The sequence below is a fragment of the Pseudoalteromonas sp. SWYJZ98 genome, from assembly GCF_015864495.1.
Lineage (GTDB): Bacteria > Pseudomonadota > Gammaproteobacteria > Enterobacterales > Alteromonadaceae > Pseudoalteromonas > Pseudoalteromonas distincta.
In genome coordinates, this window is record NZ_JADYXA010000003.1 from 1 (window position 1) to 57,671 (window position 57,671).

Here is a 57,671-nt window from a genome sequence, read left to right on the forward strand (position 1 = left end):
TTTAGTGTCATTGAAAGATATTTGGATCAATATTCATTACGGGAGATGAACCGCCCATTGCGGACCCGCATGATGGGTGGTGTGGGGGCTGGAGGTTAGAGACCTCCGGCTACCCGATTATATTTCAGTTACAACGAGCCTAAATAATCTTTTATTGTCTGTGTTTTAGAACATTGTTCTTTAAATTTGACCTGCTCACTAACACAAATAATATATTCATCACCCAGCTCTACGATAGGTTTTACGTCTTTTACCAAATAGTGCCCTCTAACTTTTTTTAACTGAATTAAGGCATAGTTAAAAGATGTATAATTGGGTAAACCTGTAGAGTGAGTAAAACCGATGAATTCAATTGTCTCTGGTTCTTTTGAAGTGTTAAACCACTCAATCACGCTGTATTTCAATTCAAAGGCTGCATCCATACAAATGCCACTTTCAACAAAGTTATCGCATGATTTTTTACTTTCCACAACTGAAAAAGGTGAACCGATAAATACAACCTCTTCAGCATGCAGGTTAAAAGCAAAAATGAGTAAACTAAATGTGAATATTTTCACTAACCTTTCCCTGAAATATAACGAGCCTGTAGATTAACTCGCTTTTAAATTTGTTTTTTATTGATAAACAAACCATAGCTGAGTTCCTATTTTGGTTCAATTGATTACTGTATTTTTACGCAGAATATAGAAGTGTTTGATATTGTTTTAATTGGCGTTTTGGAAGGGATTTCGGGTGTTTGAGTGGCTTTTATTTAGAGTAAGAGGGCTTACCCTTCTTAATGCATCGTGTTTTGCAGCTTTTCTATATTATGAACAAGGCAATACAGTTGCCATTGCGCATTTACTTTCGCTTGACCCCGTAAGGTCAATTTATTCATGCTTTTATTCACTGTAATGTTCCCGAACACTGGCTCAATACAACCAAGTCGTTTGCTATATTGTCGTCGACCTATGGGGCTGTCTATTTTTACTTTCATTTTGTCTACATAGCTCAGCTTTTTGCGTGATTTATTATTTATAAACTGTACTTGTCGTCCTCTTTCTATCGGTGGTTTTCGCATACATTGCTGTTGTAGTGGACATACTTTGCAATCTTTTAAGTAACCGCAGAATCGTGTGTATTGTTGGTTATGGCTGTTTACATTAACTCCGCTTCGCCACATATCATTACCTGCTGGGCAGCGGCATGTTTGGGTTGCTTCATCATAATGAAAATCGTCTGAGGTAAATAACCGAGGCTTGCCTTTACTGCGTTTTAGTCGGCGCTTTTCTTGCTCAGTTTCGTATGTTTCGCTGGCTTTAAACAGCGGATTTCGTTTTCTAAATTGGTTATCCGCAATGTAGGTATCGAACCCACTTTGCGCCATAAACTCAAGATTTACTTCGCTGTTAAACCCACTGTCTGCGGTGAATTTGATGGTGTGTTTATCTGTCATTTTTTCTGTATTGAGTTTAGCGAGTTGCTGTTTTAATTGTGCAACGGCTGGCTGTAAAGTTTGTTGTTCGCCCACTGAGCCCCACGCTTGTGCTTGCAGGATGATTTGATGTTTATCATCGTTTATCGCGATGCCGTTGTAGCCTTGAATTGTCCCTTTTGAGGTCGTCATCTTCGCACTATCTGGGTCAGTGATATTACTTTTAACAGGCTTGCCTTTACTGCCTGTTTTCTCTTCGTGAGTGGCTAAAAAATCGGTGATTTTATCTGCACTTCTATCCAGCTTTTCTTTTTGTTTTAAGTCCTGAGTTATCAACTCTTCGCCCAGTCCATCTTGTGATTGGTGGCGTTCAATAATACGTTTGCTTGCGCGTTCTAGTTTTGCTTTTTTGCGGCTTAACTCATCGAATGTGCCGCTCCACTCTTTACTCGCATTGGACTTTAATTTACACCCATCAATAGCAAACATGTTGCGGCCTATCAAGTCTTCCTCATCACATATCATCAGCACTTGCGTGAAAAGTGGCTCAATCTGTTCATGCATTTTAGCCACAAAACCCGCTATAGATGTGTAATGTGGCTGGATATCACCCGACACACTCATAAATAAAATATTATGCTCGCAAGCCTTTGCAATCCGACGGCTACTGATAAAACCATGTGCATAGCCCAGTAAAATAATCTTTAGCATTACCGAAGGCGGATACGCAGCAGCGCCCGTTTTGTCGTTGTTATACCACGCGTCAAATCCCGATAAATCGAGTTTATTTTCGACGATATAACAAAGGGCATATTCAAATGTGCCAGGCAAAATTTGCTCAGCGAAATTGATAGGAATGAATTTATTTTGACAGGATAAGTCAGGCTTGTAGTTAGCCATAACAGTTTACCGTGGGTGAATAATATCTATTAGATCACAGCGAACAGATGGATTCAAGGTTAAAAAGCAACCAACCAAGAATAGTTGGATACGTTCCTAAAAAGAGTAATTCTACAGCCTCAACGCCCACATAAAAGGCGAGCGTTAGCGAGTCCAGCCCACACTTTTTGTGGGCGATTTTTGATGTGCTTGTTATATTGCAAATTTTTCAACACTATCCAAAACATATTGGAAATCATCTTTCTGGTAAATTGAGAGTAGCTCATAATTAACACCGTTGTAATGAGCGGTATATTTATTAACAATGGTTTTTGATCTTGATATCAATGCTTCAATGTCATTTACGGTTAATGGGTAGGTTTCCCAGAATGATTCTCCCCTCGATACGAGTTTATTGGAAATATGAGCCACCTCATTATTTCTATGCTTTGTATATAGAGTATTTACTAACGGATCTTTTAGTGAAACCAAGGCGATATCTTGCTCTAGTTCACCATCGGCCAAAGGTACCCTGTTAAACTTATCCATTTCATTAGTCTCAAAGAATTCCTGTTTGCAATGGTACTTTTTAAATTCTTTAAGCCAGCTATTAAGAGTTAAATTATTACTATTGGTTTGATCATAGATCTTACAGAGCGAACACCTAGTTGCTTCAAGGTGAGCATTTAAAGTTAACGACCAGAAATTAGGTGATTTATTCATCCCTTTTTTATGCGAGGGGATTGATGATTTTATAGAGCAATAAAGATCAAAATGCATAGCTGCAGCTTTTAATTCTTCAACCAGCCGCTCGGTTAAATTGTCGAAATTGTGCACTAGACTTTCCTTGCAATATAACACTTTAGTATTTATGCGACACGCAGTTTGTGTTGCATAATCGCTTGTTGGACTGAGGCGCTACCTGCTCGGTGTGTCAGAGTTGGTGTTGTTTATGCTATGGGAATTTGCTTTTTAGAGGCTCTAGCTAAATCAGCTAATTTAATAAGCTTACCTATTATAATTTAAGCTTTCCCTGCATTGCTCAGCGTTTATTATCTATTCATTAAACCGAATGTTTAACCGTTAAGCAAGGATATTTTTCGCTCGCACAGTCGCTATTAGCCTGAGCAATTAAGCAGGTTAACTTATTGATTTGATGCAGCAAGCAAGGCTGCTAACTCGTTCGCGCTATTTTATTTGTCGCCTCATCTAAATTCATCACACCAATAAATCGTAAGGTACCCGTCTTGCATGACTGGCAAGACCAATGGGGTATTAATCGTTCTTGCTCTACCTTCGGCTTCACCGCTTTGCATGGGGTTGCTGATACTTGAGCCTTTATTAACCCTAACTTTCGCTTGCGACATGCATTAGCTAAAAAGCCATAGTGGCGAATGCGCATAAACCCTTTGGGCAATACATGTTGTAAGTAGCGCCGTAAAAATTCATCACAGCTCAGTGTCATTACTTTATCGCGGTTCATATCTGCATAATCTCGGTATTTAAAGCTCACTGTTTCTTCAGTCGCTGACACTAATCGCGATTCTGACATCACGCCTTTTCGGGTATAACGTGCAAGGTAACTGACTAACTTTTCACTGTACGTTAAACAGGCTTTGCTATACACACACCATTTGGTTGGTGTGCTTACCTTCGCGAATGAACTATCGCATTCATTGAGCGCCGCGAGCATTTTCCCTCTAAACACTGTTGATAATGCTTTAACGGGGTATAAATAGCCTTTTTCTATTTCATGCCAGTGCGCTTTATCAAGCACGCCTGCGGGTATCAAGCAATGCAGGTGAATATGCTGACTTAAGTTTTGCCCCCATGTATGCAGTACGCTTGTCATGCCTAATTGGCCATGCCTCTTTCGTTTCGCAAATTTGTTCAGCGTTTGCCATGCGGCTTTAAATAAACAGTGATACAACGCGTTTGGGTTGTAGTGCGCAATGATATTTAACTCATGCGGGAGCGTAAAAACAAGGTGGAAATAGCGACACGATAATAAATCCTCTTGTTGTCTTTGCACCCATTTAGCCGTTGCCATACCTTGGCAACGTGGGCAATGCCGATCTCGACAGCTACATCCAATTTGTTGTACTTCACTACAGTTATCACATTGCCATGCTTGATAACCGAGCTGTCCCGTTCTGCATGATTGAAGGTGTTGGCAGACTCGTAACTGCTGATAACTCATTATGTGGTGCTGCCGATAATTCCCAAGGCCAGAATTTAAAATATCAGCGAGATGCAAGCCGCTCATTGGTTTCCCCAACTTGCGAGCAAATCAATACCACCATGCCCTAATTCAGGTAACCAGTGTAAGTAACTTTGCGTGGTTCTAATGTCACTGTGACCAAGCTGATGTTGAAGTTGATGAAGCGGCATCCCTAACTCAAGTTGATGTGTTGCATAAGCATGGCGTAATACATGTGGATTACAGTGCTTTAAACCACACATTTGTGCATGTTTTTTCAATGCCTTTCTGAAGCTTGAGGGTGACATGGGTTTATCCATTAACCATCGTGAATAAAACATCCAGCCTGTTGGGTGATACATTTTCCAATAGCAACGTAATTGATTTAGCACGCTATCTGATACAACAACATAGCGTGACTTATCTCCTTTACCATGTTCAATTAAAATGGTTTTACGCTGTCCATCGATGTCTTGCACTTTAATACGCAGCAGTTCGCCAATACGCAAACCACATCCATAACACACCACTATCAATGTTTTTAAGCGCATATCGGTGCAACTTTCTATAAGCCGTCGCATGTCATCGCGCGATAAATAAGTGGGTGCGCGAAGTTTTATTTTTGGCAGTACAATATCTAAGTTAAGTGGCCGATGTAAAATATTCTTAAACAAGAACCAAATACTGTTTATCTGTATTTTTTGGCTTGCTCTAGAAAGTTTACGAATCGCAGGATCGTTAAAAAAGGCGTTAAGTTCCTCATCAGTAATCGAATCGAGCGGTTTATTAAAATAATGACTGAGTTTTAGTAAATGTTCACAGTAGCTTTTACATGTACTTTGTGAATAACCAAGATAGGCTATTTCAGTTTTGACTTGTTCAATGAGTGTATTCATTACTTACCTCCAAATATGGGATAACCCCAAGGTAAGTGTGGCTCAAATGGTCAGAATAGGATCTCCGCGTAGCGGCTTAGTTCAACAATTTAATAGTGCGCTCATCGCGCATATTTCTGCCAACGATACGCTCATGTTTTTTATAAATCTTTTTTACCAAATAACTTAATACATTGCTATATATAATTTTTTATTAGCACTCAAACTCTCAATAAAAGACAAAATGCGCTCGCCGCTCATTTTCTTGAATATGTGTGCATCACAACTATACTGTATATAAAAACAGCCCCGTTATTGGTAATAGTATGAAAACACGTTCCCCATTTTTAAATTATATAGCCGATTATATGTTGGTACGTCAGTATTCATTACGCACCGTAGATACCTACCTAAGATGGATTGCATCTTATATCCATTTTCATAATAAACGCCATCCCGCCTCAATGGGGGACAATGAAGTCGAACGCTACTTAGAACATTTAGTGTTAAAGCAAAACGTTGCACCACGTACGCAAGCCACCGCACTCAATTCATTGTCATTTTTATATAAGCACATAATAAAAAAAGAACTCTCATTAAATTTAAATTTTGCCCGTAGTAAAAAACAAGCAAAGCTCCCTGTAGTGATGACCCCAGAGGAAGTTAAAATGTTGATGGCTCATTTAAATAAGCGCTATTATTTAATTGCAGCCCTTATGTATGGAAGTGGCTTAAGAGTAATGGAAGCGGTGCAATTAAGAGTAAAAGATATTGATTTTGATTATAAATGCATTCAAGTATGGAATGGAAAAGGTAATAAACACCGCATTGTTACGCTGGCCACAGAGCTAATTCCTATGCTGAGAAATCAAATTTTGAACGTTGATGACTATTTAAAACTGGATTTAAATAATACGGAATATTCTGGCGTATGGATGCCATATGCTTTAACAAAAAAATATCCAAGTGCCGCAAAATCGCTTGCGTGGCAATATTTATTTCCTTCTCATATATTAAGTTCAGATCCTCAAAGTGGTGAAATAAGGCGACATCATTTTCATCACTCTTGTATTAGAAAAGAGATTAAAAAAGCCGTCCAAAAATCAGGGTTAACAAAAATAATAACACCTCATACATTGAGACACTCTTTTGCTACTCATCTACTGCAAAATGGCGCCGATATAAGAACTGTTCAAGCTCAGCTTGGCCATTCTGATGTTAAAACTACACAAATTTATACCCATGTACTACAGCAAGGTGCTAACGGGGTTGTTAGCCCTTTTTCAAGATTATAAGCGTCTCTTTTTAATCCTCTACAGATACATATTCACTTTCAAACCAATACCGTCATCTATTTCTACTTTAAATAACACATAAAAAAGCCCCGCTTGTTTTTACACAAGCGGGGCTCCACACTAATACTTTTCAACAATAAAAGCGCCGATACTGCGGGCGCTTTGCATTATTGAATTTAATTACTTTAACTTACTGATTAACTACGCTTTTAAGCGGGTTAATCGGCTGTGCGTTATCGTCTAGTAGGTTCATATCAAAATCGAACTCATCTACACGAATCGCTTTTTCACGTTTAATGTTGTAATCAATTAACTGAACGTGCTCAGCTTGCGTGATTACATTTGCCGCTAATGCGTTATCAAGTGTAATGTTAAAACGTGCACCTGGTTTAATTACTTTAGCACGTAATGCTTTTTTAACTTTAGCCAGCTCGCCAAGTGATGCCATTTTAGCTTTGTAAGCTTGCTCATTAATATGATGGCCATCGCCCACTACTGGTTTAACTAAATGCGTGATTTGCGCTTTAAATGCAGTATCAAGCTGAGCTTGCTTAGCTAGTTCGCGGATTAAGTCATCGCTAATTTTTGGCATTTTAGTTGAGTAGTTCATTGTAATGAAACGAATAAACTTACGAGTACCACTTGCAGGGAAGTTATCTAAAAACTTGTGCAGCGCTTCTTCAGCACTTTGTAGTGCAAAGCGAGTTGCATAATGAAAATACGGTGCTGCTTGCTCACGTTCACTACTTGATACTTTTTGCTCGTAGTATTTAATTGACGCCATTGCCGCGTATAAAAAGCTCATTACATCGCCTAAACGTGCCGATAGCATTTCTGCTTGTTTTAACTTACCGCCAAGTACCAATAACGAAAAGTCTGCATATACCGCTAATTTAGCTGATAATTTATGAACAGCTTTTTCGTAGTCGCGTACTTCTGGTAAATCAGAGTTTGCACTTGCTGTAAATGGTAAAACACCTAAGCGGAAAGCACGTAAGCTGTTTGCTGTGCTGTAACCAATTGTTTTGCGTAAAATGCCGTTAAATTCTTTATCTGCGCCTTTATCTTCACTATGGATAGATTCAACCATAGATTGTAAATATGGATGACAACGCATAACACCTTGACCAAAGATCATTAGGTTACGAGTAAGAATGTTCGCGCCTTCTACGGTAATGGCAATCGGCTGAGCAACATAACCACTTGCTAAGGTATTTTGTGGACCGTTTTGAATCGCTTTACCCGCTTGAATATCCATTGCTGAATCAAGCACGTCGCGACCAAGCTCTGTCATGTGGTATTTAGCGATTGCAGTTACTACTGATGGTTTTAAGCCCATGCCTAAGCCTTCAGTTGTAAGTACGCGCATTGCTTCTTGTAGGTATGTTTTACCTGCAATGTCAGCTAGTTTTTCTTGAATACCTTCAAACTGACCAATGGCTAAACCAAACTGTTCACGCACTGCTGCATATTCAGATGCTGATTTAAATGCAACTTGTGCTGTACTAACACCTAGCGCAGGTAATGAAATACCACGGCCAGCACCTAAACAGCTAACCAGCATTTGCCAACCACGGCCGATGTTTTTCTGTCCACCAATAACAAAGTCCATTGGTACAAATACTTTGTTACCACGTGTAGTACCGTTGTAAAAACGAATACCCATTGGGTCGTGACGATTACCAAGCTCAACACCTGGGTGCTCTTTAGGAATAAGTGCACAGGTAATGCCTAGGTTTTCTTTACCACCTAGCAGACCATCAGGGTCAACTACTTTAAATGCTAAACCAAGTACGGTAGCAATAGGTGCAAGTGTAATGTAGCGCTTGTCCCAGGTAATTTCTAAACCAAGGACTTCTTCGCCGTTGTACATACCTTTAGTTACTTTACCAACATCAGGAATACCACCTGCATCAGAACCCGCTTCTGGGCTTGTTAATGCAAAACATGGAATGTCTGTACCATTTGCTAGGCGTGGTAAGTAATGTGCTTGTTGCTCTTGCGTACCAAAGTGAAGTAATAACTCACCTGGGCCTAACGAGTTAGGAACCATTACGGTTACCGCAACTGCTGAGCTTTTAGTCGCAATTGTGCCAACAATAGTAGAGTTTGCATAAGGGCTAAACTCTAAACCACCAAACGACTTAGGAATGATAAGCGAGAAAAAACGCTCTTTTTTCAAAAATTCTAAGATGTCATTTGGTAAATGAATGCCGTTTTGAATCACTGAATCGTCAATCATGCCCAATAACTCTTTTACTGGACCGTCTAAGAATGCTTGCTCGTCTGCGCTTAATGTAGCAGCAGGTACGTCGCGAAGTGCACTGAAATCAGGTTTACCTTGGTAGATAGAACCTTCAAGCCATACATCACCCGCGTCTAGCGCTTCTTGTTCTGTGATAGAAATACTTGGTAATACTTTTTTTAGTTTTGTACGTAAACTCATGATTGAACTCATCCGACCAGCTAAATAATAACTACATTACGTCATAAAAAATCGTTTAGATCAATTACTCTATTCAATTAATTAACAGTTTTTTCAATTTATTTTCTTTACCTGAACGTAAACTGTTGAAACACAAAGGCTTACAGTTGTACGCTGAAAAAAAGTATTTTAGCTAAAATGATGAATAAAACAGCAAAAGCGCTAGCGCTGTATCTATTTTTTTATGGGCATAAAAAAACGCAGCACAAATAGGCTACGTTTTTATTCAATTTGTAGAGGCTATATTATCAGTTAATCTAGCTAAAACTACCTAAATTTAAATCAAATTGTATAAGCGCTTCACTTAGCAACTTTAACAACTTGCTTGCCGGTAAAACCACCAGCAAGTTGTTTATTAAGCGCTTGCGATACTGACTCAGCACTAAAATCTACGGGCGTTATTTCTGGGTGTTTAATGTCGCCACTAACAGCGCCTTCAAGTAACAGGTTGCCCATAAAACTCAAACGTTGTTGTGCACATAAACTATTAGCAAGCCATGCTCCACCAATCGATACAACGCTAATATTGGGCGCTCGGTGATACATTAAGTCTCGATCAAAACAAGGTAGCGGATTTAAGCAGGCAATACGTCCGCAAAAACGCATTAACTCAATATTACGCTGAGTACACTCACCACCTATCGTATCAATAACCGCATCAAAGCCTTGTGGGCCAAGTTCTCTGCGGATTTTTTCGCATAGCTTTTTATCGCTATAGTCAAAAACCACATCAGCGCCTAGCTGCTTAACCAACTTATGGTTACGCTTTGATGCCGTGGTAAATACATCTGCACCACGATGCTTTGCATATTGAATAGCAAACTGCCCTACCGCTCCGGCTCCGCCTTCAATAAAAATAGTATCGCCTTCACTAATGCCTATTTTATCTAAGCTGATGAGTGCTGCCATACCGGCGCATGGAAGTGTTGCTGCAATGGCCGGATTTAAACCGCTTGGCACAACCGACACTGCAAAGTTAGATACTTTGGTGTATTCGCTCAAAGCACCTTGCTCACCAATGTTGGCATGCCACATAACGCGCTCGCCAACATTTGGAAACACACCTTTATTAGCTTTAACCACAACACCTACGGCGTCTAAGCCTAAAATATGTGGATACTGCCATTTACAAAAGCCTGTTTTAGCAAATTGACCATCAACTGGATTTAAACCAACGTACTCTACTTTTACAAGCAGCTCGTTATCTGCACAGTCTGGAACAGGCAGCTCAGCATCCGCTAAGTCAATTGCTTCATTTGGTTCTGGCAGTACAATAGCGCGCATTGTTTGCGGGATAATGTATTCATGTAAATTTTCAGTATTTGGCATCAATATAACTCTACTTATTAGTGTCGTTTAACGCATAACTCCATTGGCCATTAAATGACTGGTAAGCATTTACTTTGGCAAGCAGTGAAGAAATTGTTGTTTCAACAGCATTTTCTTGTGCTATTAAAACATCCTGGCGCGCTTCTAACAACTCAAGGTAAGGAATTTGACCTTCTTCATACATGGCTTGGGCTTGTAAAAATGCTTTATTAGCAAAGTCATAGCGCTCATCGGCAAAGCGTTTTTGCTGTGCTTGATTGACCAACAATTGCAGTGAAAGTTCACTTTCACTTAGTGCAGTTAATACCACTTGTTGATAATCGCTGTATGCGGCTTCACTTAAAAACTGCTGCGCGTCGCGCTGTGCTAATAATGCTGGGTAGCTTAATAACGACCATTGTAACTGCGGCGCTACTTGCCACTGCTGATCGGTATTTTTTAAGCCTGTGCTGTCTATACTCACAACCCCTGCAAATGCAGATAAGCTAATATCGGGTAATAACGCTTTGCTCGCTGCAACACTTAAACTATTTGCTTGGCTAAAATCAAACAGCGCGCGGCTAATATCAGGGCGTAAGGCAATAGCGTTATTAGCATTTTTTAGTGCGACGCTAAAGTCACGTTCAAGCACGCTTTGCTCGTTTTCAATAGCAATATTTTGCGCTAGCTTACCGCTTAGTACTGCAAGCGCAGATAAGTCGCTATATTTTGCATACTCAATGGCAGGCATAAGTGCTTGTTGCTGCCTAAGCTGCGCCATAGTACGGTTTAAATCAAGCTCGTTAGCTACACCTTCATCAACACGGGCTTGCAAAACGTCAATACTTTGCTCAAGCGCTTCTATTTGAAGCGCTACAATGTGTTGTTTTTCAACATTACCCTGATAGCTCACAAAGCCTTTAACAACTGACGATACTACTTCTATTTGTAATAAGCGTACTTGCTCTGCTTGGCTCATGGCCGATGCATTTGCAGCATCAACCAACGCCGTTATGCGACCAAATAAATCTAGCTGCCAATCAAGTGCAACGTTTGCACTTGATTGGCGGTCAAACACGCTTGGTGCATCGCTTCGGGCTGCGCCAACATTTACGCCACCTTGCGGAAGGTACTGGGCTTTTTGCTCTCCTAATCGCGCTAATGCGCTTTTAAGTGTCAGCTGGCTGGTTTGCAAATTATAGTTATTTGCAAGCGCGCCAGTAACAAGCTCATTTAGTTGATCAGAATTAAGCTTTTTCCACCAGTTTGTTTCATCAGCAACGCTAACGTTACTAGCAATATTAGCTTTAGCAACAAATTCGTTAACCGCTTTTTGCTCGCTCATGGTGTCTATTTTACTCGCGCACCCTGCTAAAAACGCAGCGACTAATACCGCACTGACGGTTAGACTTGTTTTAAGCCTTTTTTGCATTAATTTAGTCATGAGTATTCTCCTGCGCTTTCTCTTTTTTATTAGTCACTAGCATATAAAATACCGGCGTAAACAATAGGCCAAACACGGTTACACCTATCATGCCTGAGAATACTGCGTTACCCATTGCGTGTCGCATTTCGGCGCCCGCACCGGTGGCAAGTACTAACGGTACAACACCTGCTGTAAATGCAATCGACGTCATTAATATTGGGCGCAAGCGCATACGACATGCCTCAAGTATTGCCTCTAAGTGCGATAAGCCTGAGTCGTGTCTATCTTTTGCAAACTCAACCATCAATATCGCATTTTTAGAAGCCAACGCGACCAGAACTATGAGCGCTATTTGGGTGAATATGTTGTTGTCAGAGCCAACAAACCACACACCTAACAAGGCTGAGAAAATAGTCATTGGTACAATTAATATAATTGCCAGTGGTAAACGTAAGCTCTCGTACTGCGCTGCAAGTACCATAAATACAAGTAATACAACTAACGGGAATACATAAACCATGGTGTTACCGGCAAGTACTTGTTGGTACGTTACTTCAGTCCACTCATATTCAATACCTGTTGGTAGTGTGTCTGCGAGTACTTTTTCAATAGCAACTTGTGCTTGATCAGAGCTATAACCTGGCGCTGGGCTACCATTTAGTTCTGCACTTGGGTAACCGTTGTAATGCATAACACGGTCAGGACCAATTGTTGGTGTTACTGTTAATACAGAGCCTAGAGGCACCATATTACCTGAGCGGTTACGTACTTTTAAATTAAGTATTTGATCAGGGTCTAAGCGGTAGTCAGCATCAGCCTGTGCATTTACTTGGTACGTACGGCCAAACATATTAAAGTCATTTACGTACACAGAGCCTAGATAAATTTGCAGGGCATTAAATACTTCATCAAGTGGAATACCTTGAATAAGCGCTTGCTCACGGTCAATATCAATATCCATTTGTGGAACTTGGATACGGAAACTTGAGTACAGGCCAATTAATGCAGGGTCTTGTTGCGCTTTACCAATAACGGCTTGCAGGCTATTAAATAATGCTTCAAACCCTTTATTAGCTCTGTCTTCTATTTGCAGTTTAAAACCACCGGTAGTGCCTAAACCTTGAATTGGCGGCGGTGGAAATACCGCTACAAATGCCTCATCAATGGCAGCAAAACGTTTATTCAACTGCGCCGCTATCGCCATCGCTGATTGGCTTGGATCGCTACGTTTGTCAAAGCTTTCAAGTGGTGTAAATACAATGCCGCTGTTAGGGCTGTTTGTAAAACCGTTCACTGATAAGCCAGGAAAAGCAACAGTATGTGCAACGCCTGGTACTTCTAGTGCAATTTGCTGCATTTGAGCAAGTACGTCTTCAGTACGATCAAGGCTTGATGCGTCAGGTAACTGCGCAATAGCCACTAAATACTGCTTGTCTTGCTGTGGAATAAAGCCACCTGGTACGGTATCAAATAACTTAATTGTGCCGCCAACAAGTGCAATATAAGCCACCATTACAACAACGGTCATACGAATTAGTTTTTGTACCAGTTTTTCGTACCCTTTAGCACCACGATTAAATACGCGGTTAAATGGTTTAAACAACCAACGACCAAACAATTTATTAAGTAAACGCGTGAACGCATCTGGTTTTGCATCGTGCGATTTTAATAACAATGCAGCAAGCGCAGGCGATAACGTTAATGAGTTAAACGCTGAGATAATCGTCGAAATTGTAATTGTAAGTGCAAATTGCTTATAAAATTGACCTGATAAACCGGTAATAAACGCAGTAGGAATAAATACAGCACTTAGTACTAGCGCAATGGCAATAATAGGGCCTGTTACTTCGCTCATTGCAACGCGGGTTGCTTCAAGTGGCGATAAGCCTTTTTCAATATTACGCTCTACGTTTTCAACAACTACAATCGCATCATCTACAACAATACCTATGGCCAATACTAAACCAAACAACGACAAGGTATTAATTGAGACACCTAACCACTGCATTACGGCAAATGTACCAATAAGTGAAATAGGCACAGCAATTAGCGGAATAATAGATGCACGCCACGTTTGTAAAAATACAATAACAACAATAACTACCAGTACAATTGCTTCAAGCAAAGTGGCAATTACCGCGTCAATTGAGCCGCGAACAAATACCGTAGGGTCGTACACAATGTCGTATTCAACACCAGTAGGGAAATCTTTTGATAAGCGCGCCATTGTTTCGCGTACTTGATCGGAAAGCTCAATAGCGTTTGAACCTGGGCGTTGGAATATTGGTATTGCAAGTGCTGGTTGGTTGTCAAGCTCTGCACGCAGTGCGTAAGTGTCTTGACCTAAATCAACACGGGCTATATCAGATAAACGCGTTAACTGACCTTCATCGCCTACTTTAATAATAACTTGTTCAAATTCTTCAATACTGTTTAAACGACCTTTAACATTTAACAGTATTTGAAATTGACTGTCGTTTGAAATAGGTTGCGCGCCTAAGCTACCTGCAGCAACTTGCTGGTTTTGCGATCGAAGCGCTGTTACTACATCTGTTGCTGTTAATTCGCGTGCAGCAAGTGCATCTGGGTTTAGCCATACTCGCATTGAGTATTTACCGCCACCGAATAAGCGAATATCACCTACGCCTGGCAAGCGCGCAATTTCATCTTTAATGTTTAAATCAGCATAATTAGATAAGTAAGCTGTGTCGTGCGTTTTTTCAGGTGAGTATAAATGCACTAACATGGTTAAATCGGGTGATGATTTTTCAGCCACAACACCTAAACGTTGTACCTCTTCTGGCAAACGCGGAAGTGCACTGTTTACACGGTTTTGTACTTGTACTTGAGCACGGTCTAAATCGGTACCTAACGCAAATGTTACCGTTAGTGTCATACGGCCATCACTGGTACCTTGCGAAAACATATACAACATGTTTTCAGTACCGTTAATTTCTTGCTCCAGCGGTGTTGCCACTGTTTGCGCAATAACGGTAGGGTTAGCACCTGGGTAGTTGGCGGTAACAACAACTGTTGGAGGAACTACTTCTGGGTATTCACTTACTGGTAATTGGAATAGTGATATGCCACCAGCAATTAAAATAACCAACGAAAGCATAGCCGCAAATATTGGGCGCTGTATAAAGAAATGCGAAAATTTCATCAATAAACCTTATTGCTTAGCCACAAGTTGTGCGTTGTCGTTTGACAATGTAAATGCCACACCGCTTGTATCAATTGTTACTGTTTGCGGAGAGATTGGCATACCAGGACCTACGCGAGCAGGACCATTTACAGCAATTACATCACCTTCGTTAAGGCCTGAAGTAACCGCACGTAATGCACCGTAACGCTCACCAATAGTAATTAGTTTGTATTCAAGTACGTTGTTTTCGCCAACGGTTAATACAAAACGATTTTTTAAGTCGGTACCAATTGCACGTTCTGGAATAATAATAGCGTCGCTAATAGAATTGGCTGCAAGCTTGATACGTGCAAACGAGCCTGCGCGTAATTGGTTGTTGTCTTCATTAAATACGGCACGTACACGTAATGTGCCCGTTGATGAATTAATTTGGTTATCAATAAAGTTAATGTAGCCTTTGTATGCAAAATCACTTTGACCGACTTTTTGCATTACAACAGTTTGATGGCTCGCAGCAGTAACATCATTAAAAGAGCTATTCCATGTGCGCTCATCAACATCAAAATAAGCGTACATAGCTTGGTTCGAAACAATCGATGTTAATACGCTTTGACCCGCAAGTACGTTATTACCTTTAGTAATATTTGCACGAGAAATAATGCCATCAATTGGTGATACTACTGACGTAAACTCTAAATCAAGTTCTGCTGAGGTAAGTTGTGCTTGCAGTGCAGAAAGCTGTGCTTCGCGTTGGCGCAGTGTTGAAGTACGCGCTTGTGCTTGCTCAGTTGAGATTGCCTTACGGTCTAATAAGCGTACCGCACGTTTGTCTTCACTTTTAGCTTGTTCAAGTGCGGCTTCTGCACTTTTAATTTGCGCTTTTAAGCTTGCAACAACCGCTGCAAATGGGCGAGCATCTAATTGAAATAAAACATCGCCTTCTTTAACCACGTCGCCTTCTTTAAATTCAATGCTATCGATGATTCCTGATACACGCGGCATTAAAGCAACTTCTTGTGGAGACTCTAAACGAGTTGTATATGTGTGCCAGCTCTGTACCGGCTTAACAAGCACCTGTGCTACATCAATTGGTTGAAGTTGCTGTGCAGGTGTTGATTGAGCTGTGCTCTCATCAGCACAACCCGCAAGTGTTAAAGATGCCGCAGTAAGTGCAGCAGCAATTAGATGTTTGTTCATGAAGACGCTCCATTGTTGATTAGCCTCGCATAATACGGATTAAACCCGTGTGTAAAAACCATAGATTTTTAAATTCATTAATGCCAAAATGGCATCAATAGATTAGTTAAGGTGTAATAATGGATACAACAAGTCGACTTTTAATGTTACTTGAAGTAGTTGAGCAAGGCTCTTTTGCTAAAGCTGCAGAAATACGCAACATAGATCGCTCTGTTATATCTAAACAAATTAGCCGTTTAGAGGATGAGTTAGGCGTTAGGTTACTTAACCGTACTACCCGTTCATTTTCGCTCACTGCGGCAGGCGCCGAAATGATCAAAAAAGCCGCAGAGCTTAGAGAGCTGCTCGGCGAAACCGTGCGCATGGCTGAAAACTACCATTTAGAGCCGCGCGGCGTTTTAAAAATCACTTCATCAACTCTTATTGGTCGCCGTTATTTACAACCTGTGCTTAATGATTTTCAAAAACGCTTTCCGCAAGTAGAAGTCGAACTGCGTTTAGACGATAGATTTGTAGATATAGTCTCTGAAGGATTTGATTTGGCTTTTCGTGTAGGAGAGCCTAAAGACTCGTCACTTATTGCACGTAAAATAGCGCGTAATCGATTATTAATTTTAGCTGCGCCACAGTTTATTGAAACTTATGGTATGCCAAAAACAATGGAAGAGTTAGCGAAATTACCAGCAGCAAGCTATGCCAGTAATTCTATTCGAGTAGAAGCAATAGATTATTACGATAGTAAAGGTGAGCGCTGCGAGCAAAAAATAAAAAGTGTGTTTCGTGCTAATGATGCCGAGTCATTGTTAATGAAAACATTATCGGGTACAACTTACTTTGTCGCCCCTGCATTTATTATTGGTGATGAAGTAATACAAGGTAAGTTAGTGCCTTTATTGACCGATGTAAAACTGATGGAATTGAGCGCAATGTATGCCGTATATCCGCATCGAGATTTACCAGTAAGAACCCGATTATTTTTTGACGCTGTACGCGAGCATTTAGGAAAAGATAAACCGATTTGGGAAAACGGGATCCCTAACTTTGAACAAATGTACTAAGTAGCACGACTTACGCAACGACTGCCTGGTAATCATTTTCTTTTTTAAACTTACAATACACTTTATTGCGACCAAATTGCTTTGCTTTGTATAACTGTTTATCAGCTTGGTTTACAAAGCTTTCCAATGAATTGGTACTTTTAAATTTTGCGACACCAATACTGGTTGTAACATTGATTGCAAGGCCGTCAATGTCAAATGTGGTACTTTCAAAACGTGCCCTTATTTGTTCAGCGGTATTAAGTGCAGCCTCTTCATTTTCAAAAGAGCTAAATAAAGCAAACTCCTCACCGCCGACTCTAAATAAATACCCTCTAGCGAGTATAACTCTTAGTAAAGTCGCTACTTCAATAAGCACTTGGTCACCCACACCATGGCCATATTCATCATTTACTTGTTTAAAAAAATCTAAATCAAGTAAGAATAAATATAACTGTGATTTATCTTGTAGTTCTACTTCAAAGTAGTGGTTCATTGAAAGGCGATTGCCTGCACCCGTTAGTGGGTCAAGTAACGCTAAATTTTTAAGTCGCCTTGAAAAGTGTGAACGACTCCCTTCAAAAACGTGAGAAATTGCCCAAATACTTAAATAAGCACAGAGTAGATTAAGGGATAAGTTAAAAGTCTCAAAAGGGGCAAGAGTAGACTGACTACCTAAAATAAACACTTGGATCACTAATAAATTTGCAGAGAAAATTACACCATATTGTTTACCCAATAGTAGGTAGTACAAAATAGGTAATGCAAACGACCATACATACACACCGTTACGAGGCGACGCCAAAGATGTACCCAAAATAACGATGAATGTGATAAGTGCGCACATTACAACGGATTGCCAAAACTGTAATGGTCGGCGTATAAGTGTAATGTAAGTAAATATACAATAAATAGAAAAACAGATTTCGATATAGCCAAGCAATGGAAAGTTATTTACAGTTAAATTAAATCCCGCAAATCCAACCGATAAAACACCAAAGCAAAGGCACATCCCTCTTAGAACGTCCTTTCTTAATGATTTAGTGCTATTAAGGGCTGCGATATCCATTCTAATCACTTAATAAAAATAAAAAGTAAGTTTAACGTGAAAATACAATTTAACAAGCTTTGTTGCTCTAAAACCATGTAAACACACCCTTTTATTGGTGATTTAGGAACACGTTTGATGTTTTTGTTTACAAGTTAGCTCTAAAAATTAACCACCTAACATAGATAAATTAGTGGTGATGCCCGTATTACCTTGATGCAAAAGATGAGTTGGCTTCTTAGTTTTAATATAACGAGATAACAAGGCCATTAATTCACTATGCGAACTATCGTTCATATATTCTCTTAGCGAAATACCCTCTTCAGAAAACAAACACAAGTGCAGATTTCCTTTTGCTGTAACCCTTAATCGGTTACAGGTACTACAAAAGTCGTTACTGTAAGGCATTATTAAACCAATTCTGCCTTGATAATCGGGGTGGGCAAACTCTTGAGCAGGACCTGCTGATGCACTACGCGCAACTTGCTGCCAGCCCGTTTGTAGTAGCTGAGTTTTTAAAACTTGCCCAGAAACATGGTTAGCATCAAAAAAGGCTTTGTTGTCGTTTGTTTGCATCAATTCTATAAAGCGGATGGTGACGGGGCGGTGTTTAACCCAATTTAAAAATGTATCAAACTCTTTTGCGTTGTATTGCTTCATCAGCACGCTGTTTATTTTTACCGAATCAATACCCGTTTCAAGCGCAGTATCAATACCTTTCATTACTGAGGTAAATTTGTCATGCCCAGTGATGGTGTTAAACATGCGTGAATCTAAACTATCAATGCTTACATTAATGGCGTTTAAGCCTGCATCTACCCAGTCATGAATATTCTTATGAAGAGAAAAACCATTGGTGGTCATTGCAATTTTTTTTATGCCCGCAACATCTTTTGCCGCGCGAACAACATCTATAAAGTCTTTTCTAAGGGTTGGCTCTCCGCCAGTGATCCTTACTTTTTCAATACCATGGTGTGCAAACGCTTTAAGCGTATTGCTAATTTCATCAATTGTGAGGAAGCCACGGTCATGACCGCCCTGATAACCATCTGGTAAACAATAAACACACTTAAAATTACATACATCCGTAATAGACAAACGTAGGTAACTAAACTCTCGCCCTGTTGGGTCGATTAGCATAAATAAACCTTAACTAATATCAACACGTAATAACAACCTAATACCAATTTGCAATAATGCTTAATCGTTTAATTAAGCAAACTGGTATAAACAACGCTACCTATTGATACATAAATAATAATTACATAAATATATTTAATAACTTAAAGGGGCAGCATAAAACATACCCCTTTAATTATTTTTGTTTTACGCTTCTAAGCCTTTTTTAAGTTCGCTTGGCTTCATTGGTAGGTCACGTAAACGCACGCCTACAGCATTAAACACAGCATTACCAATAGCAGGAGCGACCCCTATAACACCAGGTTCGCCTAAACCAACTGGAAACTCATCGCTTTGTAAAAATTCAATGTCAATATCTGGCGCATCTTGCATTCTTAGCGGTAAATAAGTATTAAAGTTAGTCGCTGATACCTGTCCATCTTTATACGTATTTGATTCATGCAATGCAAGGCTGCTGCCCCATAGTAACGACCCTTCAATTTGCGCCAGTGCGCCATCAGGGTGAACTATTAAGCCCGCATCTACAACAACATAGAGCTTTTTAAGCGTTATTTTACCACTATCACGGTTAACGTGAACATGCGCTGCGGTTGCAAGCCATGCTGGCATGGTACGTTCTTGCCCTGAGCTTACAGAAAAACCAATGCCCTCATCTTTAGCTAATTTAACAGAAGCTACTTTATCAGACACCGTTTTAAGCACATTACGTAAGCGCAGTGCTCCACCAACGCTCTCAGGTGCTTTACCCGCTTGCTTGCCTTTACCGTCTAACATTTCAATTCTAAATTGAACTGGATCTTTGCCTTGCTTATGGGCAATTTCATCAATAAACGACTCAAGGCTCCATGCAATCCAGCCAGGCCCTACTGAACGTAACCAACCAGGAGTAAAGGTGCTTTGTGCAACTTCGTTATTAATAGCACGTGCACGATGACTGCTCATGCTATACCAATGATCAGCGCCCGATGCCGAAAATGCATCAAATTTACCTTTGCCATCAACACCCGGTGATAAAAACCCTGGTGCCATAGCTTTAGTAGGCCAACCAGCGGCAAATGCATGTTCCATTCCTGTGAAGGTACCATTTTTATCAAACGACGCCGTCATTTTTGCAGCAGATGCAGAGCGAGACTGATCGAATAAACTATCATCTGCTCGTGTAAATACCAGTTTTACTGGTTTACCTACTGCTTTTGCAGTTAGAGCCGCAGGTACAGTCCAATCACCAAATAATCGACGACCAAAACCACCACCTAAATAGTAAGGACGGATAATTACTTTGTTTTGTTCTATATCGAGTGCTTTAGCAAGCGCTGGTAACGTAAGTGACTGCCACTGGTTACCAGTATGAATAATCCAATTTCCGTCTTTAAACTCTGCAACCGCATTTAATGGCTCTAGCTGATAATGACTCGCTGTCGCTGTGGTATACATTGATTCTAACGACTCACTAGCGTCTGCTTGGGTTTTCTTTATATCGCCTTCATCAACAAACAAAGTGCCCGAGTCGCGTTGCTCGCATAATCGCTTACCTTCTTTTTGAATATCAGCTTCAGATATATTTGCCGACTCACCCTTTTTGTAACTCACCTTTAAAGCATCTACTGCTTTAATGGCACTTGGGTAACTATCAGCTAATACAACAACCCAGCCTTGCACTGTGTTACTAGGGTCATTTAAAATTTCATAGCCTTTGTAACCTTTAATTGCTTTTGCTGCACTATCGTCAACGTTTGTTACTGTGCTGCCATAGCGAGTTGGTGGAATAACTGGACGCGCGTACAGCATGCCTTCAACTTCTACATCTATCCCATATACTGCTGTACCATTTGTTTTGGCTGGTATATCAAGCGCTTTAAAGTCTTGTTTAAGCCCAGTTAAATGACGTTTATTAGCAGGTTTTAGTGGAAGGTTTGCAACTTCATCACTGGTAAATGTACGATTAAACTCGCCTTTTTTAACTATGTCAGCATAACTAACCGATTTTTCGCCTGCAATAATGTAGCCCTTTTCAGCACGACATTTATCTGCAGGCACGCCGAGCATTTTCGCTCCTGCTTCTATTAATGCAATTCGACCCGCAGCGCCGGCTTGAGATAATGGCTTAAAGCTTTGAAATACAGACCATGAACCACCCGTTACCATAAAGCCCCATTTTTCATGAGTATCTACGTAGGTAATTGATACTTTATCCCAATCACATTCAAGTTCATCAGCCACAATACGCGCAAGAGCAGTACCGATATGTTGACCCATTTCAACTTTAGCAATACTCACTTCTACGGCGCCGTCGGTGCTCATAGTCCACCAAATAGTGGGTGAAAAAGCCTGTTGCGCAATTGATTCTTTTGCACTGAGCGAACCCGAAAATAACGCAGGGGCAAACGCCATGACTAAGCCTGCGCTAGCAGTGCCAATCATAAACGAGCGACGATTTAAATTAACGGTTTCGCTATTTTTTTGAAATAATTTTTTCATTATCGGCTCCAGTTAAGCGTCTTGTGCATTTGGATCAAATATATTTACTACACTTTGTGACTCATCTGCAGCGCGTTGAATAGCAGTTTTAATACGTTTATAAGCCATACAGCGACAATAGTTACCATTCATATGGCTTACTATTTCTTCATCTGAAGGACTTGGATTAGCTGCCAGTAATGTAGCAGCTTGCATTATTTGCCCCGACTGACAGTAACCGCACTGTGGTACTTGCTCTTCAACCCATGCTTTTTGAAGTGGATGTTCGTTATTAAGCCCTTCAATTGTGGTAATGTTTTTTCCTGCAATTGCGCCAATTGGTAAAACACATGAGCGAGTTGCTTGCCCATCTAAATGCACCGTACACGCACCACACATTGCAATACCGCAACCAAACTTCGTACCTTTTAATCCAATTTCATCGCGAATAACCCATAACAATGGTGTATCTTCACTTGCGTGTGATTCAACCACCTTGCCATTAATTGTAAACGTCACCATAGCTTGCCCCTTGATTAAGCTTTATAACCTGCGTTTAAATTGTTTAATTTAAACTAAGGTTATAACAGTTAAGATTGTTGTAACTACTAATCCATAACACATATAGTTACCGCATCAGCTACATTAACACTAAATACCATAACCACTACACTAAAGCGTTAGCGCAGCTAAAACTTATTTTGCCCTACTACTACTTTATCACTCATTTTTAGCTATAAAATTACTTAGCTGCTTTTGAGTATCTATGTCTACACTCGCACTACTTAAACTAATTGTATTGACGACCTCACTGCTGGAGCGCAGTAATTGCTGCGCACCTCTATCTGAAGTTAAGCTTGCAAGCTGAGATAAATCAACCGCTGGGAATAAAGCGGGTACACCTAAACGCTCGCCATAGTTTGCGCACCAGCGCGATGGGTTACGTTTAAAACCAGTAACTAGCTCACTTAAGTGCGCTACTTTTAGCTCAACCTGATCCGCAAGCATAAATAAAATCCCATCAAAGGACTTATTTTTAAACAAAGTTTGAGAAGCTGTCGCTATTGAATGACCCAAACCTTGGCTCCATTGCTTGTTCTCAATCAGCTCTATGTTTTTATAGCCTGCCAGTACTTGCGCTACTTCTTTATGCCATGCCCCGGTAACTACATACACGGGCGTGTCATCAAGTGCTTGCAGTGTATTTACAGCATGCTCAATCATTGTTTTGCCAAAGCCAATATCAGCTGTTAATTTACAGCCGTTAAAGCGAGATGATTGCCCTGCGGCTAAAACAACTTTTGCAATTAGCACGGCTCCTGCCCCCAATGACTTAGTGATTGGGCATCTTTATCACACAGCACTGCATGTATTTCGCTGATCAGCGATAGTGCAATACTCTCTGGCGAGTCGCCGCCTAAATTTAAACCGACGGGCCCAAAAACAGGAGACTTAATTTGTGAAACACGCGTATTTGCGTGCTCTAAAACTTGTTCACGTCTGTGCTTCGGACCCAATAATCCTATATATTTAAACGGAACATCTTTAAATTGAGCCAACGTACTGGCGTCAAGTTCAACGCTGTGAGCCATTAGAATAGCCGCATCAACTTTATGGGTTATGCAATATTCTTTTAACTCATTCGGTGTGATGCGCAAAATAGCATCTGCATTTTTAAAATATTGTCTTTTTGCATTAGCCGCGCGTGTATCCCATACCGTTACACTCCAACCAAGTTGTTTGGCAAATGTATAAACCGGAACTGCATCTGCGCCACCACCTACTATTAATAGATGGGGCGGTGGATAAATAGAGGTTTGCAAGCACGTAGCGCCTTGTAATTCTACCAACTGCGCTTTGCGGTTCATTGATAAACCATGCAACTCATCATTTTGCGTAAATACACCACTACCGGCTGGTAAAATGGGGCTTACTTGTTGAAGATATCGCCCTGGTTTATTCTCATTAAGTGCTTTAGATACAAGCTCTAACTGTAAATAGTCATTAGCCTTATGAATAGGCTGCAGTAAAATATGTACTATGCCTCCACAACCAATGCCAAGTTGAAATGTTAAATCGTCTTCATCGGTGGCATCATAACTAATGGTTTTACTGCTTAAAGTACTCATTACTTGTTTAGCATGGCGCTGTATGTCAGCTTCTAAACAGCCACCCGAAAGCATCCCTAAGCGCTCGCCTAGGCTCGAAATAAGCATCATAGCACCTAGCTTTCTGTAGCTAGAGCCTTCAATTTTGTACAAAGCAGCTAAAACCCATTCTTGGTTGTCCCTGTTGGGATACCAAGTGTTTAAGATACTTTTCAAATCTGTAACCATATATTGCCCTTTAAAAAGCATTTTTGCGTTTAAAAACAAATCAGCCTAAACAGCTAATTTAAAACTTAATAATTCACGCACAATTTAGTTTTCTATTATATCGTTTAAAGTCTCAATTAACTCATCAAATTGATCATTAACGCTTTGGCGTTGTTTATCATTTAAGGTTGAGTTTAATTCGTAGAGTAAATTTATATATAAATCTAAGTTTGCTTCATTGGTTTTCAATAGTGCGTCGCTCATATATAGTTCGCGCTCTTTAATAACTGTACTCAACTGATTTATAAATTCTTTTTTTGTTATTTCAACATTTTCAAATACCTGTTTGGCTGCATTCAAACGGGTTTGTTTGTATTCCAACCACAACATTCCAGAGTCTTGATGTTGCTCATTAGTTGATTTAATCAGCGCTTTTTGTTGTTTATTAAGCTTGCCTATCCACTGCTCGTAGTATTCAAATTGCTCTTCCAAACGCTCACTTTTTCGCTCAAGTGGGGTTTGTTCGTTAAACTCTTCGCGTTCGTCGTTAATTTTTATTTGGATATTGTCTAAAAGCTCACCTCTTTGCTCACTTGATAAGGTTGCCCCAAGTTCAGCTAAAGGCAGCTTTGCGTATCCAAGTAGGTTCTGCCAATGTTGTTTTGCAAGCACAACCTGTGTTTTTAATTGTTTAGCCTCCAATGTTTGGTTAAACAATACTTTTATATTTTGTATGTCTTGTCTGTAGGCGGGTAACTGCGTACTTCTATGCCACGCTTGGGTCGAGTTAATAATCTGTTTAAGCTGCTTATTTTGTGTTTTATTTAAATCAATATAATCATCTACCCAAAATGACGAAAGCCAGCTCAAGTTGTTATAAGTGAATGAGGCTGAACAGCTACACAAAAATACCATGCTGATAGCAAAGCATGCATTTATCACTTTTTTAGCTTTAAGATTATTAAGCATCACTTTCCTTATTTTAATTTTATAATTATGAAAACCTTATTTGATAATAATTATCATTTAAGCATTGACTTGCGAGTTAATCTAACTAATAATCATTATCATAAACAAAGTGTACCGACCTCAGTGCCTATGGAAGGATATTCAGCAAGGATGCTGACACATTAAAAGAAGAGCGTGCCGCTTCGTGTTATTACTTACTCGACCCAAGTAATAACATCAAATATCACATTTACTTGCTACATTGCTCATATTAGTGACGGTTAATATGACTCAAAAAAGCCCTAACGGGCTTTTTTTATTTCTTTAAATTTTCTATAAAATCTGTATCTTACACTTCTTAAACTCATTTACTTACCTTAAAAGTCCACCGCGCTATTATTTACATTTTATACGCACGATCTGATAAGGTATCGCCTTGCGTTTGCGCTAAAGCTGGCGTAAAACATAACAGTAGACACCCTTTTTTGCATCTATTTATAGTAACCGATTTAGTCTCTACTTAAATGCATTGAGTATTAAACGTTTAAAATGCGTAAATAGTGCAAAAATTTAATAATTTAGCATTTAACTAAAGTCTGTTTACCTTTCGGGATTAAAACTTGTTCTATTTAGGCGCTATTTAATCGCGGCAAGATATACTGGCCCTAAAACCTATCGAAACTATTACTAATTGGAGACATTAATATGTCACAGTTTAATTTAAAAGCACTCATTCTTGCTGGCGTTTTACTTGCCAGCCCTTTCGCTCATGCAACATTAGAAGATGGCATAAGAGCAGCTAACGAAGGTGAATTTGCAGTCGCCCTAAAAGAATTCCAATACCTAACAGATAAAGGTTTTGCGCCAGGAATTTACGAACTAGCTAAATTATACGAAGGTGGATACGGTGTAACACGCGATTACCGCAAAGCAGCTGCACTTTATCAACAAGGCGTTAAAAAGAACCATGCTGATTCGATGTTTGCTCTAGCTGTTTTATACGATGAAGGTAAAGGCGTTAAACTTGATCATCAAATGGCAGTTACCTTATTTGAAAAAGCAGCTAAGAAGAATTTACCTGCAGCTCAATTTAATTTGGGCGTAATGTACGCTAATGGCGTGGGTGTTACACGAGACTATGAAGCGGCACGTAACTGGTACGAAAAAGCAGCTGCAAACAATTACTCTTTAGCGCAATTTAATTTAGCCCTCATGTATTTTGAAGGACTAGGTATGCCGAAAGATTTAGAAAAGTCATATATTTGGAATACTATCGCTGAGTACAACGGTAATATGCAAGCGAGTCATAGCCGTAAACTTGATGAGCGTAAAATGCTGCCTAAAGAAATTGAAGAAGCTAAAGAAAAAGCCGATGCCATTTATGCAAAAATACAAGTGGGTACCTATGCTGGCGAAGGTCGCTTATTTTAAAGTCTTATTTTAGAAGTTTAAGACCGTAGCTTTAAACTAATCTAAAAAAGGCTGAATTACATAATGTAATTCAGCCTTTTTAATATATCTTGATTAGCAAGTTAACACTTATTCAACTTTACCAAATCAGCACCCTATTATTTTATGTAAAGCCACTTTAGAAGCTTAATAATAAGTTTGCTTTGTTTTAGTAGCATAACAATGCGAGGATTAAACGAGCCCGATACTAACGTATTTTTAGCATGGCTAAACGTTAAAAACCCTTCTATACCATGATAATGCCCCATTCCTGAATGCCCTACACCACCAAAGGGAGCATCATCAGCAGTTACTTGCACTAAGGTGTCGTTTATTGCCACAGTGCCACTGATTGTTTGCTTCATAATGTATTCTTGAGCGTGCTTATCTTGGCCTAAAATATAAAGCGCTAATGGGTGATGATGAGCTTTAATATAGTCAATTGCGCTGTCGAGCTTTTCATAACTCATTATTGGTAGTATTGGACCAAATAACTCATCTTGCATAAGCTGCATTTCGTCAGTTACTTGAGTTACTAAATGCAGCCCCATACGGTGCTTTTCTTCGTCTTGCTGGTTTTGCTCAAGTGGCTTAATAATGTTTGCACCCAGTTCTTGGGCTTGCTCTAAGTAGGTTGCCAAACGTTTATAATGCGCATCGCTAATGATAGAAGTTAAGTTTTTACCTTCAACACCGTCTTTAAAATGCTTTTTATACAACTCGCATAATTGCTGAATAAGCTGATGCTCAAGCTCTTTGGGTACAAATACGTAGTCGGGTGCAACGCATATTTGCCCTGCGTTGGCCATTTTGCCAAACAGTAAGGCTTGTGCCGCTTTTTTAATATCGGCATTTTGCGTAATAATAACTGGCGATTTACCACCGAGTTCAAGCGTTACCGGCGTTAAGTTACGACTCGCTGACGCCATTACTAATTTACCTATGTTCGTAGAACCCGTAAATAATAAATGAGCAAATGGCAGTGATGAAAACTGTGCTGCAACATCACTCGCCCCTAGTATTATTTTACAATGAGCTTGCAGATCATCTTTAAAGATTTTTTCGATAACGGCGTTTGTATGAGGTGTGAATTCGCTTAATTTAAGCATCACTCTATTACCGGCAGCTATGGCGGTAAGCACAGGTACTAACGCTAACTGAATCGGGTAATTCCACGGTGCAATAATACCAACCACACCTTTGGGCTGATAATTAACACTTACTTTTGAAGGCCATAAGCTTAAACCCACAGAGCGATCACTTGGCTTTGCCCATTTTGGCAATTTTTTAATAATGTGCGCGAGTGTTTGCACTGTAGGTAATATATCGCCTAGTAATGTATCGAAAGCGGTTCTGTAACCAAAGTCTTTTGAAGCAGCATCTACTAGCTCTTGCTCAAGTTCAACAATACGTACACGGAGTTTTTTCAATAAAACGAGACGTTTATCAATTGGCAAGTAAGGCGTTTCGAGAAAGATTTTTTGTAATTCATCAAACTGGGGAATTAAAGGCATTGCCTGTGATGTCTCAGTGCTCAAAATAGGTTACTCAATTTTTAAAGTTATTAACGACTATAACCTTGTTCTGTTTTTCGAGCAATAACACTAATTATCTAAAAAAGAGCTTCTTAAGCAATATAAATAAGCATAAAGAGTAGCTTTGTTTAAAACTGTAAATATAAACAAAGCTACTCTGGCATAGATTGGTTTGAACTAATTTAGTTCAGCTTTAAAAGCCAAATACTTGGGCTGCAATCGTCATTGTAACCAGCGTAATTAATACAATAGCCACAATGTTTAGCACAAAACCCGCTCTTATCATGTCGCGCATTTGAATTTGCCCAGAGCCAAACACAATAGCATTTGGTGGTGTCGCTACCGGCATCATAAACGCACAACTACACGCTATAGCTGCAGGAATAACCCAAACCAATGGTGAACCTGTTATAGACTCTGCAACGGGCCCTAACAAAGGAAGAAAGCCAGCAGCAGTCGCTGTATTGCTTGTGATCTCAGTTAAAAACGTAATTAATGCCACAACAACAAGTACACTCATAACAAGTGGAATAGTGCTAGCGCCTTCAATTAGGTGAGCAATAAATTCAGCAAGCCCTGATGACTTAATTTGAGATGCAAGTGTAAGCCCGCCACCAAATAATAATAAAACGCCCCACGGCACTTTAGCTGCGCTTTCCCAATCAAGGATACGCTCATCTTTGCCTTTATTCGCTGGCATTACAAACAACAGCAATGCCGCTGCAATTGCAATAGTAGTATCTGAAATATTAAGACCTGTTATGTCACCTAATAGAGGTCTAAATATCCAACACAGTGCTGCTAAAACAAACACAAATAACACGCCTTTTTCGGCGCGCTGCATTATACCTAGGCTTTTTAACTGCGTTGAAAACACCGCTTTTGTATCAATTTTTTGATCGTTTTTAATATTAGCATCTACTTTATACGCAAATTTAGTAAGCCAAACCCAGCTAATAATTAGCATGCCTAAAGACAGTGGTACGCCTACAATCATCCATTGCGCAAAGCCAATTTCTATTTGGTAACTATCTGACAAGTAAGCAGCCATTAAAGCATTAGGCGGAGTACCGATTAAGGTAGCAATACCACCAATACTTGCACCATAAGCAATTGATAACAGTAAAGCCTTACCAAAACCTTCATTACTCGGGTCTGATTGCTTTACTAAATTGGTAATCGAAAGCGCAATAGGCAGCATCATTACAGCTGTTGCGGTATTAGACATCCACATCGACAAAAATGCGGTTACCAGCATCATGGCTAAAATTTGCAAGCTTGGCTTTTTACCCGCATATAACATGGTGCTTAGCGCAATACGTTTATGTAAGCCCCAACGCTCCATAGCAATAGAAATTAAAAAACCACCTAAAAATAAAAATATTAGCGGGTGCGCATACGGGGCAGCCACGCTTTTAATTGCTGCTATATCAGCAAGTGGTGATATTACCAGAGGGAGCAAAGCAGTTGCTGGAATTGGTACTACTTCGCTCACCCACCACGATGCCATCCAAAATGCTAAACCTGCGGTTTTAAATGCCGCTACAGACATACCCATTGGTGGATCGAGTAAACATGTCATTAGCATTACTACAGGGCCTAGTATCAAAAAAAGCCATTGGAAATGTCTTTTCTTATCTGGTTTTTGCGTGAGTATATTATCTGTCATGGCAGGCCTCTAAAATTTGTATTTAAGACCAAGCGCAACACTGCTGTCGTCTTGTTCTTCTAAATTAAGGTCGGTGTATAAAAGGTAAGCAGTTGTTTGCTTATCAAATACATAGTCAAGGCCCGTAGTCCATTGTGTTGCCTCAGAAGTTTGACGAAGTAAAGAGTCATCTTTAGCAAACTGTAATTTAGGTACCCATTTATCAAGCGTATAGCTTGCACTTAACACATAACCGCTACCTGATTTTATACCATCTGTTGATTCTGAATGCTGATACAGTGCACCAAGCTGTAATTGTTCAAATTTATAGGCTGCTGCTATTCGGCTCGCATTAATATTATTAAGAGAATCAACATGGCTTAATGATAAGTAATATGAGGTTTTTTTTAAGCTACGATCACCATAAATAAAAGTTGCTGCAAATCCAGCTTCGTTATCTTTGTTGTCGTCTTTTGGAGCATAAGTAAACGAAAATTGCGTATTATGCCAATAATTAGAAGTGTATGTTAGCGTATCACCAAGTCTATCTTGTCCTGCAATAACTTGGGCTATGTCACCTTGGGTTTCATTAAAGTTATCAACTTTGCCTTCAGAGTATTTAAAGCGAGTATCATTTCTTCCCACTACAAGCTCGCCAAATTGACCTTTTAAACCAAGATAAGTATTCCTTGCACTAAATGGCTCTTCGGTGTCATCTTGCTCAAAGCCTTTTACTTGCACTTCGTATTTAAAAACAACGTTTAAATATTCATTTAATTTGTGTTGCCCTTGAATGCCTATACGCGAAAATGGCGCTTCAATCTGCGTGCCTTCTTCTGCGTAACGCATAATACCCGTATCTGTATTAGCAATTTGAACTTCGGCTTTACCATAAACATCATATTCAGTAGCGCAAGCCGTGTACGAGTAAAAAGCAAAGCTACTTATTGAAGTGAGTAAAATAGTAGAGTGTGTAAACTTTATCATTATGTGTCCTAATTATTAGAATCTACTTGTTGTCAGACCTAATAAGGCAACTTTACTGCCAATGGTAAAATACTCTTATATTTCAGGCGCTTAATGGATACTGCATATAAAAAAAGAGAATAAATGTGCGGTTTCCCACACACCATAAAAACGAAGTTGTCACATAAACCACACAATTTAGTCAATAAACATATCGCGGTTTAAATTGTATTTACTCATTTTATCGTAAAGGGTTTTACGAGCGATTTGCAGTGTATCCATCGTATTTTTAATACTGCCATGGTTACGCTCTAGGGCTTCTTCTATTAACGACTGCTCATAAAAAGCAACTTTTTCAGATAAGCTTAAATCGGGAGAAAGCTCACCTTTAGCCTGCGTTTTGCTAACACTAAAAGCAAGTTCTACTCCTAATAAAACCGCGCGCTCAGCTTGGTTTCTAAGCTCCCTTACATTACCAGGCCAGTCGTACGCTAAGAGTCGCTGTTGTATTTCGCTATTAAGAGGTGCTGGCGGCTTGTGATAGCGTGTTGCTGCAATAGAGCTAAAATGCTTAAACAGTAATACTATATCTGCTTTGCGAGCTCTAAGAGGCGGTATATCTACTTTTACCAAGCTTAGTCGATAATATAAATCTGCTCTAAATTCACCTTTTTCAACTAATAAAAGCAAATCTACTTTAGTGGCTGCAACAATTCTTATATCTAATTCAATTGCTTTATTATCACCTACTGGAGTTACTTTTCGCTCCTCTAATACGCGTAATAATTTAACCTGCAACGACATTGGGGTACTTTCTATTTCATCTAAAAAAACGGTACCGCCTTGTGCAAATTCAAACTTTCCCTTACGCGTGTGAGTTGCTCCTGTATAGGCGCCACTTGCAGCACCAAATAACTCACTTTCTATCAACTGCTCAGGTACCGCGCCGCAATTTATAGCCACAAAGTTACTTGCTGAGCGAATACTTTGATCATGTAAGTAACGCGCTACTAGCTCTTTACCGGTGCCAGTTTCACCTTCAATCATTACATCAGCGGGAGTATCAATAACCGTATTGAGTAAATGCATCATATCTTGCATTTTAGGAGTATCACCTAGTATTCGTACACCCGGCGCTGAGGTTTTTTGTACAGCAAGTTTTAGTGCACGATTTTGAATCACTAAGCTACGCTTGTCGCATGCTCTTGCTATGCAATCAAGTAATGTTTCGTTGACTGGTTTTTCAAATAAGTCATACGCGCCTAATTGCATAGCTTTAACAGCAATGGTTACATCGGCGTACCCAGTTAAAAATATAACCGGCAGTTCGCTATCAAATGCCGTAACTTGCTCAAGCAAAGTAAGCCCATCCATTGCAGGCATATTTATATCACTCAGTACAACACCCATAAAACGTCGATTAAGCTTTGTTAGTGCGGTACTTGCATCATTAAAACACTCAACTGTATAGCCTTCGAGGGTAAGTAATTGCTTTAATGAATCTCTGATCATCGCTTCATCATCAACTACAATGATGTGCTTACACGGTGAGTTTTCAATCATCTGTTTTATCCTGCGTGCTTGATAGACTGATTATAAACTCAGCCCCACCTTGCAGTCGATTGTGCGCACTTAAAGAGCCATTAAACGAATCAATGATTTGTTTTGAAATAGATAATCCAAGGCCTAAACCGTTACTCTCTTTAGTACTATAAAAAGGTTCGAAAATATTACCAAAAGCGTGTTGCTCTATCCCAGGCCCAGTATCTAAAATTGAGAGTTTAACTCGGTTATCAAAACACTCAACATTAAAACTTAATTTACGTATTATTGCGCCATTCATAGCTTGGCTCGCGTTGGTTATTAAGTTAACCAACACTTGCTCAAATTTAAGTGAATCAACCCACACTATTAACCCACTATCTAAATTAGGCTGCTCTACGTGTACGTTATCTTGCTTTAGTTGTGAGCTGGCAATCATCAAGGCGTTATTTAATAAACCAGCTAACGGATAAGGCCTTAATTGAGTTTGTGATGGTTTGCTAAAATGTTTTAGCTGCCCCACTATTTTGTGTACGCGACCTACAAGCCCCTCAATCACCGTTATGCTTTCGCCAAGTGCGGTGTAATTTTGCTTAGCGAGTAAACGTTTGGCGCTTGCTAGGTAAGTATTCATAGCGCTAAGGGGCTGGTTTATTTCGTGATTAATACCTGCGCTTAACTGCCCAATTGTTGCAAGTTTTGCTGATTGAACTAATGCAACTTGCGTTTTCTCAAGCTCTTGTGTGCGCTCAATCACTTTTTGCTCAAGACTATGCCTAGAGTAAACGAGCTTTTTATAACCCGCAAAACGAGCAAGTAAACTATAACCAACAATAATAACTAAAGCATAAATGCTAAATGCCCAAAACAAGCGTATTAATTGAGCTGAATTTACTTTTGTTATATCAACAAGTACGTTCATATGTGCACTAAAATAACGCAGTGGTTTTGTCGCACTCACATAAAGGTTTTTATTAATTTTAAAATGCGAAATACCCTGGCTCTTATATTGAAATTGCTTAATATATACAGGTTGATGATCTAAATAAGCACGGCGTAATTTTATATTACGTCGCTTTGTTATATCAAACTCGCTGAAGCTATTTAAACGCCATGTTTGCATATCAGACATCGCAATTATATTATCACTAAGCTCTAAATAAAAATGGCTACCTTTAGATGTATTTAAAAGCTCTCTGTCGTTTTCAAATTTGCTTACATTCACTTTTAATACAACAACACCAACCGCTTTGTTGTCGTGATAAACAGCCTGCGAAAAATAAATGCCACGCTCTTTTGAACGCATACCTAGTGCAAAGTAGGCCACTTTTTCACCTGCAAATGCACGTTTAAAGTAAGGTCTAAAGGCAAAGTTACTGCCTAAAAATGTGTAATCGGCTTGCCAGTTACTACTTGCCGTTACTGCGCCTTGGGCATTAAGTACAAATATATCTGATGCACCACTGGCTTGTTGTATATCAGCTAAGTAATTATTTATAGCGTTGTAATGGGCTTGGTCGCCGTTTGCAAATTCAATCATTAACTGATTATAAGTAAGTAGCTGGGGAATAGCCGAAAAACGAGCGAGTTCAGTATCAATGTAATTATTTAATTGAGTAACCTGACGCTGCGCTTGAGCTGTTGCTTTTTCAATATCGTGAGCGCGGCCTACCCAAAATGTAACAACCAAAATTAATACTAATAATATACATACTGTAATTATTTTTTTAGAAAACGTAAACATGGCCTACCCGAGAAATAGCCTAAAAATTTAAGGTCGCTAGTGTAACGACTTATATGAGGCAGGGATATAAACTTTTTGTTAACAAATGAATTTAATTATACTTATTAATTAAATCTAGTCCTAAAAACAAAAAACACCACAAACAGGTGTGCTTGCAGTGTTTAAGGTTTAGAACAAAATTAATACGTTATTAATTTGTAGCTAAAGCTGATCTGTTTTTTAGGTATTTGTATAAACCAATTAATGAAGCAGCTATCCAAAATATTTCTATCACAAAGCTAGCTAAATTAAAGTTATAGCAAAGGCTAATTAACAACAAAATCGCCCCTGTTAAATTCATCATATTATACGTTAGGCTAGATGGGGACGTTTTTCCTAGCTGCAGTAAGAAAAATGAACCAACTACTAAAAAAGTACCTGTCATACCTATGATGTCAAATAAGAGTGCTATCACGAAACTATCCTTTATCCATTTTTAAATAACCCAATAAACTGGCCCGATCCATGGGGAGGGTATTTTTTCATTCATTGAAACAGCAAACCGAGCGATTCTATCAATATGGTAAATTCTAACAAGGCCATATGTCCGTATGAAGAAATTTTACTGTATCTGAATTATTTAAAAGTTACTTTGCCACCAATTATTTTATAGGCAGGCGCACCACGAATAATCGCTTCTCGGGCAAAAGGCCGACTGCAATTAGGGCAAATACAGGGCTCGTGTGTAAAGTCTTGACTAATACGCTCTTTAAAACACTTAACTAATGCTCCTTTGCCTCCTTTTCGATATTTAAATAGGGAAGCTTTACAAGCAGAGCAAAAAATATCGACCGTTTTAGTAGGGCCTTTTTTATTGGGTTTTGCCATTAAGTCCTGCTGTACTATATAAAAAATTATTCTTTATGATACCAGTTTATAGCAATTCGTTTAATTAAGTGATCTATTTGAGGGTAGAAAAACGTGTTGATAGCTAGGCGAAAATTCGCTATTTAATTGTCCTAAATGAGAATTTTTTAACACAGGGAGAGATACATTAAGCCTCGCAAAATGATTAAGTATTATTGCTCATTGGTATTAGGTGGGTAAAGGTGACCACTGGGTTTTAGAATTTTTACGCGGTATAGTTATTAAAGTGAGCTCATAATAATTTAATGATGATGAAAAATATAACCTAATCTTTGAAAAAGAAGCGGTTTAATTGAGATGATAATACATTCATATTAAAAGGTTTGATTATAAACCCTGATACTTTAGCTGCAATAACTTGCTTAACTTTATCTCTACTATCCTCACAGGTAACCATCAACACAGGAATATCGGCAAGGGCTCTGTCTTTTCGAATGTTTGTGAGTAAATCAACACCATCCATTTTTGGCATATGAAGATCTGTAATAACCAAATCGAAATGTTGGTCACGCAATAAAGCCAAAGCTTGTAATCCATCAGTAGCTTCAACGATATTGCAATACTCCAATTTTCTTAGCATATTAATTAAAACATGACGCATGAGCGGCATATCATCAACTACTAATATTTTCATTAATACCGCTACCAAATCATGTAAATACGATTATATAAACCTACTCTACTCTCAGGTAAGAATCAAACCGGGCATTAACGGCTACTCAACCCTTACGGCCAAATACCTAAAATAAGCCCCATTAACGAAAACTGTAAAATACAGTAACTCCCGTTAATTAAAAATAGCTTTAAAGGGCGTTGCTCAAATATATAACTTAACCCTAGTGAACTACTGATCCAAAAAAAGCCGATCACAAAGCCTGTTCCTATACACTCAACTAAGCTTGCGTCTTTACCTAAAAATAGAGACAACATTAAAGCCGCTATAAATACTAAAAAGAAGCTGCCGCCAAATATCAACTTGGGATTGGCTGATTGTAAATCAAGGTCAGTTAAGCCAATACTTTCTAGCCAAGCGTTTTTAAAGAGTGCTTTTGAGTACCATATGCCGCCAAGCATAAAAGAAGACAATGCAGCCACCAGTATTGCAAAATAATCTACATCTAAAAGGTTCATACAAACAGCCGTATACAAAATGTGTAATACCGTTTGGTATTAAATATTAACGGTATAAAGATACTCTCAATGTAGTTACAAATAAGGTATTGAGCAAATTGCTTAACTTGAGTTAATTGCCTTTATGAAGAGTAATTTTAAAAATAAAGGCTATAAATCGCCAAATTTAGCGTCAGTTAACGCCGCTAAATTAGTTGGGGAGAGTGCGATTTCTAAACCTCGCTTTCCGGCGCTCACATAAATAGTATCAAAAAGTGAAGCACTACTATGAATAAACGTAGCTAAGCGTTTTTTTTGTCCAAGTGGACTTACTCCCCCTAAAATATAACCAGTGCTAGCTTGAACTTTTTGCGGGGCAGCCATGGCTACTTTTTTGGCACCACATAATTTTGCTAACTGTTTTAAGTTAACTTGTTGCGACACAGGAGTAACAGCAACAATTAGCTGCCTTTCGTGTGTTTCAAGAACGAGGGTTTTATATACTTGGGCGCTATCTAAATTTAACTTTTCAACAGCTTCAAGCCCATATTGACTATTACCTGCATCGTGTTCGTAACTGAGTACTTCAAAGGGGATTTTTTGTTTTTTAAGTAATTCGATTGCTGGGGTCATACTATTTAATCGTGTTTTTTTTAACAGTAACAAAAATAAAATTTAAAGCAAAAAAAACGACGCTAAAAAGCGCCGTTTCATTATTAATAATTTAAATTTACTTGGTTAAATCATCAAAAAACTTTTTAACACCGTCAAAAAAGCCTTGCTCTTTAGGACGATTTTTCGAGCTATCTGTACCCATACTTTCATCTAACTCTTGCAGTAGTTCACGTTGACGCTCGTTAAGATTAACTGGCGTTTCGATTACTACCTTACAAATTAGATCGCCTTGGGCACCACTTCGAACAGACTTAACGCCTTTGCCACGCATACGGAACATTTTGCCCGTTTGCGTTTCAGAAGGTATTTTAAGTTTTGCACGACCATCAAGTGTAGGCACCTGAATTTCGCCACCAAGACCTGCTGTTGTAAAGCTAATTGGTACTTCACAGTATAAATTATTTGCTTCACGCACAAATATTTCATGTTCGCGAACAGATACTTGCACGTACAAGTCGCCAGATGGCGCGCCGTGCATTCCGGCTTCACCTTCACCAGTTAAGCGGATACGGTCTCCTGTATCAACGCCAGCTGGAATTTTAACTGAAAGCGTTTTAGTTTTTTCTACGCGGCCCTGACCATGACATTTGTTACAAGGGTCTGAAATAATCTGACCTTGTCCCTGACACGTTGGACACGTTTGCTGAACAGCAAAGAAACCTTGGCGCATTTGTACTTGGCCAGCACCATGACACGTAGTACATGTTTTAGGCTTAGAACCTGCTTTAGCACCACTGCCATCACACGGCTCACAACCCACCCATGTTGGTACTTTAATTTCAACTTCTTTACCACGAACCGCTTCTTCTAAGCTCAAGTCCATGTTGTAACGTAAGTCAGAACCACGTTGTTGACGAGATTGACGTCGACCACCGCCGCCACCAAAAATATCGCCAAATACGTCACCAAATACATCACCAAAATCGCCATGACCGCCACCAAAGCCGCCATGACCACCGCCACCGCCTTGCTCAAATGCCGCGTGACCATGTTGGTCATACATTTGGCGTTTTTGAGGATCGGTTAAAATCTCGTAAGCTTCTTTAACTTCTTTAAATTTAGTTTCAAGCTCTTTATCGCCTGCGGTACGATCTGGATGATATTTCATCGCTAAGCGTTTATACGCTTTTTTTATGTCTCGCTCACTCGCATCTTTGCTTACGCCGAGGGCTTCGTAATAATCGCGTTTTGACATATCTATCACACTACTCTTTTCTGTTTGCAGCGTGAGCTGCTGGATAAACCGATAAATCGCATCGATTTATCATTGAATTTTTAAACCTTAAATACATGCAAAAGGCGCGACAAGCTATTGCTCGCGCGCCTCAATTGTTCATCCTAACCTAAACACTCGATTGAGTTAAGTGTTTTGGCTAGCGAGAAGCGTTAGCAACAATTACTTGTCGTCTTTCACTTCTTCGAACTCTGCATCAACAACGTCGTCGTCTTGCTTAGCTGATTGCTCGCCTGCATCTGCTGAACCTTGCTGTGCTTTCGCTTGTGCAATTTCCATTAGTTTTTGAGACTTTTCAGCAAGAGCTTGAGTTTTAGCTTCAATCTCTTCTTTGTTGTCGCTCTTAATAGCAGCTTCTAAATCTACAACAGCCGCTTCAATCGCTTCTTTGTCTTCACTTGGTAATGCATCGCCAGCTTCTTCAATTTGCTTACGAGTACCGTGTACTAGAGCATCAGCTTGGTTACGAGCAGCTACAAGTTCTTCAAACTTTTTATCGTCTTCAGCATGTGCTTCTGCATCACGAACCATTTTTTCAACTTCTTCATCGCTTAAGCCTGAAGATGCTTGAATTGTGATTTTTTGCTCTTTACCTGTATCTTTATCTTTCGCAGATACATGTAAGATACCATCGGCATCAACATCGAATGTTACTTCGATTTGCGGTGTACCACGTTGTGCTGGGCGAATACCTTCTAGGTTAAATTGACCTAAAGATTTATTGTCGCTTGAACGTTTACGCTCACCTTGTAACACGTGAATTGTTACAGCAGATTGGTTATCTTCAGCTGTTGAGAATGTTTGCGATTTCTTAGTAGGAATCGTCGTGTTTTTCTCAATTAATGCAGTCATTACTGAGCCCATTGTCTCAATACCTAGAGATAATGGAGAAACGTCTAGTAATAGTACATCTTTAACGTCACCAGCAAGTACACCACCTTGAATCGCTGCGCCTACTGCAACTGCTTCATCAGGGTTTACGTCTTTACGTGGTTCTTTACCGAAGAAATCAGCAACTGTTTTTTGTACTAAAGGCATACGTGTTTGGCCACCAACAAGAATAATATCGTTGATGTCGCTTACTGATAAATCAGCATCAGCAAGTGCACGTTTAAGTGGCTCTAGAGATTTAGTTACTAAATCTTCAACTAGTGATTCAAGCTTAGCACGTGTTAGTTTCACGTTCATGTGCTTAGGACCAGATGCATCAGCAGTTACATACGGAAGATTTACTTCAGTTGATTGTGCAGATGACAGTTCAATTTTTGCTTTTTCAGCAGCTTCTTTAACACGTTGCATTGCAAGAGGATCCGTTTTTAAGTCTAAACCTTGATCTTTCTTGAATTCAGCTACTAGGTAGTTGATTACACGGTTATCGAAATCTTCACCACCTAAGTGAGTATCACCGTTTGTAGCAAGTACTTCAAAAGTGTGCTCGCCTTCAACTTCATCAATTTCAATGATTGATAAATCGAAAGTACCGCCACCTAAGTCATATACTGCAACAATGTTTTCGCCACGGTTTTTATCCATACCGTAAGCAAGTGCCGCAGCAGTTGGCTCATTGATAATACGTTTAACTTCAAGACCCGCAATACGACCAGCATCTTTCGTTGCTTGACGTTGTGAATCGTTAAAGTATGCAGGTACTGTGATTACAGCTTCAGTTACTTCTTCACCTAAGAAGTCCTCTGCCGTTTTCTTCATTTTTTTCAGTACTTCAGCAGAAATTTGTGGTGCAGCGCGTTTTTCGCCACCCGCTTCTACCCATGCATCGCCGTTATCAGCTTTGATGATTTTAAACGGCATAATGCCGATATCGCGTTGTACTTCTTCGTCTTCAAAACGACGACCAATTAAACGCTTGATTGCAAATAATGTGTTTGTCGGGTTAGTAACCGCTTGACGCTTAGCAGATTGACCTACTAATGTTTCGCCGTCTTGCGTGTAAGCAATAATAGACGGGGTTGTGCGATCGCCTTCCGCGTTTTCAATAACACGTGCTTTGCCACCATCAAGTACTGCAACACAAGAGTTTGTAGTACCTAAATCGATTCCAATAATTTTACCCATGAAACTTCTCCAACTTCAATATTCGTTAATACGTTCGATGACATAGTAAATAGGGATGCGCCAAACTTATTTCAACTGTAAAAATGAAAAAAAATTCATTTTTTGTGATTTATTTACAAAATAACCCTAATAATTGTAAGGAATGGTGATTTTTGCACCGCCAGAGACGTTTTTAATTACTGGTCTGACTAGTTTGGTTGTGTTATAAATTTATTAAATCGCACTATAAAAGGACATCTTCATGCATTTTGAACAATTACTTCTACAAGCTGCAAAAATTGGAAGTTCAGACAATACCGAACAATTAACTAGCACAATGCAATTTCCAGAAAACTGGTGCCAAGGCAGAACTGCCTTTGGTGGGCTCTCAGCCGCACTGTTGTATCAAGCTATCAGAGGAAAAGTATCTAATGATCGTCGCCTACTCTCACTCAGTACAAATTTTGTAGGGCCATTACTAGCTGATACTCCTTTTTCGTTATCGGTAGAAATATTACGACAAGGTAAAAGCAGCACACAAGTACTTGCCAAAGCCATTCAAAATGAACAAGTGTGTGTAATTGTACAAGCGTGTTTTGCTAAAAGTAGAGAGTCGGGTGTAAATGTGCCAGTTTCAAAGTCTTTAGGATTAAAACCGGTAGACGAGCGCCATACTCTACCTTTTATTAAAGGCCAGATGCCTGAATTTTTTCAACATGTTGATTTATGTCCTCAACAAGGTGCCATGCCATTTAGCAGCGCAGAAACTTCTCACTTAGGGGGGTGGATGCGCTTTAAGCACACCCCAGAGCAAATAACAGAAGCGCATGTAATTGCATTAACAGATGCATGGCCACCTACGTTATTACAAATGTTTAAACAACCCGCTCCAGCTAGTAGCATGTCATGGTATTTAGAGTTTGTACAAGAGCCAAACTTAACACCTGGAGAATGGCTTGGCTTTGAAGCAATCACTCATCATTCAAAAGATGGCTATGGTTTAGAAGATGGCTGTATATGGTCACAATCCGGTGAGCTAATAGCGCTTACACGTCAAACAGTGGCGTTATTTGATTGATGAATGGGTTTGGCCTTCATCAACAATTCTTTTATAAGTACCGTTTTGCTTGATGAGCGCCAAACCAATATCAAACTCAGTAGCTAAAGAGAAGTTATTAAAATAAGCAGGTCGCTCTGCTTTTGGAAATAAAGTGTAAATTTGCACAGCTTCGGGTGATTTATGTTGATTGTAGTAATAGTAAAAAATACGCTTATCTAACACAATTATATCCACCCAACCTTTTAACAGCTTATCTACTTGCGCTTTTTGATTAATAACCTCTTGATATGAGCTAAAGTGTTTAACATTACTTTTAAATATAGAAGGCAGATATGCAGTTGCATTTTGAAAAGCAAGAACGTTTTTATTAAACATGCCTTCTATTTCATCAATATTATATTTATTTCGCTTGAGTGTAATGGCTACATTTTCATAACTAAGTACCGGTTTACTTGGGTAAATACCAGGACTACTTCTTCCTGCATAATTTAAAAGTATATCCACTCCTTTATTATGCAATTGATGCTCAGCGCGTTTATTCGACATATATTGCACATTAATATTGGCAAATCCATTAGCCTTTAACGCGGCTTTGATTAAACCTAGGTGTATACCCGAGTCTGTTTTTGCAAAAACATAGGGCGGGATTGATGCGCTCGCGGCGATAATTACTTCTCGCTCTTTATTAATAGCCACAGCATTTTGCGAGAAAATAAAGAGCCACATTAATATGCAGTACAAATAATATTTCAAACGCTTCCTTTATATAACGAGCAGCTTGATGGCAGAACGCGTTGTATTAATGTATTAAATATAGCAAAATTGAAGAAATATTCTTCTTGCTTGGTATTAAATTGCAAACTGTCTGCCCCTGTTGTGATCTGATCATAGATATACCTCGCATAATCGCAAAACAAATGGCGATATGCCCACATTGTCACCATAAACTTTGCGAAGCCGATGTTAATCACGACAGTCGCATAGTTGCACTAAGCTTTAGCGCACTTTTAATGCTGCTCAGCAGTATGTTTTACCCTTTTATTTCATTTAGTAGTAGCGGTATAACTCAAACTATTACACTGCCCGACGCGGCTCGAATTTTGTTTAATTATGATAGTGAGCTGCTTGGCTTATTTATTGATTTGAGCATTATTGCCCTGCCCATGGGTTTGCTTGTTATTTTAATTCCTTTGCATCTTGGGCTTTTAAAAGCATTACCAGAGAGCATTGCAAGGCGACTACTAAAGTTCACTTTGGCGTTAGAGCCTTGGATTATGTCGGAAATATTTTTAATTGGCGTACTTGTTAGTATGGTTAAAATCATGTCGCTGGCTGATATTAGCTTCGGCACGAGTTTTTGGGCTTATGTGGGGTTTGTTATTTTATACATAGCTGCACTTGTTCACTTAAATCGCCCACGCTTATGGGCTCAAATAAAGCCTGTAAAAGTACTTGAAGGCGCAGAGCATGCTAAACGTGCAATAGATGAAAATATTAAAGCCTGCCATGTGTGCCATCAACTATGTACCGGTAATATTTGCCAGCGTTGCCATACAAAAACACACGTCAGAAACCCTTATAGCGTACAAAAAGCAGCAGCTTGGCTAATTACTTCTGTTGTTTGTTATATTCCAGCTAATGTTTTACCTATTATGCATACCACTAGCCTTGGGGATGAATCACCTTCTACTTTAATTGGTGGCGTAATTACACTTTGGAAAAGTGGCTCCTACCCCATTGCTGCCATTATATTTTTAGCCAGTGTGGTTGTGCCGCTTGCAAAAGCATTTGTACTCAGCTTTTTATGCATAATGGTAACAAGGCCTGCAAACAGACACACAAAAAGTTATACACGAATTTATCAACTGACAGAGTTTATTGGTAAATGGTCGATGATAGATGTATTCGTGGTTGCTATTTTAGTTGCCTTGGTTCAATTGGGTAATTTAATGTCAGTAACGCCAGGATTAGGCATTGTATTTTTTACAGTTATGGTAATATGCCAAATGATGGCTGCCCATGCCTTTGACCCACGCTTATTGTGGGATTCACCCAAAAATAAAAAATCAGAGAACAAAGCATGACCGAAACTGCCGAAATAACAAAAGAACCGAAAATTTCCGCTATCTGGATTATTCCGGCAATTGCGCTGTTAGTAGGCATGTGGATGCTATACCAATACCAAGCTAATAAAGGCCCTACGATTTTTATCGAAATGCCACAAGCCGAAGGCATTATTGCAGGTAAAACTGAAATAAAAGTACGCAGTGTAAAAATAGGTCAAATTGATCATGTTAGGCTATCCGACACGCAAGACAGCGTAATTGCTCGCGCGCAAATAGATAAAAATTACAACGAGCTACTGACTGACGATGCCAAAATTTGGGTCGTGAAACCACGCATTGATGAAACAGGTATTAGCGGGATGAGTACGTTATTGTCTGGTGTATATTTAGAGTTTTCACCCGGTGAAAGTAAAGAACTAAAAGAGCGTTTTAAGTTACAAGATGAACCCGCCCTCATTGGTAAAGATGTGAAAGGTGGTCGTTTTAAATTAATGAGTTACAACGCTGAAGTACTTGATGTAAGCACCGGTATATTTTTCAAAAATTATAAAATAGGGCAAATAGAAACCGCCACTTTTGATTGGGAAAACCAAGCAATGAAGTACGGCGTATTTATTAAAGCCCCTTATCAAAATCTGATCACCATGAACTCTATTTTTTGGGTGAACGCAGGAATTGAAATTGACCTATCTGCCGATGGTATCAATATTAATACGGGCTCTTTAAGCAAACTTTTAAAAGGCGGTATTTCGGTTGGTTTACCTGAGCAACAGGCCCCGGGTGAAATAGCACAAGATGGGCATAGCTTTTCATTAAGCCAAAGCTATAAAGAAGCATTAGAAGAGCGCTTTTACGATTTTGATTACTACCTAATTGAATTTGAACAATCAGTTCGAGGACTACGCACTGGTGCACCTGTCGAATACAGAGGTATGCGTGTAGGTACTGTTGTTGAAGCCCCTGCTAATGTAATTGTTAACGGTAAGCCCGCTCACTTTAGAAACCACAATACGGCCGTTCCGGTACTTATAAAAGTAGAATACGGACGCTTGTATCACGACAGTGCTTCAGCAAAAGAGTATTGGCAAGGTAGTTTAAAAGGCTGGATTGAAAGTGGTATGCGCGCCTCGTTAAAGCCTGGTAATTTATTAACAGGTGCTGTGTATGTAGATTTTGATATATACCCAGATGCACCGCAAGCACACCTAGGTAAACTTGTTCAGTATGATGTTTTTCCAAGTGTTTCTAGTGGGATAACTGTATTAGCAGATCAAGTTTCTGACGTACTTAATAAGGTAAACAACTTAAAAGTTGAAGACAGCTTGGCACAAATGCAAGCTACATTTACCGATTACCGAGCGCTTGCTAATGAAATGCGAGAGCTGCTAAGCCAAAAAGATACACAAAACTTACCAGGCGACTTTAACCGTAATTTCGAAAAGATGACAAAAAGCATGGAGCAATTTGAAGTCACTATGCGCCAATTTGATAAAACCATGGCCAGTTACCAAGCCGGTTCTGAACTTCATCATCAAATACAGCAAACATTAAAAGAGTTTAAACGTTTAAGTGAAGGTCTACAGCCTCTAACTCGCGGATTAAACGAGCAACCTAATATGCTAATTTTTGATAAATCATTACCAGCAGATCCAAAACCAAGGAAGCAATAATGAAATCGTTATTTTTAACTGTAAGTTTATTATTACTATTGGCAGGTTGTAGTTCATCAATACAAACTGCGACACAGTATTACCAGTTTGAGCAGCCTATAGGTGCATCGTCTCGAAACGTTGCAGATACAGATGCGCAACTAAGAATACAAACTGTTGTACTTAGAGGCGCTTTAAATAATTTGGGCATTGCGATGAAAATAGATAGCAACCAAATTCATGCTGCAAATTATAACCTGTGGGGCGAATCGCCGGATGTAATGCTTACTGCAACAGCCCAGCAAACACTTTTTAATGCTATGCCCAACTGGATGGTAATAAAAGGCTTACCGGTCATTACTGAACTTGATCAACAAACGTTTTATGAGCTTGAATACGAAATTCACCACTTTAATGGCGATATGCAAGGTAACGCTGATATTTCTGGGCTTTGGCGTTTATATTACACACACCCTGAAACAGGCCGACGCCTTATAAGTATTCATAACTTTTCGCAATTGGTCCCTATTGATGATGATGGCTATGACGGTTTAGTTTCAACACTTGAAGCAACATGGCTAAATATAAACCTAAATGTTGCAAAACAAATAGAACAAGCAAGACTTTAATCGTTAAGTGACAATATAATCACGGCGGTTTTATCATCATTGATAACCGCCTTGCCCTCTATTTTAAAACCCAATTTTAACAACACATTCTGCGATGCCCTATTATCTGGTGATGTTATTGCACACAGTTTTGTAATTCCAAATTCATGCTTATGTTGCAAAAGTGCGCTGGCCGCTTCAAAAACATAACCCTTTTTTTCAAAACCGCTTACAAGTGCAAAACCTAAATCAGGTTGCAGTAACGCGGCGCGTTTATAAAACCCAACAACGCCAACCACTACAGCATTATGCAAAGTAATAATGTAAGGCCCAAAGCCTTGGCGTACATGAGAAGCAATAAATGACTGATTGATGTACGACTTGGCATCATCAAGGGTATAGATTGCTTTATCACCAATATGCTCTATGAAACTCGCCTGATTAACTAGCTTAAGTAACATAGCTGCATCAAGCTCATTTGCATGGCGCAACAACAGTCGATTTGTTTTAAATACAGCGTTCAATGTAAGCTCCTTTAAAAAACTTTGTTTTGCATGTAACTTTTTGTTGACTGAAATTAAAAAGCAGATTATTTTTGCGCCGATGTTTTTACAGGCACAACAATAGCGGTTTGCACTCCTTGCACCGTCTGGCGCCAAAGCCAACGCGTTTCACTTAAGCTGCTATTTAACATAACTGTTTATGTGTCCCTCCCTCGCGTACAAAAGCAGTGACTTGGAAGATGATTTAACAACAAACTTATCATCTTCTTTGTTTTTGTATAAGCAGTTTAAAAATTAATACTATTTTAATTTTTATACATGCTTTTAATTTTGTGAATACTTAAATGCTTGAACCTTCTGCGTTAAGTTTACTGCCACCGTTGGTGGTAGTTGTATTGGCTGTTGTATTACGCCGCCCCATTTTATCTTTACTTATTGGTGCTTTAGTTGGTTTAGTTATCGCCGATCCTGCACAAGTACTTACTAACTTTGCGAGTACATCGCTAAAAGTGATGACAGACGAAACCATCGGCTGGCTAATACTTGTATGTGGTGGCTTTGGTGCTTTAATCGCGCTATTAGTTCGCACAGGTGGCGCATCGGCTTTTGGCAAGTTAGCCCTTAAATACACTAAAGGTAAACGCTCATCTTTGTTTATGACCTTTTGTTTGGGTGTAGTTATTTTTATTGATGACTACTTAAATGCGCTTACCGTGGGTGAAACCATGAAACGCATTACCGATAAATTTAAAGTGAGCCGTGAGATGCTTGCCTATGTTGTAGACTCTACTGCTGCACCAATTTGTGTACTTGTCCCTTTATCTACCTGGGCGGTTTTTTTTGGTGGCTTACTTGTAGATAACGGTATTGCTGAAGAAGGCAAAGGGATTGCGGTTTATATCCAAGCCATACCGTATATGTTTTATGCGTGGTTTGCAGTGCTTGTTGTTTTACTTGTTGTGCTGGGTATTATTCCTGCGATTGGTCCAATGAAAAAAGCAGAGCAAATGGCGCAAATTGAGCAAGCTCAAGTCGAACCAGCCCAATACAATGATGTTCAAACAGCGGATGAATATGCAGTAAAAGCCGTAGAAGAGAACTTTGAAGATGCTGATCCTAAAGGTAAATTACGTAACTTTTTGGTGCCGATTATTTTACTGGTTGCATTTACTGTTTACTTTGAAATAGACGTATACAAAGGCTTATTAGCAACAATGGCGGTCACTCTCCCGTTTTATGCTCTACAAAAATTAATGAGCGTAAGTGAAATGATTGAACGCATGCTTGATGGCTTTAAAAGTATGATCCCCGCGATTGGTACTGTTATAGCTGCGTTTATATTTAAAGATGTATGCGACTTAATTGGTTTGCCTCAGTTTGTTATTGGCAGCTTAAGCCCTTATATGACCGCTGCATACTTACCAGCCGTGGTATTTATTTCAATGGCTATTTTAGCGTTTGCAACGGGGTCTAGCTGGGGTATTTTTGCTGTATCAATTCCCATTGTTATGCCACTGGCTAATGCGGTTGATGCAAACATACCACTGGTAATTGGGGCGCTATTATCGGCTTCCTCTTTTGGTAGCCAAGCGTGTTTTTACTCAGATTCAACCGTACTCGCAGCGCAAGGTTCTGGTTGTAATTTAATGAGCCATGCCGTTACACAATTGCCTTACACGCTAATTGCTGCGGCATTAGCTGTTATAGGCTTTTTAATAATGGCTTAAATTAGCTGAATAAATAAAAACCCCAATGTATTACTACATTGGGGTTTATTTTTAGCTACATAAATAAAGCTTATTTTTGTAATTTAATACCATTGTAATAGGCATCAAGCGTTGTGATTTTAGTTTGATTTGGTAAATCGGCAAAGTCACTTTCTAAAAACTTAGTCCCGCGTAATTGCACATTTAAACGTGCAGCATTAGGGTTAAGCATTGTTTGCTTGTAGTAGTCTTTTATATCTGCAAGCGTTACTTTTTCAACTTCATCAATCAGCTTTTGCTTAGAATCAAAGGTAAAGTTTTCACGGTACCAATCGTTTATAAGTGGGCTCATTTCATCACTTAAGTTTTTAGGCTGCTCTTTAAGTGATACAAGGGTAGAGTTTTTCAGCTGCTCAAAAGTCTCTTCGCTCATGTTATCAAGTTCAACTGCGTATTCTTTTTTAAACTTATCAAAACGAGCTTGTATTTCTTTTGGTCCTTTAACTGGTGTTTGAATATACAAACCAATTGCTGAGTAATCTTCAATTGGGCGAGCTAACGCACCTACTGCGTATGCAAGTTGCTCCTCAGTACGCATTTTATCAAACGCAACTGTTCTAAAGTGGCTTTGTAGTACAGCTGCTTCTGCTTTTTGTTTGTAACCCGCAACAGGGTGAACGGTCATATCAACCACCGCTACATCGGCTACATCAATATCTTTTTGCAGTACCAGCGTTTCGCCAGGTTGTGGCAACCATGCTTTGCTTCGCGCAAATTCACTGTGTTTATGATTACTTGGTAATGTTGCACTTAACTCTTGTGCAATCGCGTCTATATCTTGCTGATTGTAGTTACCGTAACTAAATACTCGTAAATCGTTTTGTGCAAACGTAGCTGTTTTTAATTGTGCTAAGTCGGCAACACTCAGTGAGTCAGCGGCTTTAATAAGCGCATCTGTATCAAAGCCACCTGTACGCGTTAGTTTTGAATACTCGCCAAATGCTTGTGCATACGGAAACTGCTTTTGTTGATTTAATAAATTACGTTTAAAACGATCTACCGCTTGGCTAAATGCTTGTGCTGTTTCATCGGCTTTTAATCCGGTTAAAGCTTGTTTAAGCAATACATCTTGCTTATCTGTAAAACCACTCATAGATAAAACAAGACCATTACTCGGTGCTAAGCTGACGCTCATACCGGCGATTGCTGCTTCAGTACTTAACTGACTTTGTTGAAGATTGTATAAATCAGCCCAAACAGAATAAAGGACTTCTGCTTTAATATCGTTCAAACCGGGTTGAGTATTTATATAAACTTCAACAAGCCCTTTTGGCTGCTCTGCAAATTTTTGACTTGCTTGGCGCCATACTTTTACACCATTTTTATCGTAAGCAAGTTCTGGGTGTTTTTGCTCTTTAAATGCTTGCGTTTTTATTGCAAAATTTTCAGGCAATAAATTGTTTACTGTTGGTAGTGCTAACTTAAATTCGCTTGGTTTTTTCCAGCTGGCAATTTCATCATCGCTAATATCACTGATGCGGTATTTGCCGTCGTAAAAGTGTAGTTGTGAGTCTGTCTCTTCTTGCTGCGATACATACCAAATACGAAGGGTATCGGCATTTAACTGCTCAAGTACATTACTTATAGCGTCAGCGTCAAACTTTGCATAATAATAAGGTGCATTAATAGCGTGATTTAACGGATAGTCTTGCATGCTTTGCGTAAGCGAGCTTACATAATTAAATTCATCACCTTTTTCTAAAAACTTAAACTGGTTATTAAGGGAAGTACGAATCTCGTTGAAGTACTTGCTATCAACGCCTTCTTTTTTAATTAAATCGATGTACTGCATAATAGTCGCAACTATTTCGTCACGATTTTTCATGCCTTCATCGGTAAGCTCTACATTTACATTTAACGAACCGTAGTTGCCATATTGATTTGGTGCAGCTGAAGCTGAAAGCTGAGACACCCACCCTTTATCACGAAGAAGTTGCGCTGGGCTGCCCGGCATTTCATTACTTAGTAAATACGCTACAAATCGGTTTGGTTTAAGCGCAAATTCGCTATTATTATTAGCAATGGTGAAATCAAGTTGCAGCTGTTTTACATCTTCATTTGGTGCATAAAACACGCGTTTTCCGCCAGCGTTATCAAAATCAAGTTTTGCAGTCACTGTTGGTTTTTCGATATTTTTATTTTTTATGTCAGCAAAGTATTTTTGCGCTTTTTGCTCCATTTCAGCAATAGGTAGATTATCAATAAGCGCAACTTTCATAATATTTGAAGAGTAATATTTATTATAAAAATCAACTGTTTCTTTATGAAGTGAACTGTTTTCTTTATCGCCAAGGGTTTCTAGGTTACCAATTAAAAAGCGATTAGCCGGGTGATCGCCCATCATTTTACGCGCGAGTTTAAATTGTCCAAAAAAGTCCATTTCGCGGCGCATTGACCACTCTGCATTCACTGCATTTTTTTCTTTATCTGTGTATTCTGGGTATAACTTAGGCGCTTTGAAAAAGTCAGCAAAACGGTCTAGCCCTTCATCAAACGCGTCGTTATTAATTTTAAACATGTAATTAGTAATATCGAGCCACGTGTAAGCATTGTGCGCGCCACCATTTTTGGTCATAAAATCAGAATACCCTTTTGTGTCTGGGTAGCGATCTGTGCCTAAAAACAGCATGTGCTCTAAATAATGCGCCATACCTTGTTGCGACATTGGGTCGTGCAGTAAACCAACACCAACGCTTAGTGCCGCTGCTGATTTTTCAGCACCTGGATCTGACACTAAAATTACTTCAATGTCGTTTGCCAGCTTAAGTGTTTTATATTCGCGGTTATCGTTAGGACTTACAACTAACGTATCTGATAGTAAAGAGGCCTGAGGCGCCACTGAAACCGAAGCCGTATTTGAACAACCACTTAAAACTGCAAGTGCGATAGCACTAAAACCAATAATCTTTTTCATTTTTGTTTTCCATTAAAAAGTATTGCGCAAAATAGCGTGCGCCAATTCAAAGCAATATAGTTAAGCTAAACTAACATTTTCAATTAATAACTTTCTACAAAATAACGCTATTTTGTGTAACACATTGTGAAAAATGTCTTCATAATCGGATATTAGTTGGGAGTATGCCAACCTTACAAGATTAAAAATCATTCAATATCAAAAAATACGCAAATTCTAAATAATAATAAGGAAAAACAATGGAAAAAATCATCATACTTGCCATGTTTGCACAAGTTACGCTTTCACTGGTTGTCATGCTCATTATGGGTAAAAGGCGCTTTGCCGCAGCTAAAAACAAACAACTAGATTTAAGTGATTTTAAAACAATGCAATTAGATAAGGCTGGCGACACTATTAGGGTGGCAGATAGAAACTTTTCAAATCAGTTTGAAATACCTGTGCTTTTTTACGCGGGGTGTTTACTTGCACTGCAACTAAATAGCGCCAGTACACTTGTGGCAATACTGGCCTGTTTATTTGTAGCAACACGTATTGTGCACAGTGTTATTCATTTAGGTGAAAATAACGTACGCGCACGTTTTAAAGTGTTTTTACTGGGTTGTATTTGTGTGTTTTCAATTTGGCTAGCAATGGTTTGGCGAGTACTATTTTAAACAGCAAAGTTTAATAATAGTAATGTGGACGGCTGGTTTAGGCCATCCACATTACCGTTAATTTTAATTATTTAGCACGTTTTAAACGAGGTACCGCAAGTAAAAAAGCACCTAAAAGCCAAATTAACCCGCCGCCAGAACTGCTACTAGAACCTGTTGATGTGTCAGAATCAATTAACGTATTTTCAGTGACAGTAAGGCCTGCTGCTGAATTAGGATCATCATCCATTACCGCCACATTTTGAATAGTCACTAAGTTAGCACTACTAATTGTTACATCAGTACTTGCACATTGCTCAGCAGTAATATCAACCACGGGTGTTTCACCACAGTGTACTAACGCTGCAATTTTATCTAACGTTGATTGGCTTGCTGCAGTAATTTGTCCAAACACAGTAAAGCCACCATTTTGCGTATCAAGTGCTGTACTGTTGTCTGTTATATTAAAAAACCACTGACTTGTTGCGCTATTAGCATCACCCGATAATTTAGCCATCGCAATGGTGCCCTTAACATTAGAAAAAACGGGCTCATTTTCTACAGCAGGCTTTGTAGTAATCGCATCTAGCGAATCAGAAAATGTAAATCCACCACCTTGAATAACAAAGTTACTAACAGAGCGGTGAATTACTGTTTCGTTATATGAATCGTCTTGAACGTAACTTAAAAAATTTGCGACTGTTTTGGGAGTTTGCTGATCAAACAGGTTAATCTCTATGACACCTTGGCTCGTGTTCATTTCAACTACAGTAGCGGTGCTTGTAAAACTTGCTGCAGCAAGTGCTGAGCCAAGTAAAAGTTTTTTCATGTTTTATTCCTGTTGTTATATTTTTTAAATAATTAGTTAATGCGTTAACACATCAATGCCATCGGCGACTAAAATCGATTCTAAAGTGTGAGTTGATACAATTAAGACCGTGTTGATAACAAATTAATTACATATGCCATTATTTATATTCTTTTTTGCTATATAAATCTAACTATTTAAAATTAAATCATCTTAAAAGTGTGGTCACTTATTTGTTACCTTAAAAAAACACAAACAACAGGAATTAACAATGCCACACACTAAACAAACAATTTGCGACTTTGGTTTACACAAAGGTGAACCATACACAAAACTACCGGCGAGCTTTTTAACGTGGATGGTAGGTATAAACCATACTAAGCGGGAATATGCGGATGCAGAGTTAAAGCGTCGCGAAAGTGCCGCCACAAATCGATTAACTGTACCTTCTAAATAAAATGTCAATAAGTACGTTTTTTTAGCATAAAACTAGTTTAAACTACCCGCTTGATAAATTAAGTAGACCTTAATCCATAGGTATTTTATGCGTATAATTATTTTATTTTCGATTATTTTTAGTGTACTTGGATGTACATCTCCTGCTCCTGAATCAACCTCTAACAGTACTCCTACTGAATATTTAACTGTTCTTCATACTAATGATAATCACGGCCGTTTTTGGCAAAACGAAAAAGGCGAATACGGTATGGCCGCTCGCAAAACGTTAATTGACTCTTTACGTAATGACGCCCAAAAGCAAGGTCATGCCGTTTTACTTCTCTCTGGTGGTGACATTAATACCGGTATCCCTGAGTCAGATTTACAAAAAGCAGAACCTGACTTTAAAGGTATGTCGCTGATTGGTTATGATGCAATGGCATTAGGTAATCACGAATTCGATAACCCTATTGATGTTTTGAAGCAACAGCAAAAATGGGTGAACTTTCCTTTTCTATCAGCCAATATATTTGAAAAAGAATCAGGCGAACATGCGTTTGATAGCTATAAAATATTCAAAAAAAATGGCTTAACTATTGCTGTTATTGGATTAACAACAACAGACACAGCTAAAATTGGTAATCCTCAGTATATTGGCCACTTAGAGTTTAAAGACCCTGTTGACGTTACCGCAAAACTAGCTAAAGAAATAAAAGCTAAGTACAACCCTGATATTACCATTGCGCTGACTCATATGGGTCATTATGTTGATGCTAGCTTTGGCATTAATGCACCAGGTGATGTAACACTTGCTCGCTCACTTCCTGCAAACACACTTGATATGATCATTGGCGGTCACTCACAAGAACCTGTGTGTATGAGTGATACAAATGTAAATGACGATAACTTTAAACCTGGCCTTGCCTGTAAGCCAGACCAGCAAAACGGTACTTACATTATGCAAGCCCATGAATGGGGTAAGTATGTTGGTAAAGCTGAGTTTAAGCTTGAAAACGGAAAATTAACGTTACTAGACTACAAACTCATGCCTGTTAATTTGTATGTAGATAAAGTTCAAGCTGATGGCTCTACTAAAGCAGTATTAGCAAACGAGTACATTAAACCAGACCCTAAACTTGAATCTTATTTAGCGGTATACCAAGCTAAAGGCGCTAAACAAATTGAAGGTACCATTGGTGAAGTAGATGCTCGCTTAGAAGGTGACAGAAACAAAGTTCGTTACCAACAAACAAACCTTGCACGTGTAATTATTCAAGCTCAAATGGATGTAGTAAATGCAGACTTTGGATTAATAAGTGGCGGTGGTATTCGCAGCTCAATAGAGGCTGGTAAAGTAAGCTATAAAGATATTTTAAAAGTACATCCTTTTAAAAACCGCATTACTTATATGGATTGGCAAGGCAGTGATTTATGGGATTACTTAAATACAGTAACGAGCTTCCCACCGGATGCTGGTGCCTATTTGCAATACCATAAAATATCGTTTGAGCGTAAAAATAATCAGTTGGTTAATGTTTTGATCAATGGCGAACCGCTTAATAAAAATAAAACATACAGAATGAGTCTAAATAGCTATAACGCATCAGGCGGTGATGGTTATCCTGCACTTACAAATAAAAAAGGCTTTGTAAGTACAGACGAAACAGATGCTAAAGCACTTCAAGACTTTATTTCAAAAAATAGCCCTCTCAAAGCGGCTGAATTTACCCCTAAATAACCTCTAAGAATAAGAGGAAAGTAATCTAGTTACTTTCCTCTTATTTCAATATTACCTTTTTTAATATTTACCAGCCCATAACTATGCAAACGAGAACGAGAGCCTTCTCCATAGGCTTTAGGTGGGTAATATAACTCTTTTTCTTCAGGACACTCACTAAGTACTTCATCTAACGCCGCACGTATTTCACTCAAGGTTTTTTCTAGGCTATTATTAAAATTAGGTCTTTTTCTAACCGTATGACCAAGTTCGACCAACCTATAAAAATACTTGTTAGCGAGCTCTAGAAGCTCCTCTGGTACATCTTTGTTATGGCTAAGCGCTACATCATCGTTATTTGTACAATACTCTACAAGTGCTAAATAAAAGCATAATGGCTTATTAGCTAAACCCACTTTTTGCTCTGTATTACAACTACTTGATAATGTCTTATCGTTAAGATCGACTATAAGTATCAGCGGCGTAGGCTCTGCAATTGATTGATGCTGTGCATTATTAGACTGCTTATTGCTTTGTTTGATAAACGCAAACTTCACCCAAAAACTAATCAACACACTTAATACTAAAAATATAAAATAGTAAATAAGATGGCTCACTGTAAAGTCGGTTTGCTGAACGTTAAATACAACTAATACAGGTCCGTTATTAGTGCTCAAACTACGTGTTATTTGGTGTAAGTTTACAGGTGCTAGTATTTCGCCTTTTGGTGCAATAGCAACAACTTTAAGATCATTCGAATTAATGTAGCTGTTTAAGGTTTTAATGTAGCTATTAACCGCATCTTTATTCCCTGAATGCTTTAGCAGCTCATTTGATAAATCAAGTAATGGTAAGTCGAGTGCTATTTGCCTTTCTATCTGCGTTATTTTTTGTTTAGTCACTTGCTGGCTTTTTTGAATTACAGAAATATAAAACACAGAAGATAAAGTTAAAAATAAGCATAGTAAAACAAGTAGTTGTTTATATTTACTCATCACTAACTTCCTCTTTTAAGTTTACTGAGCTAGTACCGCAACTCCAAAACGATTGTGCATTTTGATAATAATGCAAACTTTGATCTTTAGACATATCAAGCAAATTTGCCTGTACTGCACATAATAAATCAGTATTGTTTTGCTGCATTTTTAAATACCATCTTGTTCCAGTAATATTATTACTCAAAGGCGTAATATAGTTTTTTGAAAAACGTTTTTCGTCACTCTCTTTCCAAAACGAAGCAATAATATCTACTTTTCCGTCGGCGAGTAAATCGCGTAATTCGTTATGAGAACTAGCATAAGTGATTTTCAAATTAGCTAAATTTATATCCAGTTCTTTAAACATTTGCTTTGGTAAAATATGCCCTGATCGGCTGGTAGGATAATCAAGCAAACCTATGCGTTTATCTAAAAAATATTGTTTAGTGACTCGAGGTTTTTCTTTAGAAGATATAAAAAAAGCCGTGTAGTCAGAAAAACCAACAACGGGCTGGTAGTTATATGTCGACTCTGCTTTAAAGGCTGCCATAATATTGTTTTTAGCCAAAATTAGGTCAGCAATTCCTTTACCCACAAACTCAAAGCTGTCTGCCGTTCTATACCCCCAATACCCTTTTACAGAGCCATATTGCTTAGCTACTACGTTATCAGAGCATAACTTTTGTGTTAATAATTTGGCTATTTTTTTTGATTGTGTAAAAACAATTAATTGGCCTTTATTACTTGTAGCAGTTGTTTGACACTCTGTTGAGGTTTCGATCATAACCGGAAAATGTAAATCATCATTGTATACACTAACTTGACCGCAAACCCACGTAACGACCAATAATAGAAACAAAAATGTAACAATTAACATTTTGTGCAACACAATATTTTTATAATCCAAAGCAATGCCACCCAAAAATAGACGATATAGTGTATTTGAACAATTTCGCTTACTTATTACAACAAGTAATTTTACCTGTTAAATATAAGAGACTGATTTTAAACGCAATTTAATAAGAAACTATGAATTTTAATAAGTCCTTCCTATCAACATTAAAAATGAGGACAATTGACCGCATTAGCTTATAGCAACCCCATGAAATATTCATTTAGGAAGTTTTAATGCATAACAATATAAAGTACTCGATATCTTCTGCGCTTTTGATTAGTGCGATATTCACAAGCACTAACTCACACGCTTGGGGTCAAAATGGCCACCGTATTGTAGGGCAGATTGCACAATCTCATATAAGCGAAACAACTAAAGCAGCAATTAAACCTTATTTAGATGGTGAGTCACTTGCGCAAATATCAACGTGGCCTGATGAAATGCGCTCTGCTCCTGGCGACTTTTGGCAAAAGCAATCATCTCGTTGGCATTATATTAATGCAGCACCAGGAAAATCTTTCAGCTTCAATCACGATCACACAAAAAACAAAGAATCTGTAAGTAATATCCTAGAAGGCATTCACTATTCAATGCAAACACTCACTGATAAAAATAGCACCTCAGATGCTAAGCAGTTCAGTTTGCGTTTTTTAGTGCATTTAGTAGGCGATAGCCATCAGCCATTTCATGCCGGTCGAGGTGAAGACAGAGGTGGTAACCGTATTAAGGTTTCATTTTTTAACGAAGAAACAAATCTTCACAGCCTTTGGGATACAAAGTTAGTTGAGAACGAGAACTTGTCGTTTACTGAATACGCTCAATTTATTGATACAAATAACAGCGAGTTAATTGCTGAGTATTTACAAAGCTCACCTAAAACTTGGGTTGAAGAATCACACAATTTAGCAACAAAAATTTATAAGTACACCAACGACGAAGTTGGGTACAGCTACATTTATAACAACACTCCAATTGTTAAAACACGCCTACAACAAGCGGGTATTCGACTAGCTGGACTATTGAACGCCTTATTTGACCCTTCTGCAAAAGAGTTAGAAACGGCACTAAAAATGACGACTGACAAATAAACAGTATTAAATTTATATAACCTACACACGGGAAATCAACATTATGACTAAGCTTCGCCTTTCGAAATTAACTGGAGCGGTAATTTTAGCTCTAGGTGTTTCTACAAGCGCAATGGCTGCTGATACTTCATCTGCAATGCGTGGTAAAATTACAACGCCTTCAGGTGGCAGTGCTGCAAACGTTAAAATTAAAGTAGTTCACCAACCAACGGGAACTATTAGCGAGCTAACTACAAACGAAAGTGGTACGTTTATCGCTAATGGCTTACGTGTAGGTGGTCCTTACATGGTTATCATCGATTCTGATAAGTTTAACGATACGACTGTTGAAAATATCTATCTAAATCTGGGTGAAACATACCGCTTAAGTTCGCAGCTTGCTCCGCTAAACATTGAAAAAATTGAAGTGTCTGGTTATAAAATTGTTCAGCAATCTGGTGGCTCAAGCAGCTCATTTGGTTCTGATACTATTGAAAATATGCCAAGCTTTAACCGCGACATTAAAGATATTGCGCGC

General features: G+C 38.9%; 48 protein-coding genes (1 of these 48 running past the window's edge). 13 read left to right on the forward strand and 35 right to left on the reverse strand.

Features of this window, described 5'->3' with window-relative positions; translation table 11 throughout:
• Window positions 1–128 precede the first annotated feature (128 nt).
• The 5 genes from I6F10_RS02975 to I6F10_RS02995 all read right to left on the reverse strand — a co-directional run bounded on the left by I6F10_RS02975 (window position 129) and on the right by I6F10_RS02995 (window position 5,389).
• Window positions 129–557, reverse strand: coding sequence for a hypothetical protein (locus I6F10_RS02975; protein ID WP_024605410.1), 429 nt, complete (start codon window positions 555–557; stop codon window positions 129–131).
• Window positions 558–775: 218 nt separating this feature from the next.
• Window positions 776–2,314, reverse strand: a complete 1,539-nt coding sequence (locus I6F10_RS02980; protein ID WP_197098426.1) for a transposase — start codon at window positions 2,312–2,314, stop codon at window positions 776–778.
• Window positions 2,315–2,506: 192 nt separating this feature from the next.
• A complete protein-coding gene (locus I6F10_RS02985; protein WP_197098427.1) occupies window positions 2,507–3,130 on the reverse strand; it encodes an AbiU2 domain-containing protein in 624 nt (207 codons plus the stop codon).
• A gap of 337 nt (window positions 3,131–3,467) precedes the next feature.
• Window positions 3,468–4,559 carry an IS91 family transposase gene (locus I6F10_RS02990; RefSeq protein ID WP_197098428.1) on the reverse strand — a complete coding sequence of 364 codons (1,092 nt, stop codon included), beginning with the start codon at window positions 4,557–4,559 and terminating at the stop codon, window positions 3,468–3,470.
• Window positions 4,556–5,389: a tyrosine-type recombinase/integrase gene (locus tag I6F10_RS02995; protein WP_197098429.1), complete on the reverse strand. Its 834-nt coding sequence runs from the start codon at window positions 5,387–5,389 to the stop codon at window positions 4,556–4,558. Before I6F10_RS02995 ends, I6F10_RS02990 begins: the two co-directional genes overlap by 4 nt.
• Window positions 5,390–5,694: 305 nt before the next feature.
• Between I6F10_RS02995 and I6F10_RS03000 the strand changes: the two genes are divergently transcribed.
• Window positions 5,695–6,663 (forward strand): integron integrase, encoded by a 969-nt coding sequence (locus tag I6F10_RS03000; protein WP_182733278.1) that lies wholly within the window; start codon window positions 5,695–5,697, stop codon window positions 6,661–6,663.
• 190 nt (window positions 6,664–6,853) lie between these two features.
• Here the strand turns inward: I6F10_RS03000 and I6F10_RS03005 are convergent, their stop codons facing one another.
• From I6F10_RS03005 to I6F10_RS03025, 5 genes are all read right to left on the reverse strand, one after another.
• Window positions 6,854–9,109, reverse strand: coding sequence for an acyl-CoA dehydrogenase (locus tag I6F10_RS03005; RefSeq protein WP_165742504.1), 2,256 nt, complete (start codon window positions 9,107–9,109; stop codon window positions 6,854–6,856).
• Window positions 9,110–9,448: 339 nt separating this feature from the next.
• Window positions 9,449–10,477 carry a zinc-binding dehydrogenase gene (locus I6F10_RS03010; RefSeq protein ID WP_165742505.1) on the reverse strand — a complete coding sequence of 343 codons (1,029 nt, stop codon included), beginning with the start codon at window positions 10,475–10,477 and terminating at the stop codon, window positions 9,449–9,451.
• A gap of 10 nt (window positions 10,478–10,487) precedes the next feature.
• Window positions 10,488–11,900 carry a TolC family protein gene (locus tag I6F10_RS03015; protein WP_165742506.1) on the reverse strand — a complete coding sequence of 471 codons (1,413 nt, stop codon included), beginning with the start codon at window positions 11,898–11,900 and terminating at the stop codon, window positions 10,488–10,490.
• The gene (locus I6F10_RS03020) at window positions 11,893–15,045 is read right to left on the reverse strand and encodes an efflux RND transporter permease subunit (protein ID WP_165742507.1); all 3,153 of its coding nucleotides are present in this window, start codon (window positions 15,043–15,045) and stop codon (window positions 11,893–11,895) included. The genes I6F10_RS03015 and I6F10_RS03020 overlap by 8 nt, the downstream gene beginning before the upstream one ends.
• 9 nt (window positions 15,046–15,054) lie before the next feature.
• The gene (locus I6F10_RS03025; protein ID WP_165742508.1) at window positions 15,055–16,224 is read right to left on the reverse strand and encodes an efflux RND transporter periplasmic adaptor subunit; all 1,170 of its coding nucleotides are present in this window, start codon (window positions 16,222–16,224) and stop codon (window positions 15,055–15,057) included.
• 119 nt (window positions 16,225–16,343) lie between these two features.
• Here I6F10_RS03025 and I6F10_RS03030 point away from each other — a divergent pair, with 119 nt between their 5' ends.
• Window positions 16,344–17,282: a LysR family transcriptional regulator gene (locus tag I6F10_RS03030; RefSeq protein WP_165742509.1), complete on the forward strand. Its 939-nt coding sequence runs from the start codon at window positions 16,344–16,346 to the stop codon at window positions 17,280–17,282.
• Window positions 17,283–17,292: 10 nt separating this feature from the next.
• Here I6F10_RS03030 and I6F10_RS03035 read toward each other — a convergent pair whose 3' ends face one another.
• From I6F10_RS03035 to I6F10_RS03065, 7 genes are all read right to left on the reverse strand, one after another.
• Window positions 17,293–18,330, reverse strand: coding sequence for a GGDEF domain-containing protein (locus I6F10_RS03035; protein WP_165742510.1), 1,038 nt, complete (start codon window positions 18,328–18,330; stop codon window positions 17,293–17,295).
• A 147-nt stretch (window positions 18,331–18,477) separates the two neighbouring features.
• A complete protein-coding gene (gene moaA, locus I6F10_RS03040) occupies window positions 18,478–19,449 on the reverse strand; it encodes a GTP 3',8-cyclase MoaA (RefSeq protein WP_165742511.1) in 972 nt (323 codons plus the stop codon).
• A 186-nt stretch (window positions 19,450–19,635) separates the two neighbouring features.
• Complete coding sequence (locus tag I6F10_RS03045) at window positions 19,636–21,927, reverse strand: xanthine dehydrogenase family protein molybdopterin-binding subunit (protein WP_165742512.1); 2,292 nt, start codon at window positions 21,925–21,927, stop codon at window positions 19,636–19,638.
• Between the two features lie 12 nt (window positions 21,928–21,939).
• Window positions 21,940–22,428 carry a (2Fe-2S)-binding protein gene (locus I6F10_RS03050; RefSeq protein WP_007582016.1) on the reverse strand — a complete coding sequence of 163 codons (489 nt, stop codon included), beginning with the start codon at window positions 22,426–22,428 and terminating at the stop codon, window positions 21,940–21,942.
• Window positions 22,429–22,626: 198 nt separating this feature from the next.
• A complete protein-coding gene (locus I6F10_RS03055) occupies window positions 22,627–23,220 on the reverse strand; it encodes a nucleotidyltransferase family protein (protein ID WP_165742513.1) in 594 nt (197 codons plus the stop codon).
• The gene (locus I6F10_RS03060; RefSeq protein WP_165742514.1) at window positions 23,214–24,242 is read right to left on the reverse strand and encodes an XdhC family protein; all 1,029 of its coding nucleotides are present in this window, start codon (window positions 24,240–24,242) and stop codon (window positions 23,214–23,216) included. The genes I6F10_RS03055 and I6F10_RS03060 overlap by 7 nt, the downstream gene beginning before the upstream one ends.
• Window positions 24,243–24,326: 84 nt before the next feature.
• The gene (locus tag I6F10_RS03065) at window positions 24,327–25,190 is read right to left on the reverse strand and encodes a DUF6279 family lipoprotein (protein ID WP_165742515.1); all 864 of its coding nucleotides are present in this window, start codon (window positions 25,188–25,190) and stop codon (window positions 24,327–24,329) included.
• A gap of 684 nt (window positions 25,191–25,874) precedes the next feature.
• On the opposite strand from I6F10_RS03065, the gene I6F10_RS03070 reads away from it, so the two are divergent.
• Window positions 25,875–26,600 (forward strand): tetratricopeptide repeat protein, encoded by a 726-nt coding sequence (locus tag I6F10_RS03070; RefSeq protein WP_165742516.1) that lies wholly within the window; start codon window positions 25,875–25,877, stop codon window positions 26,598–26,600.
• Between the two features lie 137 nt (window positions 26,601–26,737).
• Here I6F10_RS03070 and I6F10_RS03075 read toward each other — a convergent pair whose 3' ends face one another.
• The 12 genes from I6F10_RS03075 to dnaK form a co-directional block, all read right to left on the reverse strand.
• On the reverse strand, window positions 26,738–28,132 hold the full coding sequence (locus I6F10_RS03075; protein WP_165742596.1) for a coniferyl aldehyde dehydrogenase: 1,395 nt from the start codon (window positions 28,130–28,132) through the stop codon (window positions 26,738–26,740).
• A 214-nt stretch (window positions 28,133–28,346) separates the two neighbouring features.
• Window positions 28,347–29,822 (reverse strand): SLC13 family permease, encoded by a 1,476-nt coding sequence (locus I6F10_RS03080; RefSeq protein WP_165742517.1) that lies wholly within the window; start codon window positions 29,820–29,822, stop codon window positions 28,347–28,349.
• Window positions 29,823–29,831: 9 nt separating this feature from the next.
• Window positions 29,832–30,788 carry a porin gene (locus tag I6F10_RS03085; protein ID WP_165742518.1) on the reverse strand — a complete coding sequence of 319 codons (957 nt, stop codon included), beginning with the start codon at window positions 30,786–30,788 and terminating at the stop codon, window positions 29,832–29,834.
• 177 nt (window positions 30,789–30,965) lie between these two features.
• A complete protein-coding gene (locus I6F10_RS03090) occupies window positions 30,966–32,330 on the reverse strand; it encodes a sigma-54-dependent transcriptional regulator (RefSeq protein ID WP_002959078.1) in 1,365 nt (454 codons plus the stop codon).
• Window positions 32,323–34,053 carry an ATP-binding protein gene (locus I6F10_RS03095; protein ID WP_165742519.1) on the reverse strand — a complete coding sequence of 577 codons (1,731 nt, stop codon included), beginning with the start codon at window positions 34,051–34,053 and terminating at the stop codon, window positions 32,323–32,325. The genes I6F10_RS03090 and I6F10_RS03095 overlap by 8 nt, the downstream gene beginning before the upstream one ends.
• Before the next feature lie 190 nt (window positions 34,054–34,243).
• The gene (locus I6F10_RS03100) at window positions 34,244–34,507 is read right to left on the reverse strand and encodes a CBU_0592 family membrane protein (RefSeq protein ID WP_024595558.1); all 264 of its coding nucleotides are present in this window, start codon (window positions 34,505–34,507) and stop codon (window positions 34,244–34,246) included.
• A gap of 161 nt (window positions 34,508–34,668) precedes the next feature.
• Window positions 34,669–34,920, reverse strand: a complete 252-nt coding sequence (locus I6F10_RS03105) for a hypothetical protein (RefSeq protein WP_002959073.1) — start codon at window positions 34,918–34,920, stop codon at window positions 34,669–34,671.
• A gap of 304 nt (window positions 34,921–35,224) precedes the next feature.
• Complete coding sequence (locus tag I6F10_RS03110; RefSeq protein ID WP_165742520.1) at window positions 35,225–35,593, reverse strand: response regulator; 369 nt, start codon at window positions 35,591–35,593, stop codon at window positions 35,225–35,227.
• 92 nt (window positions 35,594–35,685) lie between these two features.
• Window positions 35,686–36,090 (reverse strand): DUF1761 domain-containing protein, encoded by a 405-nt coding sequence (locus I6F10_RS03115; RefSeq protein WP_002959069.1) that lies wholly within the window; start codon window positions 36,088–36,090, stop codon window positions 35,686–35,688.
• A 150-nt stretch (window positions 36,091–36,240) separates the two neighbouring features.
• The gene (ybaK, locus tag I6F10_RS03120) at window positions 36,241–36,702 is read right to left on the reverse strand and encodes a Cys-tRNA(Pro) deacylase (protein WP_024604031.1); all 462 of its coding nucleotides are present in this window, start codon (window positions 36,700–36,702) and stop codon (window positions 36,241–36,243) included.
• 97 nt (window positions 36,703–36,799) lie between these two features.
• A complete protein-coding gene (dnaJ, locus tag I6F10_RS03125; RefSeq protein WP_002959065.1) occupies window positions 36,800–37,939 on the reverse strand; it encodes a molecular chaperone DnaJ in 1,140 nt (379 codons plus the stop codon).
• 201 nt (window positions 37,940–38,140) lie between these two features.
• Window positions 38,141–40,051, reverse strand: coding sequence for a molecular chaperone DnaK (gene dnaK / locus I6F10_RS03130; protein WP_165742521.1), 1,911 nt, complete (start codon window positions 40,049–40,051; stop codon window positions 38,141–38,143).
• Between the two features lie 241 nt (window positions 40,052–40,292).
• Between dnaK and I6F10_RS03135 the strand changes: the two genes are divergently transcribed.
• Entirely contained in the window at window positions 40,293–41,108 is an 816-nt protein-coding gene (locus I6F10_RS03135) for a thioesterase family protein (RefSeq protein ID WP_165742522.1), read from the forward strand.
• Here the strand turns inward: I6F10_RS03135 and I6F10_RS03140 are convergent.
• A complete protein-coding gene (locus I6F10_RS03140) occupies window positions 41,097–41,816 on the reverse strand; it encodes a substrate-binding periplasmic protein (protein ID WP_231619868.1) in 720 nt (239 codons plus the stop codon). The two genes, I6F10_RS03135 and I6F10_RS03140, sit on opposite strands and share 12 nt — an antisense overlap.
• A gap of 191 nt (window positions 41,817–42,007) precedes the next feature.
• Between I6F10_RS03140 and I6F10_RS03145 the strand changes: the two genes are divergently transcribed.
• Genes I6F10_RS03145 through I6F10_RS03155 form a run of 3 tightly spaced genes read left to right on the forward strand, consistent with a single transcriptional unit; the run spans window position 42,008 to window position 45,434 of the window.
• A complete protein-coding gene (locus I6F10_RS03145; RefSeq protein WP_231619869.1) occupies window positions 42,008–43,174 on the forward strand; it encodes a paraquat-inducible protein A in 1,167 nt (388 codons plus the stop codon).
• A complete protein-coding gene (gene pqiB / locus I6F10_RS03150) occupies window positions 43,171–44,826 on the forward strand; it encodes an intermembrane transport protein PqiB (RefSeq protein WP_165742525.1) in 1,656 nt (551 codons plus the stop codon). Before I6F10_RS03145 ends, pqiB begins: the two co-directional genes overlap by 4 nt.
• Entirely contained in the window at window positions 44,826–45,434 is a 609-nt protein-coding gene (locus tag I6F10_RS03155; RefSeq protein ID WP_165742526.1) for a PqiC family protein, read from the forward strand. Before pqiB ends, I6F10_RS03155 begins: the two co-directional genes overlap by 1 nt.
• Here I6F10_RS03155 and I6F10_RS03160 read toward each other — a convergent pair.
• On the reverse strand, window positions 45,431–45,937 hold the full coding sequence (locus I6F10_RS03160) for a GNAT family N-acetyltransferase (protein ID WP_165742527.1): 507 nt from the start codon (window positions 45,935–45,937) through the stop codon (window positions 45,431–45,433). The genes I6F10_RS03155 and I6F10_RS03160 overlap by 4 nt on opposite strands.
• Window positions 45,938–46,260: 323 nt before the next feature.
• Between I6F10_RS03160 and I6F10_RS03165 the strand changes: the two genes are divergently transcribed.
• On the forward strand, window positions 46,261–47,643 hold the full coding sequence (locus I6F10_RS03165) for a Na+/H+ antiporter NhaC family protein (RefSeq protein ID WP_165742528.1): 1,383 nt from the start codon (window positions 46,261–46,263) through the stop codon (window positions 47,641–47,643).
• Window positions 47,644–47,713: 70 nt separating this feature from the next.
• Here I6F10_RS03165 and I6F10_RS03170 read toward each other — a convergent pair whose 3' ends face one another.
• Complete coding sequence (locus tag I6F10_RS03170) at window positions 47,714–50,596, reverse strand: insulinase family protein (protein WP_165742529.1); 2,883 nt, start codon at window positions 50,594–50,596, stop codon at window positions 47,714–47,716.
• 239 nt (window positions 50,597–50,835) lie between these two features.
• On the opposite strand from I6F10_RS03170, the gene I6F10_RS03175 reads away from it, so the two are divergent.
• A complete protein-coding gene (locus tag I6F10_RS03175) occupies window positions 50,836–51,252 on the forward strand; it encodes an MAPEG family protein (protein ID WP_002959052.1) in 417 nt (138 codons plus the stop codon).
• Between the two features lie 67 nt (window positions 51,253–51,319).
• Here I6F10_RS03175 and I6F10_RS03180 read toward each other — a convergent pair whose 3' ends face one another.
• The gene (locus I6F10_RS03180) at window positions 51,320–52,060 is read right to left on the reverse strand and encodes a peptidylprolyl isomerase (RefSeq protein WP_197098431.1); all 741 of its coding nucleotides are present in this window, start codon (window positions 52,058–52,060) and stop codon (window positions 51,320–51,322) included.
• A gap of 250 nt (window positions 52,061–52,310) precedes the next feature.
• Here I6F10_RS03180 and I6F10_RS03185 point away from each other — a divergent pair, with 250 nt between their 5' ends.
• Window positions 52,311–52,496, forward strand: a complete 186-nt coding sequence (locus I6F10_RS03185) for a hypothetical protein (RefSeq protein WP_024594581.1) — start codon at window positions 52,311–52,313, stop codon at window positions 52,494–52,496.
• 87 nt (window positions 52,497–52,583) lie between these two features.
• Entirely contained in the window at window positions 52,584–54,215 is a 1,632-nt protein-coding gene (ushA, locus tag I6F10_RS03190) for a bifunctional UDP-sugar hydrolase/5'-nucleotidase UshA (protein WP_024594580.1), read from the forward strand.
• 29 nt (window positions 54,216–54,244) lie between these two features.
• Here the strand turns inward: ushA and I6F10_RS03195 are convergent, their stop codons facing one another.
• Together I6F10_RS03195 and I6F10_RS03200 are read right to left on the reverse strand one after the other, a co-directional pair.
• Entirely contained in the window at window positions 54,245–55,189 is a 945-nt protein-coding gene (locus I6F10_RS03195) for a hypothetical protein (RefSeq protein ID WP_165742532.1), read from the reverse strand.
• On the reverse strand, window positions 55,182–56,048 hold the full coding sequence (locus tag I6F10_RS03200) for a hypothetical protein (protein WP_182671136.1): 867 nt from the start codon (window positions 56,046–56,048) through the stop codon (window positions 55,182–55,184). Before I6F10_RS03200 ends, I6F10_RS03195 begins: the two co-directional genes overlap by 8 nt.
• A 251-nt stretch (window positions 56,049–56,299) precedes the next feature.
• On the opposite strand from I6F10_RS03200, the gene I6F10_RS03205 reads away from it, so the two are divergent.
• Both I6F10_RS03205 and I6F10_RS03210 read left to right on the forward strand, forming a co-directional pair.
• Entirely contained in the window at window positions 56,300–57,154 is an 855-nt protein-coding gene (locus I6F10_RS03205) for a S1/P1 nuclease (protein WP_165742533.1), read from the forward strand.
• Between the two features lie 43 nt (window positions 57,155–57,197).
• Window positions 57,198–57,671, forward strand: partial view of a TonB-dependent receptor gene (locus I6F10_RS03210; protein WP_165742534.1) — the 5' end (the start) only. Its footprint extends 2,709 nt past the window's final position; the window shows 474 of its 3,183 coding nt (coding positions 1–474); the start codon lies at window positions 57,198–57,200; its stop codon lies beyond the right edge, outside the window.

Excerpts from the sequence above, each read along its gene's own strand:
- I6F10_RS03075 (WP_165742596.1), bottom strand. The coding sequence starts at position 28,132 with ATGCCTTTAATTCCCCAGTTTGATGAATTACAAAAAATCTTTCTCGAA.
- I6F10_RS03180 (WP_197098431.1), bottom strand. The coding sequence starts at position 52,060 with ATGAAAAAACTTTTACTTGGCTCAGCACTTGCTGCAGCAAGTTTTACA.
- moaA (WP_165742511.1), bottom strand. The coding sequence starts at position 19,449 with ATGCTAATCGACCCAACAGGGCGAGAGTTTAGTTACCTACGTTTGTCT.
- I6F10_RS03205 (WP_165742533.1), top strand. The coding sequence starts at position 56,300 with ATGCATAACAATATAAAGTACTCGATATCTTCTGCGCTTTTGATTAGT.
- I6F10_RS03065 (WP_165742515.1), bottom strand. The coding sequence starts at position 25,190 with ATGCTTAATAATCTTAAAGCTAAAAAAGTGATAAATGCATGCTTTGCT.
- I6F10_RS03175 (WP_002959052.1), top strand. The coding sequence starts at position 50,836 with ATGGAAAAAATCATCATACTTGCCATGTTTGCACAAGTTACGCTTTCA.
- I6F10_RS03020 (WP_165742507.1), bottom strand. The coding sequence starts at position 15,045 with ATGAAATTTTCGCATTTCTTTATACAGCGCCCAATATTTGCGGCTATG.
- I6F10_RS03015 (WP_165742506.1), bottom strand. The coding sequence starts at position 11,900 with ATGACTAAATTAATGCAAAAAAGGCTTAAAACAAGTCTAACCGTCAGT.
- I6F10_RS03035 (WP_165742510.1), bottom strand. The coding sequence starts at position 18,330 with ATGGATATCGCAGCCCTTAATAGCACTAAATCATTAAGAAAGGACGTT.
- I6F10_RS03140 (WP_231619868.1), bottom strand. The coding sequence starts at position 41,816 with ATGTGGCTCTTTATTTTCTCGCAAAATGCTGTGGCTATTAATAAAGAG.
- I6F10_RS02990 (WP_197098428.1), bottom strand. The coding sequence starts at position 4,559 with ATGAGCGGCTTGCATCTCGCTGATATTTTAAATTCTGGCCTTGGGAAT.
- dnaJ (WP_002959065.1), bottom strand. The coding sequence starts at position 37,939 with ATGTCAAAACGCGATTATTACGAAGCCCTCGGCGTAAGCAAAGATGCG.
- pqiB (WP_165742525.1), top strand. The coding sequence starts at position 43,171 with ATGACCGAAACTGCCGAAATAACAAAAGAACCGAAAATTTCCGCTATC.
- I6F10_RS03105 (WP_002959073.1), bottom strand. The coding sequence starts at position 34,920 with ATGGCAAAACCCAATAAAAAAGGCCCTACTAAAACGGTCGATATTTTT.
- I6F10_RS03010 (WP_165742505.1), bottom strand. The coding sequence starts at position 10,477 with ATGCCAAATACTGAAAATTTACATGAATACATTATCCCGCAAACAATG.
- I6F10_RS03170 (WP_165742529.1), bottom strand. The coding sequence starts at position 50,596 with ATGAAAAAGATTATTGGTTTTAGTGCTATCGCACTTGCAGTTTTAAGT.
- I6F10_RS03060 (WP_165742514.1), bottom strand. The coding sequence starts at position 24,242 with ATGGTTACAGATTTGAAAAGTATCTTAAACACTTGGTATCCCAACAGG.
- I6F10_RS03145 (WP_231619869.1), top strand. The coding sequence starts at position 42,008 with ATGGCGATATGCCCACATTGTCACCATAAACTTTGCGAAGCCGATGTT.
- I6F10_RS03005 (WP_165742504.1), bottom strand. The coding sequence starts at position 9,109 with ATGAGTTTACGTACAAAACTAAAAAAAGTATTACCAAGTATTTCTATC.
- I6F10_RS03110 (WP_165742520.1), bottom strand. The coding sequence starts at position 35,593 with ATGAAAATATTAGTAGTTGATGATATGCCGCTCATGCGTCATGTTTTA.
- dnaK (WP_165742521.1), bottom strand. The coding sequence starts at position 40,051 with ATGGGTAAAATTATTGGAATCGATTTAGGTACTACAAACTCTTGTGTT.
- I6F10_RS03155 (WP_165742526.1), top strand. The coding sequence starts at position 44,826 with ATGAAATCGTTATTTTTAACTGTAAGTTTATTATTACTATTGGCAGGT.
- I6F10_RS03000 (WP_182733278.1), top strand. The coding sequence starts at position 5,695 with ATGAAAACACGTTCCCCATTTTTAAATTATATAGCCGATTATATGTTG.
- I6F10_RS03030 (WP_165742509.1), top strand. The coding sequence starts at position 16,344 with ATGGATACAACAAGTCGACTTTTAATGTTACTTGAAGTAGTTGAGCAA.
- I6F10_RS03050 (WP_007582016.1), bottom strand. The coding sequence starts at position 22,428 with ATGGTGACGTTTACAATTAATGGCAAGGTGGTTGAATCACACGCAAGT.
- I6F10_RS03185 (WP_024594581.1), top strand. The coding sequence starts at position 52,311 with ATGCCACACACTAAACAAACAATTTGCGACTTTGGTTTACACAAAGGT.
- I6F10_RS03165 (WP_165742528.1), top strand. The coding sequence starts at position 46,261 with ATGCTTGAACCTTCTGCGTTAAGTTTACTGCCACCGTTGGTGGTAGTT.
- I6F10_RS03025 (WP_165742508.1), bottom strand. The coding sequence starts at position 16,224 with ATGAACAAACATCTAATTGCTGCTGCACTTACTGCGGCATCTTTAACA.
- I6F10_RS03070 (WP_165742516.1), top strand. The coding sequence starts at position 25,875 with ATGTCACAGTTTAATTTAAAAGCACTCATTCTTGCTGGCGTTTTACTT.
- I6F10_RS03090 (WP_002959078.1), bottom strand. The coding sequence starts at position 32,330 with ATGATTGAAAACTCACCGTGTAAGCACATCATTGTAGTTGATGATGAA.
- I6F10_RS03135 (WP_165742522.1), top strand. The coding sequence starts at position 40,293 with ATGCATTTTGAACAATTACTTCTACAAGCTGCAAAAATTGGAAGTTCA.
- I6F10_RS02980 (WP_197098426.1), bottom strand. The coding sequence starts at position 2,314 with ATGGCTAACTACAAGCCTGACTTATCCTGTCAAAATAAATTCATTCCT.
- I6F10_RS03095 (WP_165742519.1), bottom strand. The coding sequence starts at position 34,053 with ATGTTTACGTTTTCTAAAAAAATAATTACAGTATGTATATTATTAGTA.
- ushA (WP_024594580.1), top strand. The coding sequence starts at position 52,584 with ATGCGTATAATTATTTTATTTTCGATTATTTTTAGTGTACTTGGATGT.
- I6F10_RS02995 (WP_197098429.1), bottom strand. The coding sequence starts at position 5,389 with ATGAATACACTCATTGAACAAGTCAAAACTGAAATAGCCTATCTTGGT.
- I6F10_RS03200 (WP_182671136.1), bottom strand. The coding sequence starts at position 56,048 with ATGTTAATTGTTACATTTTTGTTTCTATTATTGGTCGTTACGTGGGTT.
- I6F10_RS03195 (WP_165742532.1), bottom strand. The coding sequence starts at position 55,189 with ATGAGTAAATATAAACAACTACTTGTTTTACTATGCTTATTTTTAACT.
- I6F10_RS03080 (WP_165742517.1), bottom strand. The coding sequence starts at position 29,822 with ATGACAGATAATATACTCACGCAAAAACCAGATAAGAAAAGACATTTC.
- I6F10_RS03115 (WP_002959069.1), bottom strand. The coding sequence starts at position 36,090 with ATGAACCTTTTAGATGTAGATTATTTTGCAATACTGGTGGCTGCATTG.
- ybaK (WP_024604031.1), bottom strand. The coding sequence starts at position 36,702 with ATGACCCCAGCAATCGAATTACTTAAAAAACAAAAAATCCCCTTTGAA.
- I6F10_RS03045 (WP_165742512.1), bottom strand. The coding sequence starts at position 21,927 with ATGAAAAAATTATTTCAAAAAAATAGCGAAACCGTTAATTTAAATCGT.
- I6F10_RS03085 (WP_165742518.1), bottom strand. The coding sequence starts at position 30,788 with ATGATAAAGTTTACACACTCTACTATTTTACTCACTTCAATAAGTAGC.